At 66.2% G+C, this 44,376-nt stretch carries 35 protein-coding genes and 2 pseudogenes (1 of these 37 cut by a window edge); 22 read left to right on the top strand and 15 right to left on the bottom strand.

Features of this window, described 5'->3' with window-relative positions; genetic code table 11:
* Positions 1-36: 36 nt before the first annotated feature.
* The 10 genes from F6X62_RS24160 to F6X62_RS24115 form a co-directional block, all read right to left on the bottom strand.
* The gene (locus F6X62_RS24160) at positions 37-1,230 is read right to left on the bottom strand and encodes a pyridoxal phosphate-dependent aminotransferase (RefSeq protein WP_153774935.1); all 1,194 of its coding nucleotides are present in this window, start codon (positions 1,228-1,230) and stop codon (positions 37-39) included.
* 12 nt (positions 1,231-1,242) lie between these two features.
* Entirely contained in the window at positions 1,243-2,850 is a 1,608-nt protein-coding gene (locus tag F6X62_RS24155; protein WP_153774934.1) for a 5-guanidino-2-oxopentanoate decarboxylase, read from the bottom strand.
* Between the two features lie 10 nt (positions 2,851-2,860).
* Complete coding sequence (locus tag F6X62_RS24150; RefSeq protein ID WP_153774933.1) at positions 2,861-4,960, bottom strand: acetate--CoA ligase family protein; 2,100 nt, start codon at positions 4,958-4,960, stop codon at positions 2,861-2,863.
* 18 nt (positions 4,961-4,978) lie between these two features.
* Positions 4,979-6,139, bottom strand: a complete 1,161-nt coding sequence (locus F6X62_RS24145; protein ID WP_065863505.1) for an acyl-CoA dehydrogenase family protein — start codon at positions 6,137-6,139, stop codon at positions 4,979-4,981.
* Between the two features lie 43 nt (positions 6,140-6,182).
* On the bottom strand, positions 6,183-6,965 hold the full coding sequence (locus F6X62_RS24140) for an enoyl-CoA hydratase/isomerase family protein (RefSeq protein WP_153774932.1): 783 nt from the start codon (positions 6,963-6,965) through the stop codon (positions 6,183-6,185).
* Positions 6,966-7,184: 219 nt separating this feature from the next.
* Complete coding sequence (locus F6X62_RS24135) at positions 7,185-8,597, bottom strand: amino acid permease (RefSeq protein WP_054894136.1); 1,413 nt, start codon at positions 8,595-8,597, stop codon at positions 7,185-7,187.
* Between the two features lie 163 nt (positions 8,598-8,760).
* Positions 8,761-11,013: an ATP-binding protein gene (locus tag F6X62_RS24130; RefSeq protein WP_153774931.1), complete on the bottom strand. Its 2,253-nt coding sequence runs from the start codon at positions 11,011-11,013 to the stop codon at positions 8,761-8,763.
* On the bottom strand, positions 11,010-11,783 hold the full coding sequence (locus tag F6X62_RS24125) for an ABC transporter substrate-binding protein (RefSeq protein ID WP_153774930.1): 774 nt from the start codon (positions 11,781-11,783) through the stop codon (positions 11,010-11,012). The genes F6X62_RS24130 and F6X62_RS24125 overlap by 4 nt, the downstream gene beginning before the upstream one ends.
* A 4-nt stretch (positions 11,784-11,787) precedes the next feature.
* Positions 11,788-12,504, bottom strand: a complete 717-nt coding sequence (locus tag F6X62_RS24120) for a response regulator (RefSeq protein WP_054894133.1) — start codon at positions 12,502-12,504, stop codon at positions 11,788-11,790.
* Between the two features lie 70 nt (positions 12,505-12,574).
* A complete protein-coding gene (locus tag F6X62_RS24115) occupies positions 12,575-13,219 on the bottom strand; it encodes a TetR family transcriptional regulator C-terminal domain-containing protein (protein WP_063544536.1) in 645 nt (214 codons plus the stop codon).
* Positions 13,220-13,316: 97 nt separating this feature from the next.
* Here F6X62_RS24115 and F6X62_RS24110 point away from each other — a divergent pair, with 97 nt between their 5' ends.
* The 4 genes from F6X62_RS24110 to F6X62_RS24095 all read left to right on the top strand — a co-directional run bounded on the left by F6X62_RS24110 (position 13,317) and on the right by F6X62_RS24095 (position 18,172).
* Positions 13,317-14,063, top strand: coding sequence for an enoyl-CoA hydratase (locus tag F6X62_RS24110; RefSeq protein ID WP_153774929.1), 747 nt, complete (start codon positions 13,317-13,319; stop codon positions 14,061-14,063).
* Positions 14,064-14,369: 306 nt separating this feature from the next.
* The gene (locus tag F6X62_RS24105; protein ID WP_153774928.1) at positions 14,370-16,697 is read left to right on the top strand and encodes an EAL domain-containing protein; all 2,328 of its coding nucleotides are present in this window, start codon (positions 14,370-14,372) and stop codon (positions 16,695-16,697) included.
* Positions 16,685-17,557 (top strand): phosphate/phosphite/phosphonate ABC transporter substrate-binding protein, encoded by an 873-nt coding sequence (locus F6X62_RS24100; protein WP_153774927.1) that lies wholly within the window; start codon positions 16,685-16,687, stop codon positions 17,555-17,557. Before F6X62_RS24105 ends, F6X62_RS24100 begins: the two co-directional genes overlap by 13 nt.
* A gap of 66 nt (positions 17,558-17,623) precedes the next feature.
* Positions 17,624-18,172: a lipocalin family protein gene (locus F6X62_RS24095; RefSeq protein ID WP_153774926.1), complete on the top strand. Its 549-nt coding sequence runs from the start codon at positions 17,624-17,626 to the stop codon at positions 18,170-18,172.
* A gap of 10 nt (positions 18,173-18,182) precedes the next feature.
* On the opposite strand, the pseudogene F6X62_RS25750 reads toward F6X62_RS24095, so the two are convergent.
* The 4 genes and pseudogenes from F6X62_RS25750 to F6X62_RS24080 form a co-directional block, all read right to left on the bottom strand.
* Positions 18,183-18,617, bottom strand: a pseudogene (locus F6X62_RS25750) (methyl-accepting chemotaxis protein); the annotation flags it as partial.
* A 108-nt stretch (positions 18,618-18,725) separates the two neighbouring features.
* Positions 18,726-19,418 (bottom strand): annotated as a pseudogene (locus F6X62_RS25745) (PAS domain-containing protein); the annotation flags it as partial.
* Positions 19,419-19,797: 379 nt separating this feature from the next.
* Positions 19,798-20,937, bottom strand: a complete 1,140-nt coding sequence (locus F6X62_RS24085; RefSeq protein ID WP_153774924.1) for a glycerate kinase — start codon at positions 20,935-20,937, stop codon at positions 19,798-19,800.
* Between the two features lie 120 nt (positions 20,938-21,057).
* Positions 21,058-22,155: a sugar diacid recognition domain-containing protein gene (locus tag F6X62_RS24080; protein WP_153774923.1), complete on the bottom strand. Its 1,098-nt coding sequence runs from the start codon at positions 22,153-22,155 to the stop codon at positions 21,058-21,060.
* A gap of 161 nt (positions 22,156-22,316) precedes the next feature.
* Here F6X62_RS24080 and F6X62_RS24075 point away from each other — a divergent pair, with 161 nt between their 5' ends.
* Positions 22,317-23,645 carry an MFS transporter gene (locus F6X62_RS24075; protein ID WP_153774922.1) on the top strand — a complete coding sequence of 443 codons (1,329 nt, stop codon included), beginning with the start codon at positions 22,317-22,319 and terminating at the stop codon, positions 23,643-23,645.
* A 49-nt stretch (positions 23,646-23,694) separates the two neighbouring features.
* On the opposite strand, the gene F6X62_RS24070 is transcribed toward F6X62_RS24075, so the two are convergent.
* On the bottom strand, positions 23,695-25,395 hold the full coding sequence (locus tag F6X62_RS24070; RefSeq protein ID WP_153774921.1) for a sulfatase-like hydrolase/transferase: 1,701 nt from the start codon (positions 25,393-25,395) through the stop codon (positions 23,695-23,697).
* A 385-nt stretch (positions 25,396-25,780) separates the two neighbouring features.
* Between F6X62_RS24070 and F6X62_RS24065 the strand changes: the two genes are divergently transcribed.
* The 17 genes from F6X62_RS24065 to F6X62_RS23980 all read left to right on the top strand — a co-directional run.
* Positions 25,781-27,145: a UDP-glucose/GDP-mannose dehydrogenase family protein gene (locus F6X62_RS24065; RefSeq protein WP_063544520.1), complete on the top strand. Its 1,365-nt coding sequence runs from the start codon at positions 25,781-25,783 to the stop codon at positions 27,143-27,145.
* Positions 27,142-28,206 (top strand): NAD-dependent epimerase, encoded by a 1,065-nt coding sequence (locus F6X62_RS24060; protein WP_153774920.1) that lies wholly within the window; start codon positions 27,142-27,144, stop codon positions 28,204-28,206. Before F6X62_RS24065 ends, F6X62_RS24060 begins: the two co-directional genes overlap by 4 nt.
* Positions 28,203-28,949: a sugar transferase gene (locus tag F6X62_RS24055; protein ID WP_054893959.1), complete on the top strand. Its 747-nt coding sequence runs from the start codon at positions 28,203-28,205 to the stop codon at positions 28,947-28,949. The genes F6X62_RS24060 and F6X62_RS24055 overlap by 4 nt, the downstream gene beginning before the upstream one ends.
* A 1-nt stretch (position 28,950) precedes the next feature.
* Positions 28,951-29,598 (top strand): CpsD/CapB family tyrosine-protein kinase, encoded by a 648-nt coding sequence (locus F6X62_RS24050; RefSeq protein ID WP_054893958.1) that lies wholly within the window; start codon positions 28,951-28,953, stop codon positions 29,596-29,598.
* 22 nt (positions 29,599-29,620) lie between these two features.
* Complete coding sequence (locus F6X62_RS24045; RefSeq protein WP_054893969.1) at positions 29,621-30,640, top strand: polysaccharide biosynthesis/export family protein; 1,020 nt, start codon at positions 29,621-29,623, stop codon at positions 30,638-30,640.
* Positions 30,641-30,654: 14 nt separating this feature from the next.
* Positions 30,655-32,229, top strand: coding sequence for a Wzz/FepE/Etk N-terminal domain-containing protein (locus F6X62_RS24040; RefSeq protein WP_153774919.1), 1,575 nt, complete (start codon positions 30,655-30,657; stop codon positions 32,227-32,229).
* 8 nt (positions 32,230-32,237) lie between these two features.
* Positions 32,238-33,599, top strand: a complete 1,362-nt coding sequence (locus F6X62_RS25485; protein WP_256674063.1) for a glycosyltransferase family 4 protein — start codon at positions 32,238-32,240, stop codon at positions 33,597-33,599.
* On the top strand, positions 33,596-34,966 hold the full coding sequence (locus F6X62_RS24025) for an O-antigen ligase (RefSeq protein WP_153774918.1): 1,371 nt from the start codon (positions 33,596-33,598) through the stop codon (positions 34,964-34,966). The genes F6X62_RS25485 and F6X62_RS24025 overlap by 4 nt, the downstream gene beginning before the upstream one ends.
* Positions 34,963-35,928 (top strand): glycosyltransferase family 2 protein, encoded by a 966-nt coding sequence (locus F6X62_RS24020; RefSeq protein WP_153774917.1) that lies wholly within the window; start codon positions 34,963-34,965, stop codon positions 35,926-35,928. The genes F6X62_RS24025 and F6X62_RS24020 overlap by 4 nt, the downstream gene beginning before the upstream one ends.
* Positions 35,921-37,057 (top strand): glycosyltransferase, encoded by a 1,137-nt coding sequence (locus tag F6X62_RS24015; RefSeq protein WP_153774916.1) that lies wholly within the window; start codon positions 35,921-35,923, stop codon positions 37,055-37,057. The genes F6X62_RS24020 and F6X62_RS24015 overlap by 8 nt, the downstream gene beginning before the upstream one ends.
* Positions 37,058-37,066: 9 nt before the next feature.
* On the top strand, positions 37,067-38,077 hold the full coding sequence (locus F6X62_RS24010) for a polysaccharide deacetylase family protein (RefSeq protein WP_112899558.1): 1,011 nt from the start codon (positions 37,067-37,069) through the stop codon (positions 38,075-38,077).
* Positions 38,074-39,378: a lipopolysaccharide biosynthesis protein gene (locus tag F6X62_RS24005; RefSeq protein ID WP_153774915.1), complete on the top strand. Its 1,305-nt coding sequence runs from the start codon at positions 38,074-38,076 to the stop codon at positions 39,376-39,378. Before F6X62_RS24010 ends, F6X62_RS24005 begins: the two co-directional genes overlap by 4 nt.
* Positions 39,375-41,285 (top strand): hypothetical protein, encoded by a 1,911-nt coding sequence (locus F6X62_RS24000; protein ID WP_153774914.1) that lies wholly within the window; start codon positions 39,375-39,377, stop codon positions 41,283-41,285. Before F6X62_RS24005 ends, F6X62_RS24000 begins: the two co-directional genes overlap by 4 nt.
* A 34-nt stretch (positions 41,286-41,319) precedes the next feature.
* Positions 41,320-42,009, top strand: a complete 690-nt coding sequence (locus F6X62_RS23995; protein ID WP_054893951.1) for a GNAT family N-acetyltransferase — start codon at positions 41,320-41,322, stop codon at positions 42,007-42,009.
* Between the two features lie 4 nt (positions 42,010-42,013).
* Positions 42,014-43,174, top strand: a complete 1,161-nt coding sequence (locus F6X62_RS23990) for a GNAT family N-acetyltransferase (RefSeq protein ID WP_153774913.1) — start codon at positions 42,014-42,016, stop codon at positions 43,172-43,174.
* The gene (locus F6X62_RS23985; RefSeq protein WP_153774912.1) at positions 43,146-43,913 is read left to right on the top strand and encodes a ChbG/HpnK family deacetylase; all 768 of its coding nucleotides are present in this window, start codon (positions 43,146-43,148) and stop codon (positions 43,911-43,913) included. Before F6X62_RS23990 ends, F6X62_RS23985 begins: the two co-directional genes overlap by 29 nt.
* 150 nt (positions 43,914-44,063) lie before the next feature.
* Positions 44,064-44,376, top strand: partial view of a leucine-rich repeat domain-containing protein gene (locus tag F6X62_RS23980; RefSeq protein WP_153774911.1) — the 5' portion only. 3,572 nt of this gene lie beyond the right edge of the window; the window shows 313 of its 3,885 coding nt (coding positions 1-313); it begins with the start codon at positions 44,064-44,066; its stop codon lies off the right edge, out of view.

The raw sequence follows: 44,376 nt of genomic DNA, 5'->3' as shown, positions 1-44,376 counted from the left end.
CGCCGCTGCAACTTGCCCGCGAAAGGGCCCTCCGCCTCACCCCGTGACCACCCTGCTCTCCAGCACCCTCGAAGCACACTGGGCAATCCGCCGACAAGCCTCGGTCAGGGCCTCGGCACCCAGCACCAGCCCCAGGCGAATATGCCCCGCCGCACTCGGCCCGAACGCTTCCCCCGCCAGTACCGATACGCCATGTTCCTCCAACAGCAGGCTGGAAAACGCCTGGGCGCTGAGGCCGGTCTGGCGGATATCGACCATCACGAACATCCCGCCATCAGGCTTGAGTGCCTTCACCCCCGGACAATCGGCCAAGCGTTCGCAGACCAGGTCGCGCCGCTGTCGATAGGCCTCGCGCATCGCTTCGAGCTCCGGCAGGCGCTGCTCCAGCGCCACCACGGCAGCATCCTGGATGAAGTCCGGCGAGCCATACAGCATGCACAGCGCCAGGTTCTCCAGGTGCGCGGCCAACGACGCCGAGCCGACCACCCAGCCAACCCGCCAGCCCGTCATGGCGTGGGACTTGGACAGGCTGTTCAGGGTCGCGGTCCGGTCGGCCATGCCTGGCAGGCTGCCAGGGCTGATGTGCTCGCCTTCGTACAACAGCTCGCTGTACACCTCGTCGCTGATCAGCCACAGGTCACGGGCCACGCACAGCTCGGCCAGCGCCTCCCAGGTGCTGCGCGGCAAACTGGCACCGGAGGGGTTGTGCGGGCTGTTCAGCGCCAGCGCGCGGGTACGCGGGGTGATGCGCGCGGCAACATCCTCGGCCTGCACGCGAAAGCCATGCTCGGGCTTGACCGGCACCGGCACCACCGTGGCGCCACAGGCACCGAACACGGCCTCGTAGGTGACGTACATCGGCTCGGCGACGATCACCTCGTCCCCCGGGTCTAGCACGCACTGGGCCACGCAGAACAACGCGCACTGGGCGCCGGCCAGCACCGTCACCTGGTCGGCATCGACGGCTTGGCCGCTGCGCTGCTGGTGGCGCCGGGCGATGGCCTGGCGCAGGGCGAGCTTGCCGCGTACATCGGAGTAATGGGTGTGGCCGTCCTGCAGGCTGTCGATGGCGGCCTGGACGATCGGCGCCGGGGTGTCGAAGTCCGGGTCGCCCACCGACAGCAGCAGGATGTCGCGGCCCTGGGCCTGCAGCTCAAGGGCGCGGTAATGAATCTCCCAGGCCGCAGCACCGTCTCCGGCGATACGCTGGGTCAGCTTGGAAAAACGCATGAAAAGCCTCCATCAATGGGCGCAGGCATGCCTGAGTTCGATCAGGGTGACGCCATTGCGCGCGAATCCGTTCCTGAGTTCCTGCTCCAGTTCATCGAGGCTGCCGGGCTGCGCCACGGCGCAACCGAAGGCGCGGCCCAGGCCGATGAAATCGGGGTTGCGCGGCAGCACGCCGATGGGCTCGATATCCAGGCCCAGCATATCGTCGCGGATCTGCCCTAGGGCATCGTTGTTCCACAGCAATACCACCAGCGGCCGGTCCAGCTCCTCGACTGCCGTGGCCAGTTCCTGTGCGGTGTACAGGAACCCGCCGTCCCCCACCAGCACCAGGCCTGGACGCTCGCCACCGGCGAACATGCCGCCGATGCCCGCCGGTAGACCATACCCCAGGGTTCCGTACCCCGTGGGATGCAGCCAACTGCGCGGCGCCTTGCTGGGGAAGGCGTAGTTGCCGGTATAGGCCAATTGCGTCATGTCGGTACTGATGAAGGCATTGTCCGGTAACGCCCGGCCCACACGGTCGAGAATGCTTTGGTGCAGCCGCTGCAACGGACCATGCCCTGCCCTCACCGCCTCGCGCAGGCCGGCAACCGCCTGGATGACTGCCGTGGCGTCGCGGCGAACCTGGGGAAGATGCTCCAGCACCCCGGCCAGGGTGAGGCGCGCATCACCCTGCAGGGCCAGCGCGCAAGGGTAGAAATCGTTGAACTTGCGCGGGTCGATGTCGATGCGGATCAGTTCGCCGTTGATCGGCAGGCGCTCGCGCCAGAAATCGGTGTCGGCCATCTCGGTCCCCACCGCCAGCACCACGTCAGCCTCGGCGATCATCTGCCAGCCAGGCTCCACACACAGGCTCGCGCCGGCACTGAGCGGCGCCTCAGGCGGCAGCAACCCCTTGCCTGCCACGCTGGTGAACACCGGTGCCGCCAGGCGCTCGCTCAGCGCGGCCAGTTCAGCACCCGCCTGCAGTGCACCACCGCCAGCGACGATCATCGGACGCTTGGCCGCCGCCAGCCTGTCCGCTGCCTGATCCAGCACCGTGCGGTCCGGCACGCTGCGACCAGGACGGCGTACCACCTCGGCGCTCCAGTCACGCGCCACCGCTGCCGACAGCACATCCAGCGGCACCGAAATATGCACCGGCCGCGGTCGCTCGCTGTCGAACACCGCCCAGGCGCGGGCGATCAGCTCAGGCAGGTCTTCCGGGCTCAGGGCCAGCGCCGAGAAGGCGGTGATCGGCGCGGTCATCGCGCGTTGGTCCTGGGTCTCGTGCAGGCAGCCCCAGCCCTTGCCCAGGCTGGCGCTGTGGTTGACGCTGGAAATCACCAGCAACGGAATCGAGTCGGCGTGGGCCTGGCCGATGGCGGTGGCGGCATTGGTCACACCGGGGCCGGTGATGACGAAGCACACACCCGGCTTGCCACTGATGCGCGCATAGCCGTCGGCCATGAAGCCAGCGCCCTGTTCATGGCGGGTCAGCACATGGCGGATGCCACTGCCAGGCAGGCCGCGATACAGCTCCAACGTGTGCACGCCGGGGATGCCGAACACGGTGTCGACGCCATAGTTGGCCAGCAATCGGACCAGGGCCTGGCCGCCGGTCAAAGGTTTGTCATGCATGTTCATCTCCTCAGGCCTGGCCCAGGCGGATCAGCGCATCGACCGCCGTGGTGGCGTTGGCGCCGACCATCAATGGGTTGACGTCCAGTTCCAGCAACTGGCTGGCGTTTTCGCAGGCGTAGTCGGCCACCGCGCGTATCGCGGCCACCAAGGCATCCAGATCAGCCGCCGGGCGCCCGCGGAAGCCCTGCAGCAATCCGGCGCTGCGCAGCCCGAGCAAGGCGGCGCGGATGGCGCCATCGGTGGTGGGCAGCAGCAGGCTGGTGCTGTCCTTGAGCAGCTCGACCAGCACCCCGCCAGCACCAATGATCAATGCCAGGGCAAAGCCGTTCTCGCGTTTGATGCCGACGATCAGCTCGGCCAACGCGGGCTCGGCCATCGGTTCGAGCAGTACTCGGTCAAACGGCACCTGCGGCGCATGGGCGTGGATACGTTCGCGCATCTGGTGCAGCGCGGCCTCGAGCGCGCGGCCATCACGCAGGTTCAGCGCCACCGCGCCGGCTTCGGTCTTGTGCGGCAACTGCGCGCTGACGGCCTTGAGCACCAGCGGAAAACCGACAGTGGCCGAATCGGCCAGCGCCGAACCAGGGGTGCTCAGCCGACCGTCCGGGACCGGCAAACCAAAGGGCCGCAGGGCCTGCTTGGACTGCCACTCGTCCAGTAAGCGCGCCTTGCCAGTCAGCGCCTGCGGGCACAATGGCACCAGTGCGGACTCGCCCAATGCCAGCAGGCGCTGTCGATTGGCCTGGTACGCCACGATCCGCCCCCAGGCCGCCAGGCCATCTTCCACGCCCTGTAACGCCGCAATGCCATGGGCATGCAGATGCTCACGGGCGCTGGCCGGCAGCAGCTCGGGGAAGGCCGAGGTGACGAAGCCAATCTTGCCGTGACGCGCCAGGGCCTGGCAGTACAGCGCCAGCAGCAGGTCGCACTCCTTGCGCTCGCCGGTGAACTCGGCCGGATAGTCGAGCACCAGCATCGCCGCATCGGCATCGCTGCGCAGGGCGCTGTCGAGCATACGCTGCAGCGCCTCGCCGTCGCCCCAGATGGCCGTGGTGAAGTCCAGCGGGTTGACCAGGTTGGCGTAGCTGGGCAGGAGCTGGGTCAGTTCATCGACCTGGCCCTGCTCAAGTTTGGGCAGGCTCAGCTGATTGCGCTCGGCATAGTCGGCGATCAGCCCGGCATCACCGCCCGAGCAGGCCAGGGCAATCAGCCGCCCGCCTTGGGGCAACTGCCCGCAGGCGGCGGCCTTGAGGGTCTCGACGAAGCTTACCGGGCCGCTTACGCGGATCACGCCCAGGCGCTTGAACAAGGCGTCGTACAGCGCGTCGGAGCCGGACAGCGAGCTGGTGTGGCTGAGCGCAAGTTCGGCACCGATCTGCGACACGCCAGTCTTCAGCGCGATGATCGGCGTGCCACGCTCCAGCGCCTTGTGCGCGGCGCGGGCAAAGCCAGGCACATTCTTCAAGCCTTCCAGGTGCAGGCCGATGGCGGTGACGCGCGGGTCGTCCAGCAGCACGTCCATCAACTCGGCCACGCCCAGTTGCGCTTGGTTGCCGACCGACGCCATGTAGGCCACCGGCAGCGAGCGGTCGCTCATCGACAGGTTGTAGGCGAAGTTGCCGCTCTGGGTGAGGATCGCCACGCCCTTCTCGACCGTCTTGCCGCCATGGGCGACCGGCCACAGCGCGGCGCTGTGCAGGTAGTCGAGCAGGCCGTAGCAGTTGGGCCCGAGCAGCGCCATGCTGCCGGCCGCCTGCAGCAGGCGCTGCTGCAGGGCCTCGCCCTCGGCGCCGCTTTCGGCAAAGCCCGAGGCGTAGCAGATAGCCCCACCGGCACCGAGCGCGGCGAGTTGCTCGACGCAGCTCAGGGTCAGCTCGCGGTTTGTGGCGATGAACACGGCATCCGGGCCGCACGGCAGCTCGGCGACGGTGGCCACGCACGGGATGCCATCGATGCTGGGGTGCTGCGGGTTGACCAGCCACATCGGGCCCTGGAACCCGCCTTCGGCGCAGCGCTTGAGGGCGCGGGCCATGCTGCGACCACCGACGAAGGCCAGGTGCTGCGGCGCCAGCAGACGCTTGAGGTTGTCACGAATCGACTGCGACATGAGTATTCTCCAGCCCGATCAGCGCAGCAGAGGGCGCAGCAGTTCGCGGGAAATGATGTGCCGCTGGATCTCCGACGTGCCCTCCCAGATCCGCTCGATCCGCGCGTTGCGCCAGATCCGCTCCACCGGTCCCTCGTCCATCAGGCCCATGCCGCCAAAGATCTGTACCGCTTCATCGGCGACCTTGCCCAGCACTTCGCTGGCGAACAGCTTGGCCATGCCGGCCTCGCCATCGGTCATGCTGCCCTGGTCCATCTTCCAGGCGGTGTGCAAGGTCAGCAGCTCGGCCGCGCGTATCTGCGTAGCCATGTCGGCAAGCTTGAACGACACGCCCTGATAACTGCCGATCGGTTGGCCGAACTGCTTGCGATCCGCCGACCACTGCAGCGACAGGTCCAGTGCACGCTGGGCCTGGCCGACGCAGTTGGCGGCGACCATCACACGCCCGGCGGTCAGCCAGGCGTTGGCCACTTCCCAGCCCTTGCCGACCTCGCCCAGCACCTTGCTGGCGGGCACCTTGCAGTCGTCGAAGAACAGCTCGTAGGTGTGATAGCCGCGATTGCTCACGCACTTGGGCCCACGGCGGATGGTCATGCCCGGGGTGCCGCGATCGACCAGGAAAGCGGTCACGGCATTGCGCTTGCGGCCGTTGTGCTCGTAGGTATCGGTAACGGCGAAGACGATGGCGAAGTCGGCATGCCCGGCATGGCTGATGAAATGCTTGCTGCCGTTGATCACGAAGTCATCGCCCTGGCGCACGGCGCGGGTCTTGATGGCGTTGGCATCGGAGCCGGCGCCAGGCTCGGTGAGGGCGAAGCAATCGATCTTCTCGCCCTGCACGCTGGGCAGCAGGTAGTCGTTGATCTGCTCGTCCTTGCAGGCCATGAGAATTTTCGAAGGGCGTGCGACGAACACGTGCACGGCCCAGGACACCTTCGACAACTCACGCTCGATCAGCGCCTGGGACAGGTAATCAAGCCCGCCACCGCCGACCTCCTCGGGCATGTTGAAGGCATAGAAGCCTGCGGCGATGGCCTTGCCGCGGATCTGCGCAGCCAACTCGGGCGACACCGCGTCGGCGCGGTCGACCTCTTCCTCGTGGGGCAGCAGCTCCTTGGCAACGAAACTGCGTACCGCTTCCACCAACATTTCTTGTTCTTGGGTCAGTTGGAAATTCATCTGGCATGGTCCTGGAGAAGGTACTGAGGGAGGTGCTGGAAGGTCATTTGCCGACGAAGCGCGCGGGCCTGCGCTCGACGGAGGCGCGCAGTGCCTCGGCACCGTCCTCGCTGCGTCCGCACAGCAGCCCGGCGGCCAGTTCTGCAGACAATTGCTCGGCCAGGGTGCGCTGGGCACCGTCGCGGATCAGGCGCTTGGTCTGGGCGAAGGCGAAAGTCGGGCCCTGGGCCAGGCGGGAGGCGAGTTCGGCGGTCACGGTCAGCAGTTGATCGTCGGCACAGACTTCGCCCACCAGCCCTGCGGCGAGTGCCCGTTCGGCGCCCCACAACTCGTCGAGGAACAACAGGCGCTTGGCCTGCTCGCTGCCGATCAACCGCGGCAGGTGCCAACTGGCGCCCGCGTCAGGGCTGTAGGCCATGCTGGTGTAGCCAGCCTTGAAGCGCGCCGAAGCGGCGGCGATGCGCAGGTCGCAGCACAGGGTCAGGTCCATGCCGGCGCCGACGGCGGTGCCGTTGATCGCGGCGAGGGTGGGTTTGTCGAGGGTGTGCAGGCGCTGCATCAAGGCATGGGCGGTTTCGGTCCAGCCGTAGCTTTCCAAGGCGCCGCGGGCTTCGGCCTCGGCCCATTCGGCAAGGTCGGCGCCAGCGCAGAAGCTGCGCCCACTGCCGGTCAGCACCACCACGCGCACGGCGGGGTCGGCATTGAAGTCTTCGAGCAGGCTGTGCAGGTGCTTGAGGGTGGGGATGTCCAGGGCATTGCGCTGGTCGGGGCGGTTGAGCGTGATCCAGGCGACACCGGCTTCGAGGGTGGTCAACAGGCTGGTCATGGGAAGCCTCGAGTTGTTGTGGTTGGGGTGGGCTTGGAGAAGATACTAAACGAGTGTTCAACAAGGCGGCAATTGGCGGATATGGGGCTGTTACAACTTCGAACAATCGGGGTTTTGTGGCGTTGCAGAGGGCCTCTTCGCGGGCAAGCCCGCTCCTACAGAGATCGCATCTGCAGGAGCGGGCTTGCCCGCGAAAAGGCCAGTGGCTTCAGCGAAGATTCAAACCCCAGGCGCCGTCGGCACGAAGGTCTGCGAGCGCTTGCGGTTCATCACGAAGTACGCCAGGTAGCACAGGGCAATGAAGCCAAAGCCCCAGTACAGCGACGGCCTCTGCGTTTCATCCAGCGCCAGGAACACGAACAGCGAGCTGCACAGGGTGATGCACAGCAGCGGGATCAGCGGGTACAACGGCGCGCGGTACTTGATGTCCTCGAGCTTGCCGCCCTCGCGCAGGAAGGCCCGGCGGAAGCGGTACTGCGCCAGGGCGATGACGATCCAGGTCACGGTCCCGGACATCCCGCTCACGGCCATCAGCACCATGAACAAGGTGTCGGCGGCAATGAAGCTGGTCATCAGCGACACCAGGGCAAAGCACAGGGTGATGCTCAGCGCCCGCAGCGGCACACCGCGCGAACTCAACGGCGACAGGCTTTTCGGCGCCATGCCGCTCTTGGACATGGCCCAGAGGATGCGCGTCGAGGCGTACAACCCCGAGTTGCCCACCGAGAGAATGGCGGTGAGGATGACGAAGTTCATCAGGTCGGCCGCGTACGGGATACCGACCATGTCGAACACCTGCACGAACGGGCTCTCCATCAGCCCCGCCTGCTGCCACGGCACGATGGCCGACAGCACCGCGATGGCCAGCACGTAGAAGATCAGTACGCGGAACACCACGTTGCGCACCGCCCGCGGGATGCTCTTTTCCGGCTGGTCGGTCTCGCCCGCAGCCACCCCCATGATTTCGCAGCCCTGGAAGGCATAGACCACGGTCATCATCACTGCGAACACCGCAGGCAGCCCGTTGGGGAACAGCGAGTCGCCAACCAGATTGTCGAGCATCGGTGCCGGTGCGCCGCTGGTCAGCGGGATGGCGCCGAAGATGACCAGGATACCGACGATGATGAAGCCCAGGATCGCCGCGACCTTGATCCCCGAGAACCAGTACTCGGCCTCGCCGAAAGCCCGGGTCGCCAAGGCGTTGAGGCCGAACAGCACGGCAACGAACAGCGCCGACCAGTACCAGATCGGCACCTCGGGGAACCAGCGGGTCATCAGCATGCCGGCGGCGGTGAACTCCAGGCCCACGGTGGTGGCCCAGCTCATCCAGTACACCCAGCCAATCATGAAGCCCGTGGCCGGGCCGATGTACTTGGTCGCATGGGCCTGGAACGAGCCCGATACCGGCATCTGCACCGACAGCTCACCCAGGCAGACCATCACCAGGTACATCAGGAAGCCTGCCACCAGGTAGGCCAGGATCGCCCCCATCGGGCCACCCTGGTTGATGGTCACCCCCGAGCCCATGAACAGGCCGGTGCCGATCACACCGCCCAGCGACAGCATGAAAATGTGCCGGCTCTTGAGCGCGCGAGTGAGGTGGATGCCTTTGCGTTCGGAGGGCTCAGACATAAAGCACCTCCAGCATGGTGTTGGGCTGAGCTTTGGGACCTTTCATTATTCTTATCTCCAATAAGCCTGACGGACCGCGAACCACACGGTTGTCAGGGATTATTGGAAAGCGATGTAAGCGGACGTTGAAGCTTGGGATCGAAGATGTAAAAAGTCGTAAGAATTATGTACGAGCGCTCTGGATCAACTGTTCCAGCAGGATGAACGCGGCATCCAGGGCGCTTCGCGTGCTGTCTGCCAGCGCCTGCAGCGCCTGGCTGTCCAGAGCCACTGCTGCTTGCTCGACCTGCCTCAACGCCGTCGCCAACTCGCTCAGCCCCAACGAATCGCTGCTGCCCGCCAGGCGATGGGCCAAGTCTGCGGCCTGGGTACAGTCACCCAGGTACAAGGCATCGAGCAAAGCCTCGCGCTGCGCCTCGAGGCCCTGGCGCAGGGTTGCCAGCAGGCCCTGCACCTTCTGCTCGCCGAGCAACTGGCGATGGGTCTGCAGCAGGGCCAGATCCAGGGCGGCGTGTGCATCGGGCTCGAGCACCAGTGGCTCGGCCTGGGCCAGTGCACGGCGCAGTCGATCCAGGCGCAACGGCTTGGCCAGCACCCCCTGCATCCCGGCTTCCAGGTAGCCGCGTACCACGGCCGGTTGCACGCCCGCCGTCAGGGCCAGGATTCGCGTCTGGCGATTCGGCCCTTTACCAGCGCGCAGTTGCCGGCACAGCTCGACACCGCTCATACCTGGCAGGTGCACATCCAGCAGCAGCAGGTCGAAGCGTCGTTGCGCGCAGACCGCCAGCGCCTGCGTCGCATCCTCGGCGAAGCTGACCCGGTGCCCGTCACGCTCGAGCAAGCCGCCCGCCACCTCGCGGTTGAGCGCCACATCCTCGACCACCAGGACCTCGAGGGCAGGCGAAAGCCCCTGGCTGGCGGACTCGGCGGCAACGTCGTGGCCCGCGGGCAGCTCCACCTCGAACCAGAAGCAACTGCCCTGCCCTTCGCGGCTGTCCACGCCGATCCGACCGCCCAGGCGTTCGATCAGGTGCTTGCAGATTGCAAGCCCCAAGCCCGTGCCGCCGTAACGCCGAGCCACGGTTTCACTGGCCTGGGTGAAACGCTCGAAGATCCGCGCCTGCATTGCCGGGGCGATGCCGATGCCGTCATCGCTGACCTGCACCCGCAACCACTGCCCCTGCAGCACGCGCACCTCGAGGCTGACCCGGCCGCCTTCGGTGAACTTGATCGCATTGGCCAGCAGGTTGCTCAGCACCTGGCGCAGGTACTGCTCGGCGCCGAACTGATGGGGCGCCAGCCGGGCATCGATATGGCAGTCCAGCTCGGTGCCATTGGCGGTGGCGCGCGGCTCGAGCAGGGTCAGCACCTCGTCGCACAGCTGGCGCAGGGCAAAATTCACGGGCTCCGGGTGGCTTTCACCTTCTTCCAGACGGGCGAAGAACAGCACCTCGTTGAGGATGCTCGACAGCCCTTCGCCGGCCTTGTACAGCGCGTCCAGACGCTTGCGGCCCAACGTGTCGAAGCTGCTGGTGCGCAGCAGTTCGGCCATGCCGAGAATGCCGTTGAGCGGAGTGCGCAACTCGTGGCTCATGGTCGCCAGGAAGCGCGACTTGGCCAGGTTCGCCGCCTCGGCTTCGTCCTTGGCCCGGGCCAGGCTTTCGGTGCGCCGCTCGACCATGGCCTGCAGTTCGTCACGCTTGTCCTGCAGGGCCAGGCGATCCTGCTCGCGGCGCTCGATATCGCTGAGGATCGCCTGGCGCATGTCGTCCAGGGCGTGGGCCACGGTGTCGATCTCATCGGCGCGTGGCGAACGCCGCTTGTCCAGGCGTAGCGGCTCCTGCCACTGGCCCGCCGCCACGCGCCGGGCAAACTCGGCCATCACCTGCAAGTGGCGGGTGACCAGGCGGTAGAACAGCCCGGACAGCGCCACCGCCAGCCCGCAGAGAAACACGCTCATCCATAGCAGGCTGGTCAGCCCGGTGGCGAACAGGCGCTGATGCACCGCGCCCAAGTCGATGCTCACCTCGAGTTCCCCCAAGTGCCTCGGCGGCCCGGAGGGCGGCTGGAAATCCAGGGCGAACCGCTCGACGCGCAGTGGCCCGGCAGGTTCGGCCTGGCCTTGCAGCAACTGAAAGTCGCTGCTGTCCAGCCGCACCCGAGCCACATCGGAGAAGTCCACCAGCCCGCGCAACTGAACGTTGAGCTGCTCCTGGTCAAGGTCCCACAGGCTGCGCTCCAGGCTCGCCAGGTAACCGGCGCGGATCAGTTCCATGCGCGCGTCGATATCGCGCATTTCGCGGCGGTACTCGAAATACAGCTGCACCGCGCTGGCCAGCACGGTGAAGCACAGGCTGAACAGCAGGATGAACAGCAGCAGGCGGCGCAGCAGGCCGTCGGCGCGTAGACGAATCATCGCGCACCTGCCGATTGCCCGATCATGTCGCGGTAGGTCACTTCGCTCTGATGCAGCCAGTTGTCGATTTCGCCGCGCTCGCTCATCTGCTGCAACTGCGCGTCGATCTCATCCATGCGCTGGCTCAAGGGGCTATGGCGTGAAACGGCGACTCGCAGATAGTCGACACTCAGCGCCACGGGCAGCGCCTGGATATCGCCTGCGCCGGGCAGGTGCTCGACGAACAACTCGCCAGTGCGCCGCTCCTGGATCACGAAGTCGATGCGCCCGCGAATCAACTTGCCGAAATTCTGCTGGCTGGACGACACCCATTCGATGTTCTGGTGGCGGGCAACGAAACGGTCGAAGGCCGGGCCGTAGCTTTCGCCGAACAGCAGCCCGCCGCGATAGCTGGCAAGATCGTCGAGCTGTTCGAAACGTACCGGTCGCTTGCGGTTGACGAATACCGCGACCTCCTCGCGCAGTACCGGCACTCGGGAGAAGCGCATGCCTTGATCACGTTGGTCGCTGCTGTAGGCCAGCACCACATCCACCCGCCCTTCGGCTGCATCCAGCAGGCAGCGCTTCCAGTTGCCCAGCACCACGATCTCGACCTCCAGCCCGAGCCGGGCGAACAACTCGCGCACCACGGTCGGCGCCAGGCCACGCACCTGCTTGCCATCGCTCCACGACACCGGCGGGTACACCGGGTAGTCGCAGTAACGCACCGGCGCTGCGGCCAGCGCCTGCACGCTCAGCAGCAACAGCCAGGCGAGGCCCAGGCCGCGCATGGCCTCAGGCCGCCACGCTGGCGGTGAACAGGTAGCCGGTGCCGTGGATGGTGATGATCAGTTGCGGCTCGGCCGGGTCGTCGTGCAACTTGCGCCGCAGGCGGCCAACCAGCACGTCGATGGAACGGTCGTTGGGCACCCACTCGCGGTTGCGGATCTGGTCCATCAACTGGTCGCGGCTGAGGGTGTGGCCACTGTTGCGCAGGAACACGCTCAGCAGCTGGAACTCGCCATGGGTCAGCAGGGTTTCACCGCCCTGCGGGTCGATCAACCGGCGTCGGTCGCTGTCCAGCGCCCAGTCGGCGAACTGCTTGAGGCAAGGGCTGGCGATGGCGCCAGGGCGGGTTGTCTGGGCGTGGCGCACGCGGCGGATCAGGTTCTTGGCCCGCGACACCAGTTCACGCGGGTTGAGGGGCTTGATCACATAGTCGTCGGCGCCGCATTCAAGGCCGACAATGCGGTCGATATCATCGTTGCGGCCAGTGATCAGGATGATGCCGACCTCCGAGCGCACCCGCAGCTCGCGGGTCAGGGTCAGACCGTCCTTGCCCGGCAGGCGGATGTCGAGCATGACCAGGTCCACCGGCTGGCTGGCCAGGTAGCGCTCGGCCTCTTCGGCGGTGTCGGCGCAGCGTACGTCGTAGCCTTCCCGCGCGAGATAGGCCTGCAACAGGTCACGAATGAGCGGATCGTCGTCGACGACCAGTACCCGAGGTGTCATTGCGTGTGGTCTCTTCTTTGATGTTGTTCTGAAACCCGCGCCAGCAGCCTACCCGGTACTGAACGACCGATCAACAGCCTCCCGGCAGGCTGAAGCGCCGACGCCCGCCGGCCTGTAGGCCATCGACCCAGGCCTCGCAAATCTGCACGCCCTGTTCCGGGGTGAAGGTGTTGGGATTGAGCCCCGATTCGAGCCACAGGCCATCGAGCAAGGCGCTCAGGCTGATCGCGGCAAGGTCCGCGTCGAAGGCCTGCCAGCCCTCCTCGCCGGCCAGCGCCGCCAGCAAGGCAGCCAGTTCGTTGCGGTATTCGGAGTAGGAGTGGTCGTGCGCCTGATTGATCGCCTCGGCGGTTTTCACCGCGCCCCAGAAGGCCAGCCAGGCGTCGAGCAACTGCGGGTCGAGCAACTCGGCGCAGAACGATCCGCGAAAGAACGCCGACAGGCGCTCGCGGGCATTGGGTGCGGCCTGCGCCATGGCCTCGCGCAGCAGGCCCATGACCCGCCCGGTCACAGCGCGGTAGGCCTCGGCGACCAGTTCGTCCTTACCCGAATAATGGTGACTGATCAGCCCTACCGACACCCCTGCCTCGGCGGAGATCTTGCGGATCGACGCGCCCTGGAAGCCATCGCGCTTGAGACAGGCCAGGGTCGCCTGGACCAGGATGGCCTTGCGTTCTTCGGGCGCCATGCGGTTGTAGCGGGCTTCCTGGGTCATGCGGATTCTCGTCGCGGCAGGTTGGACTGAACGACTGTACAACAAGGCGCAGCGCGTGATAAACCCTGTGCTCCGGCCAATAACAAGAATCCCAGCCATGTCCGACCTGATCACCTGCAGCCTCGACCAGGGTTTGCTGACCCTGACCTTCAACCGCCCCGACAAGCTCAACGCGCTCAACAGCGCGATGTACAGCGAGCTGGACCGCCATCTGCAGGCGGCCAGCGAAGACCCGGCCGTCGAGGTGATCCTGCTGACCGGCGGCGCGGCCTGCTTCAGCGCCGGCAATGACCTGCGCGACTTTCTCGACAACCCCCCACGTGATCTGGACAGCCCGGTGTTTCGCATGATGCGCACCGTGCTGGCACTGGACAAGCCGCTGCTCGCCGCCGTCAACGGCCCCGCCATCGGCATCGGCTGCACCCTGCTGCTGCACTGCGAGCAGGTGCTGGTCAGTCGCTCGGCGAAACTGCGCATGCCCTTCGCGCCCTTGGGCGTGTGCCCGGAATTCGGCTCGAGCCTGCTGCTGCCACGCCTGCTCGGGCATCAGCGGGCGGCGCGATTGCTGCTGACCAACGAGTTGCTCAGCGGCGAACAGGCACTGGCCTGGGGCCTGGCCAATGAGCTGCATGACGACGGCGAACAGTGCCTGGCGGCCGCGGTGGCGCTTGCCCGGCGCTTGCAGGCCATGCCGCAGCAGGCCCTGCGCATCAGCAAACGCCTGCTCAAGGATGGGCAGCGACGGGAGCTGGAAGAGACCGTGCGGCGCGAGGGCGAACTGTTTATCCAGTGCCTGGCCAGTGATGAAGCCAGGGCGGCGTTGCAGGCATTGGTCAAGCAGTAGCAAAGCACACCGATCTCGGTGTAGGAGCGGCCTTGTGCCGCGATCGGGCGCGAAGCGGCCGCAAACTCGGCAACCGAGGTTTTCCTGATAGATCTCGGCGCCTGGTTTTACGGCCGCTTCGCGCCCGATCGCGGCACAAGGCCGCTCCCACAGGGGTTGGACTGGCCTTTAGATTCTGAACAAGACGCTTGCTCCTGCACACAAAGGAGCAGCCTGCGGCGGATAGAAGCATTTCGCCACCAGTCATTCCTTTGTCATCTTGCTGTCTTATTTTTGCTGCACCACAGGGCCCGGGAACAACACAACGTGAACCGCCGCTCCCCCTCGCCTGCAGGCTTGTTGCCCCTGCTGCTGCTGATGCTGTGCACCGTCACCCTGGCCTTTCTCTGGGGGCTGCATTTCACGCAAAAGGCCGCCGCCCGTCATGATGCCCTGGCGGCCAAGGCCGCCGAGCACCTGAACCTGGCCAGCATCGTCGGCGAAAGCCTGCGCCAACTGGTCGATCGGGCCCAGGCCGTAGGGCGTGTCACTCAGGATGACCTGCTCAGCATGCGCCAGGGCAACCTCAGCCTGGCGCGGCTGTTGGCCGAAGACCCCGTGTTCAAGCGCATGAGCCTGTACGACCAGCAGGGTCGCCTGGTCTCTGCCAGCCCTATCGACGAGGCCCAACAACTGCCGGAAGACTGGCTCAAGCAGCTCAAGCAACATGTCGCGCGCCATGGTTTCAAGCCCTTCATGCCCCAGATCGCCCCCGACAACGCCCCCAACGCCTTGCCAAAATGGCGCCTGCCCTTCCTGCTGCCGCTGACCGACCTGAGCGGCCGCGAGATCGACAACATCCTCGTGGTACAGCTGGACATCGGCTACCTGGCGGTACTCTTCCAGCACATCGACCTGGGTCACAGCGGCCTGATGCGCCTGCTCCAGGCGGACGGCCAGGAGCGCGTACGCATCGACAGCAGCGGCGTGGTGGTGGCCGCCGAGTCGCTGGAGCCGGAACTGCCCAGCGGCAACAGCGACGCGGGGCAGTTCACCCAGTACACCTACGCCAGCACCTACCAGAGCCTCTACCGCCGGGTCGCCGACCGCGGCTTCAGCGTGGTGGTCAGCCAGCGTCATGACGAGATTCTCGCGCCCACCACCCTCGCCTACGACCGCCAGTTCTGGCTGAACCTGTGCATGACCCTGCTGATCCTCGGCGGCCTGTTCTGGAGCCTGCGCCTGCTGCGCAAGCGTCAGGAAGCCTTCAGCGAGCTGGAGCAGACGCAACAGGTCAACCAGCAGTTGATCGGGCGTCTGGAGGATGAACATCGACGCAGCAGCCACGCCGCCGCCACCGACCACCTCAGCGGCCTGCACAACCGCCGCCAGTTCGTCGAAGTCGCCGCCCAGGCCCTCGCGCGCCAGCGCGCCCGGCGTCGCTTGACGGCGATCCTGTTCATCGACATGGACCGTTTCAAGTCGATCAACGATTCACTCGGTCACAAGATCGGCGACCTGTTGCTGCAAGCCGTCGCCGGGCGTATCCAGCGCATGCTCGAACCCGAAGACGAAGCCTCGCGCTTCGGCGGCGATGAATTCGTGGTGCTGCTGGCCGGCAACCGCAGCGAGGAACAGATCGACGCCTGGGTCCGCGCGCTGGTGGTGAAGCTGTCCGCGACCTACGCCCTGGACGGCAAGGAAGTCAACACCAGCCCCAGTGTCGGGGTGAGCATCGCCCCGCGCGATGACCAGGAAATCGACAGCCTGATCCGCTGTGCGGACGCGGCGATGTACTCGGCCAAGCAGGCTGGGCGTGCGCAGTACCGCTTCTTCGACCCTTCGCTGAACCTGCCCGACATCCAGGCCTTCACCCTCGAACAGGCCTTCGGCAGCGCCCTGGCCGAGCACCAGTTCGTGCTTCACTTCCAGCCGCAGATTCGTCTCGACACTCTGCAGGTACTGGGCTACGAGGCACTGGTGCGCTGGGAGCATCCCGAGTTCGGCCTGCTCTACCCGGACCGTTTCATCGGCATGGCCGAGCGCAGCGGCTTCATCGTCGAGCTGGGCTGGGAGGTGCTGCGCCTGGCCTGCGAGGCGTTGGCGAGCTGGCAGGCCCAGGGCCGTGATACGCGCCTGGCGGTGAATGTCTCGGCGCTGCAACTGCGCCAGGCCGACTTCAGCGAGCGCTTGCTTGAAACCCTGGCGCAGCATGCCATCGACGCGCGGCACCTGGAGCTGGAGATCACCGAAACCACCGTGCTCGACCCCGAAGGCACGGCCCTCGAGCACCTGCACCGGCTGCGCGCCGCCGGTATCGGCATCAGCCTCGACGACTTCGGTCGTGGCTATGCGGGCTTCGCCCACCTGCAGGCGCTGCCGCTGTCGAAGCTGAAGATCGACCGCGCCCTGATCGCGCCGCTGTGCAACAGCCATGATGACAGCCCCATCGTCTCCTCGACCATCATCCTGGCCAAGCGCCTGGGCCTGGAGGTGGTGGCCGAGGGCGTGGAGACCCGCGAGCAGCTGGTGTGCCTGAAGCTCGCCGGTTGCGATATTGCCCAGGGCTATCACTTCAGCCGTCCGCTGTCGCCGGCACAACTGCGCGACTACCCGCCCTTCAATGCCCTCGAGGAAAAATCATGCGTGCATTGAAGGCACTGACACTGCTGGCCCTGATGCTGCCAGCGCTCGCCGCGCGGGCCGACTGTGCGCCCCGCAGCCTGCGCCTGGCGGTGATACCGCTCAAGGGCGCCGAGGCGATGCTGCGCGAAAACCAGCCACTGTTGCAGCGCCTGAGCGAGGCCACGGGCGTGCCGGTGGAGCTGGTGGTCGCGCCCTCCTACGAGGGCGTGGTGGATGCCATCGTCTCCGGCGGCGCCGACATCGCCCGGCTGGGGCCGGCCTCCTATGTACTGGCGCACCGTCGCGACCCGCAGGTCGAGGCCTTCGCCACCTTCACCCTGAGTGCCGGGCCCTATACCCCGGCCGGCAACCACTACCAGGCATTACTGCTCACCCGCAGCCCGGGGCCTGCGGACCTGACAGCGCTGCGCGGCAAGCGCGTGGCACTGAGCGACCCGGCCAGCACCTCCGGCAGCCTGGTACCGAGCGTCGAGTTCGCAGCGCAGGTGACCACGCCCTTGCAGCGCTACTTCGGTGCGCTGGTGTACGCCGGCACCCATGACAAGGCGCTGCAGGCCCTGCTGCAAGGGCGCGTCGATGCCGCCTTCGTCGCCAGCGAGCGCGCCGACGCCTACCTTGCCAGCCACGCCATCGCCCCCGCCAGGCTCCAGGTGCTGTGGCGCTCGGCGCCGATCTACTACGACCCCTACGTGTTCCGCGCCAACCTGTGCCCGGCGCTCAAGGCCCGCATTCGCCAGGCCATGCTCGACGACCCCGAAGCCCTCGCCGCCTTCGCCCACTCCCAGGACGCCAGCGGCCTGGTTGCGGTCAGCCATGCCGAGTATGCCGCGCTTGAGCGGATGATGGACGCCGCGCTGGCGCCACGCTGAAAGATTCAACTTTCGCCAGTGTCCGGCGTCCAAGCAATGACACCACAGTCATTGCGGAGGTTCTTCATGGCGATTCGCGCCACCTTGCTGGTTTCCTGCCTGGCCCTGGCGCTGGGCGGTTGCGTCGGCTCCTCGGCGGACAAGCCGCCACCCAAGACCATGCCGGTCAATCTCGAGCAGTACCAGGGCAAATGGTACGAACTGGCACGCCTGCCGATGTTCTTCCAGCGTGACTGCGTGCAGTCCGAAGCCAATTACCAGTTGCGCGAAGATGGCCAGGTCGATGTCACCAACCGCTGCCGAGACGATGACGGCGAGTGGCAGGAGGCGACCGGCATTGCTCAACTGCAGCAACCCGGCCAGACCGACAAGCTGTGGGTGAGGTTCGACAACTGGTTCAGCAAACTGGCGCCGGACACCGCCAAGGGCGAATACTGGGTGCTGTACCACGATCCGGACTACCGCGTGGCCGTGGTTGGCCATCCGAACCGCGAGTACCTGTGGCTGCTGTCGCGCACGCCTACGGTGAGCGAACGCACGCGCAACCAGCTGCTCGAAGTGGCCCGCCAGCGCGGCTACGATACTCGCGAGCTGATCTGGCGCCAGCCCGACTGATATCTGCGGCTCAACGCAGGTCCTGGGTCACCTGCCCGACCGCCTGCACCACGCGGCGTGCGCCTTCCTGAATATCGGTGATGGCGCTGCCCGCCTGGCCTGCCAGGGTCAGCCCGACCCCCGCCTGCTCGCGGCTGTGTTCGATCTCCACCACTGCTTGATCGGCCAATTGCTGGTTACGCGCCACCACCGCGACGATCTCTTCGGTCGCCGCGCTGGTGCGCGCTGCAAGCTGGCGCACTTCATCGGCGACCACGGCAAACCCGCGCCCCTGCTCGCCTGCACGGGCCGCTTCGATGGCAGCGTTGAGCGCCAGCAAGTTGGTCTGCGAGGCGATGCTGCCGATGGTCTGCACGATCGAGCTGATGACCAGAGACTGCTTGCCCAGGGCCTCGATGGTGGTCGAGGCGCTGTGCATCTGATCGGCCACCGCCTGCATGGTCTGCACCGCTTCCTGCACCACGCTCGCCCCCTCGCGGGCACTGACGTCGGTGTTGCGCGACACCTCCAGGGCCATTTGCGCAGCGCGGCGGATATCGTCCTCCTTGCGCACCTGGTCGGTGATCACCGAGGCGAACTTGATCACCCGGCTGATCTTGCCCTCGGCGTCGTAGACCGGGTTATAGCTGGCCTCCAGCCAGACTTCCTGCCCCCGGCTGTCCAATCGGCGGAAGCGCCCGGCGACATAGCGCCCGCTGTTGAGGGTCTTCCAGAACTCCTGGTAGGCGGGAGCTGCAGCCTCTTCCTTCGGGCAAAACAGGCGATGGTGCTGGCCGACCAGTTGCGTGAGCGAATAGCCCATGGCGCCGAGGAACTGTTCGTTGGCCGTGAGGATATTGCCTGCCAGGTCGAACTGGATCACCGCAGTGGAGCGCAAGAGCGCCTCGACGAATGCTCCGTTCTCACGGCTCTTGTCGATCTGTGCCGTGACTTCGCTGCCGTAGCCCTGTACGTAATCCAGACGGCCATCGTCGCCGCGCACCGGTAGCCAGGTCAGGTGCAGCCAGATCAACCGGCCTTCGCGGGTGAGGAAGCGGTAATCGTCACGAATCGGCTCGAAACGTGACAGCGCCTCGTTGAAGCGCCGATAGCACGGCAGAGCGGTCACGTACCCCGGCACCACATCAGCCAGGGCCTGGCCAATCAAGGCGCCATGCGGATGCCCCAGCGCAGCCGAACAGGCTTCGTTACAGGCGCTGATCCGGCGCTCGGCGTCCAGGCGCAGGGCCAGGTTGCCTCGTTCCATTGGGTCGAGCAGCGCGCGCAGGCGTTTGACCTCGGCTTCGCTTGCCGCGAGCCGAGCTTTGATTTTGCGATCGAACATGGGACACCCTGCAAACAGTTGTGTGGTAGAGCACGCACGCATCCTGCAAGCCAGCTTCCCTGGTGGCCGTCAGGCCCCGACTTCCGGGGGCCCGTCACTTTCAAACGAGAATGTGATGCAGCATCTCAGGAAAGACCGAGCGCCGCTATCAAAGTGCTATTAGCCGTTACAAAATAACGTTTTGATCCGATGAACGGTCGTGCGCTATTGGGGGGATGAGGGGCTAGAGGAGGTTGGCTGGAAGGGGGGTTGGGGCTGGAAGGTGCTCGCCCCCACACAAAACCCTCGAAAGAGATGACTCCTACACCGCCCGCGCCAACCGCCACAACCGTGCGATATCCCCCGCCCGCGCCTCAAGCAGCGCCCCGGCCTCGGCACAAGCATGCTCAAGTGTCATCGGCCCGCTGGTCACGGCGAACGCGGCATCGATGCCATGGGCATACAACGCCTCGTAGCCCTCCCCCAAGGTGCCGGCAATCACCACCACCGGCACACCGTGACGCTTGGCCACGCGGGCCACGCCCATCGGGGTCTTGCCGCGCAGGGTCTGGGCATCGAAACGGCCTTCGCCGGTGATCACCAGGTCCGCGCCCTGCACCAGCCCGTCCAACCCGGCGAGCTCCGCCACCACTTCGACCCCAGGACGAAAACGCGCGCCCATGAAGGCCTTGGCCGCAAAGCCCATGCCGCCCGCCGCACCGCAACCGGGCGATTCACGCAGGTCTTCACCCAGCAACTGCGCGCAATGATCAGCGAAATGCCCCAGTGCCTGGTCCAGCTGCAATACCTGCTCGGGCGTTGCGCCCTTCTGCGGGCCGAAGATCGCCGAGGCACCATTGACCCCGCACAAGGGATTGTCGACATCCGCCGCCACCTCGAACTGCACCTCGGCCAGGCGCGGATCGAGGTCGCTGGCGTCGATGCGTGCCAGTTGCGCCAGGGCCAGGCCGCCCTCGGCCAGTGCCTGGCCTTCGCGGTCCAGCAAGCGCAGACCCAAGGCCCGCAGCATGCCGCTGCCAGCGTCGTTGGTGGCGCTGCCGCCGATGGCGAGCACGATGCGCTGCGCACCTGCCGCCAGGGCTGCGGCAATCAGCTCGCCGGTGCCCCAGGTACTGCTGCGACAGGCATCGCGCTGCGCGCTGGGCAGCAACTGGATGCCACTGGCCTGGGCCATCTCGATCACCGCGGTGCGGCTCTGCGCCAACCAGCCCCAGCTCGCCTCCACTGGCGCCCCCAGCGGCCCGCGCACCACCTGGCGGCGCTGCTCGCCCTCGGTGGCCGCGACGATCGCCTCCATGGTGCCCTCACCGCCATCGGCCATCGGGCACTCGATTCGCTCCGCCTCGGGCCAGACCTTGGCCAGCCCGGCGCTGATCGCCCGGGCGACACCGGCGGCATCGAGGCTGTCCTTGAACGAATCGGGGGCGATGACGACTTTCATGGTGAATCTCCTGGTCCTGTTAGCCCGCATGCTGACAGCTGCGCGCCAGAGCGGCCTCGGTCGGATGCACAAAACACCCGGCCGGTTGTTTGGGCAAATGCCACTGCCCGGATCCGGGATTCACTCGGCGGGTAGCAGTTGCAAGCCCAGGTACAGGCTCAGCATCCCTTCCAGACGCAGCGGATCCACCTCGCCCAGTTCAGCGATACGCTCCAGTCGATAACGCAGGCTGTTGCGATGGATCCCCAAGGCATCGGCGCACGCCTGGCTTTGTCCGTCATGGGCGCACCAGGCACGCAAGGTGGCGAGCAATTGGCCGCTGGCATCCTTGGCGCGGATGCGTTGCAGCGGTTCGAGCAACTCGTCCAGGGCATCATCGTTGCGGTGGCGCCAGAGCAACGCCGGCAAGCGATAGCGCGACAAACTCAGCACGCGCTCGGCGGGCACTACCTCGCGGCCATACGCCAACAGGTCGCGGACCCGACGGTAACCTCGTCGCAGTTGTTCCAGGCTCTGCGCCACACTGCCCAGGGCCAGGCGCTGGACCTGCCAGCCGTGGCGCTGCAAGCGTTCGATCAGGCGCACCTCGTCCAGCGCCACGCTTGCCGGACGGCACCAGAGCAACGATTGACGCGCCGGGCTTACGCACCAGCTGTCGGGGTAGCGGCTGGTCAGCCAGGCCGACAGCGCTTCGCCCGGTGGCCCAGCCTCCAGTTCGAACAGGCAAGGCACCCTTGGCAGTTGCGGCTTGAGCCCCAGTTGCCGGGCTTCGTCCACCAGCCGGGGGGACTCGCCACTGCCACCGAGCAGCAGCGCCAGCAGATCGTCGCAGCGCTGCCGGCGCCACTGTTGCTCGATCTGCAGGTGACGCTGGGCCAGGAGCATCTCGGCGGTCATGCGCACCAGCTCGCCGTAGGTGCGCAGTTGCTGTGGATCGCCGGTCAGGCCGAGCACGCCGATCAATCGGTCGTCGAGCATCAACGGCAGGTTCACCCCTGGCTGCACGCCCTTGAGACATTTGGCCGCCTCGCTGTCGAGTTCGACGATGCGCCCATTGGCCAGGACCAGTTGCGCCCCCTCATGGCGGGTATTGATGCGCTCTGGCTCGCCGCTGCCCAGGATCAGGCCCTGGCTGTCCATGACGTTGACGTTGCACGGCAGGATCGCCATCGCCCGGTCGACGATATCCTGGGCCAGGTCGTGGTCAAGCTCGAACATGTGGGTTCCTTGCAGTGACAGACTTTGTTCCGCAGCACAGCCGTGCGTGCCCTACGCTGTGCAAAAGCACAAAGACAGCGGCGCCCTGCTCGCCGAGACTCGTTTCAGGCGAGCGCCGGAACAGGCGCCGCGAGACAACCATAACAACAGAGAATTTCATCATGGCACACAGCCCTGCCCCTGACCAAGGCCAAGACCCCAGCCGCAATGCGCTGTACCGGCGCATCACCCTGCGGTTGATCCCGTTCATTTTCATCTGCTACCTGTTCAACTACCTGGACCGCGTCAACGTCGGCTTCGCCAAGTTGCAGATGCTCGACGCGCTGAAGTTCAGCGAGACCATCTACGGCCTGGGCGCCGGGATCTTCTTCATCGGCTACGTGCTCTGCGGCCTGCCCAGCAACCTGGCGCTCAACCGCTTTGGCCCACGGCGCTGGATCGCGGTGATGATGATCGCCTGGGGCACGCTCTCGACCTGCCTGCTGTTCGTCACCACGCCGATGGAGTTCTACGTGCTGCGCCTGTTCACCGGCGCCGCCGAAGCCGGCTTCTTCCCCGGCGTGGTCCTGTATCTCTCGCGCTGGTTCCCGGCTGACCGCCGGGGCCGCATCATGGCCCTGTTCATGTCGGCGATCCCGGTCTCGGGCCTGCTCGGCGGGCCGTTCTCCGGCTGGATTCTCGACCACTTCGCCGCCGGCCAGCACGGTCTGGCGGGCTGGCAGTGGATGTTCCTGATCCAGGGCCTGCCGACCGTGGTGCTGGGCATCCTCGCGGTGTTCCTGCTCAGCGACGGCTATCAGAAGGCCCCGTGGCTGTCGGACAGCGAGCGTCAACTGATCGCCAGGGACCTCGCCGCCGATGCCGCGAGCAAGCCGAGCACCACCGGCGACAGCGTGTGGGCCGTGCTGACCAACCCACTGATCTGGACCTTCGGCTTCGTCTACTTCTGCATCCAGAGCGGCGTCTACGCGATCAACTTCTGGCTGCCATCGATCATCAAGAACCTGGGCTTCGACAGCCCGCTGCTGATCGGCTGGCTGAGTGCGATCCCCTACCTGCTGGCCGGTGTGTTCATGATCATCGTCGGTCGCTCGGCAGACCTGCGCAACGAACGCCGCTGGCACTTGGTGGTGCCGATGCTGATGGGCGCCATCGGCCTGCTGATCGCGGTCAACTTCGCCAGCAACCCAACCGTGGCCATCCTGGGCCTGTCCATTGCCACCATGGGCGCCCTGACCGGCCTGCCGATGTTCTGGCCGATGCCCACTGCGCTGCTCAGCGCCAGTGCGGCCGTCGCGGGCCTGGCGATCATCAACTCGGTGGGCCAGATGGCCGGCTTCCTGAGCCCGTACCTGGTTGGTTTCATCAAGGACCAGACCGGCTCGACCGACGCTGCGCTGTACTCGTTGGCCGGAGTGATCGTGCTGGGCAGCCTGGTGGCCCTGCGCGTGTCGCGCGCCGGGGCACTGAACGCCGCACGAGCCAACTGACGCCTGGAGGCGCGGGCTTGCCCCGCGCCTGCCGCAACGGCATCTGCGCTCAGGGCGCCGCAGTCACCGCAACACCCTTGGCCTGGTCAGGGGTCACCACCTGGCTGAGGTCGATGTGACGAAAGTCCGGCTTGGCGCCCAGCCGCGCGTTGAAGCGCACGTTGAAGGTGAACGGGTCGTCGGTCGGCACATCCAGCGCCTGGCCGTAGATACGGGTGACGGCTGCGGCGTCATAGCCCAGCAGCTTGAGCAGCGTCGGATAGATGTTGTAGTGGCTAGAGGCGTTGCGGTTCTGTGCCAGGTGCGCCTGCCAGTCCAGGGCCTTGACGCCCGTGCCCTGGATCACCACCAGCGGTACCAGCCCCTCCTCCATCACCGGGTCGCTGTCGCAGTGGGTGTTAAGGCCCGGATTGCCGCGCTCATGCAGGTCCTGGCCATGGTCGGAGGTGTAGATCAGCACCGCCTGGCTCAGGTCGGCCTCGGCGAACAGGCGGCGGAAGAACTCGCCCACGTTCCAGCCCAGCGTATTGCGGTACGCGTTGCGATACAGCACCCAGTCTTCGGGGCGGCCATCGAAGCCGTCGCGGGTGCCGGTGTCGGCCACATCGGTGAAATGCCCACGCGGCAATGCCGGCTGGTAGGTCAGGAAGGCGTCGGGGTACTTGTCGTGCACCGGGAAATGCGCGCCAACCTTGTTGATCACGATCAGTTGCGGCTGGCCATCCTTGAGCAGGCTGACCAGTTGCTCCAGCGCCGCCATGTCGCGCTGCACCACGGGGGTTTCGTCGAACTGGACGAAGCGGTCGATGTCGCGCTTCTCGGCTTCGTCCATCAGGTTCTGCAGGTTGCCGCCGGTGCGCTGGGCATCGATGTACACCGTGCCCAGCCCTGCTCGCTTGGCGTATTGCCAGATCGACGGCTGGGTCGAATTGATGCGCAGGTAATCGCTGCGGGTGCCGCCGTAGCGCAAGGTGACGTTGGTGTCGGCGCTGCAGTTGGCCACCGAGGCCGCGTAGCCGTAGTTGACGATACTCACCCCTGGCTGCGGCTGCAGCAGGTGAGTCGCCACGCCGGCAGGGGTGTTGAGGTCCAGGTAGTTGCCCGAAATGCTCTCGTCGATGATCAGTACGATATCGCGCGCCATTGGCTTGCCGGACTGCGCCAGGCTCACCGGCTCGCGTGGGCCGACACGGTCATGCAGCGCCTCGTAGCCGAACAGGCTCACATAAGCCAAGGGTGTGTACATCACCGGCAGGCCGCGGGCCCCCTCGCCAGCGCGGATGAACAGCACACCGACCAGCAACGCCAGCGCCAGAAATGGCGCGACCACGGGCACCAGGCGCGGCAGGCGCAGCACAGCGCCCGGGCGCAACCCCACACCCAACAGCACCAGCAGCGCGTTGAACGCCGCCAAGGTGATCGCATAGTGGTACTGCTGTAGCGCTTCCTGGATGAAGCCACCGGCATACACCATGGACACGAACGCACTGTAGGTGAGGTAGGAATCGGTGATTCGCATATAAGCATCGAAGAACAGCGCACTCACCGCAAAAGCCAACGCCAGCACCCAGCGCAGCCAACCTGGGCGAATCCACGCCGCCAGCAGCAGCCCTACCACCAGCACCCCCGCCACGCCCAGGTAAAGCAGCAAAGGCAGGCCAAGACCCAGCGCTTCTATTCGCTCCCGGTAATAGCCATGAAAGCTCGCCAGGTAGAGGAACAACAGGGCCAGCTTGATCCATCCGCGCATGATTCGACCACTCCGGTCATGGGTTTTCATTCAAACCGTAGCAGTCTTGAAACAAATCACAAGCCGGAAAAGTCAATTTTCCGACGGTATCTCAACGCCATATTCTGGCGCAAAAAACGTATCGCGGTTGAGACGTTCTATCGTCATAACCCCGCATTATTCGTGGCCTGCAACCGTTCATCGGTTCATCGAACGGCCAAATGCCAGTAGCTTTCAACGCTAAACCCCGGATTGGCAAAGGGTTGGTGGCCAATGGCCGTTTTGTTTAGCGTCTGTAAATGCGACGAAACATGCCATTGGTTTGACGAATTTCCCGCGAGCTGAGCTATACAGAAATCACACCACTGTTTCATACCCCTTACTCATCCATACGAGGCACGCCGACATGGACGTGAGCGTTTTTGGCACTGGCTACGTAGGACTGGTACAAGCGGCGGCACTTGCCGACGTCGGCCACCGGGTCCTGTGCGTGGACGTGGATGCCCACAAGATCAACCAACTGCGTCAGGGCGTCCCGCCGATCAGCGAGCCGGGCCTGTCGGGCCTGCTGGAAGACAACATCAAGGAAGGTCGCCTGCTGTTCAGCACCCAGGCCAGCGACGCGGTCAGCCATGCCGAGCTGATCTTCATCGCCGTCGGCACCCCACCTGACGAGGACGGCTCGGCCGACCTGAGCCATGTGCTCAACGTCACCCGGCAGATTGCCGAGCTGATGGAGGCCGACCGCACCCTGATCGTCAAATCCACGGTACCGGTCGGTACCGCCGACCAGGTCGTGACCCTGGCCCGCGACGAACTGCAGCGCCTGGGCAAGGGCCATTTGCAGGTGCGCGTAGTGTCCAACCCCGAATTTCTCAAGGAAGGCAGCGCCCTGGCCGACTGCATGCGCCCCGACCGGATCATCGTCGGCACCCATGACGAGGTCGCCCATGACCAGCTTGCCGAGCTTTACGCGCCCTTCTGCCGCAACCACGAGAAGCTGATGTTCATGGACAACCGCAGCGCCGAGCTGACCAAGTACGCCGCCAACGCCATGCTCGCCACACGCATCAGCTTCATGAACGAACTGGCCAACCTCAGCGAGCACCTGGGTGCCGACATCGAAGCGGTGCGCCGCGGCATCGGGTCGGACCCACGCATCGGCTACCACTTCATCTACCCCGGCTGCGGTTTCGGTGGTTCGTGCTTCCCCAAGGACATCAAGGCGCTGCTGCACACCGCCGAGCACAGCGGCATGCCCCTGCGCCTGTTGCAGAGCGTCAACGAAGTCAACGACCAGCAGCGGCGCATCCTGTTCGCCAAGCTCAAGCAGCGCCTGGGCGGGCTGCGCGGGAAGTCCATCGCCCTGTGGGGCCTGGCCTTCAAGCCCAATACCGACGACATGCGCGAAGCACCGAGCCGCTACCTGATGGAAGCGCTGTGGGACGAAGGCGCCACGGTGCGGGCCTATGATCCCGAAGCGATGGACGAATGCCGACGCCTGTACGGCTACCGCGACGACCTGCAACTGTGCGCCACCCGCGACGACACCTTGCAGGACGCCGACGCCCTGGTGATCTGCACCGAATGGAAGAACTTTCGCGTGGTGGATTTCTCGCTGCTGGCCAGCAAGCTGCGCGCACGGGTGATCATCGACGGCCGCAACCTGTACAACCCCGAGCAGGTCGCCGCCCACGGCCTGCACTACAGCGGCATCGGCCTGCGCCAGGTCGCGCCCGACCAGAGCGCCCCACAGGTCGGCGCGCCATGAAAGTGCTGGTCACCGGCGCGGCCGGTTTCATCGGTGCCCACACCTGCCTGCGCCTGCTGCGCGACGGTCATGAGGTGCTGGGCCTGGACAACTTCAACGACTACTACGATCCGTCGCTCAAGCACGCTCGCGTGCACTGGGTGCGTCAGAACGTCGGTGACTTCCCCCTGCACTGCCTGGACCTTGCCGACCGCGACGCCATGGCCCGGCTGTTCGCCCAGGAGCGCCCCGAGGTGGTGGTGCACCTGGCTGCGCAAGCCGGTGTGCGCTACTCGCTGCAAAATCCCCAGGCCTACCTGGACAGCAACCTTGCGGGCTTCCTGAACATTCTCGAAGGCTGCCGGCGCCACCCGGTGCAGCACCTGCTGTACGCCTCGTCCAGCTCGGTGTATGGCGCCAACCAGCGCACACCATACCGGGTGCAGGATGCAGTCGATCATCCGCTGTCGCTGTACGCCGCCACCAAGAAAGCCAACGAGGCCATGGCGCACAGCTACAGCCATCTGTTCGGCATCCCTTGCAGCGGCCTGCGCTTCTTTACCGTCTATGGCCCCTGGGGCCGCCCGGACATGTCGCCGATGCAGTTCGCCCGTGCCATCAGCGAAGGCCGGCCGATCCAGCTGTTCAACCATGGTCGGCACCAGCGCGACTTCACCTACATCGACGACATCGTCGAAAGCCTGGCGCGGCTGCTGCCCTACCCGCCCCGCGCCGATGCGCAGTGGGATGCCTTCAGCCCCGACGCGGCCAGCAGCGCAGCGCCCTGGCGCCTGTTCAACATCGGCGGCCAACGCCCGGTGGAACTGCTCGACTACCTGGCCCTGCTGGAAAAACACCTGGGGCGCGATGCGGTGATCGAGTTGCTGCCGCTGCAACCGGGCGATGTGCTGGCCACCTGTGCCGATGCCAGCGCCCTGGCCCGGGTCACCGGCTTTACCCCAACGATTTCCCTTGATGAAGGGCTCGGGCGATTCGTCGCCTGGTTCAAGCACTACTACTCGCACGGTGCCACAGATGGCGAACCTGCAGGCGAGCAGCCGAAACAACGGAGGGTGATATGACAGGACAACCGAAAAGCGCCCAGCTGCAGGCGCTGTACCAGGATAAACGCATGGATCCGGCGCACCGCCAGCGCATCGATGCCGCCATCCACATGCAAGGCCGTGGCTGGATGACCGGGCGGGTCGGCGGGCGCCCTTGGACGCTGTCGCGGACCAACCGCGTGCTGTCATGCCTGGCGGCGCTGAACCTGCTGCTGTTGCTGTCGCCGGTATTCCTGGCATTGGCGGTGATGATCAAGAAGTCCAGCCCAGGCCCGGTGTTCTTCGTGCAGAAACGCACCGGCTACCGCGGCCGCCTGTTCGGCATGTTCAAGTTCCGCACCATGGTCGCCAACGCCGAGGCGCTGAAAGACTCGGTACGCCACCTGAACAAGCACGGCGCCGACTCCATCGATTTCAAGATCGACAAGGACCCGCGCATCACCTCGGTGGGCAGTTGGCTGCGGCGCAGCAGCCTGGACGAGCTGCCCAACCTGATCAACGTGGTCACCGGCGACATGCGCCTGGTCGGCCCGCGCCCTACCTCGTTCAACGCCTACCGCTACAAGGATAACCACCTGGCACGGTTGTCGATCTACCCCGGCATGACCGGCCTCTGGCAGATCTCCGGACGCAGCAACATCGATTTCGACCAACGCGTAGAGCTTGACCTCAGCTACATCAACGAACAGAGCCTGCTGCTGGATCTGAAAATCCTGCTCAAGACCCCGTTCAAGGTTTTCACTGGCCACGGAGCAAGTTGAGATGGACGGTTCCACTTCTAGAAGCCTGAGTATCGCCAACCCGAGCGAGACCAACCTGACCGCCACTGTCCTCGACCTCGACCAGCGCACCCTGCTGCTGACCGCGGCCAACACCGGAACCGGCACCAGCACCAGCGCCCTGGCCTTCGCCAGCCAGCTGGCGCTGATGAGCGCGGGTGCGGTGCTGCTGATCGACGGCAGTTCCAGCAGCAATGGCCTGAGCCAGCAACTGGGGCTGAACAAGCTGCGCGGCTACACCGACCTGTTGTTCGACGAGGACACTCCACCCTTGGCGCAGGACTGCGTGGTGCACCTGTCCGACCAACCATTCGACGTGCTTCCGGCGGGCACCTGGAAGCGCGGCCGCGACCGCCTCGACCCCGAACGCCTGCGCATCCTGTTGCGCCAGTTCGCCGCCCACTACCGCTTCGTGGTGATCGACGGCGAGGCCATCTATGCCAGCGCCGACAGCCTGGTGATCGGCACCCTGGTCGATGGCGTGATCCTGGTGGTGTGCGCCGAGGAAACCCGCTGGGAAGTGGCCCAGGCTGCCGCCCAACGGCTGACGCAAGCTGGCGCGCGGCTGATCGGCAGCGTGTTCAACAAGCGCAAGTACTACATGCCCAAGTGGCTGTACGACAACCTGTGAGAGGACGCACGCCATGATCGCCATGAGATACCCCTCGATTGCCCTGTGCGTGCTCGCCCTGGCCGGTTGCGCCAGCCAGGAAAGCCGCGAAATGCCGGTACAGATCCTCACCGCACCAGCGGCCGAGAGCCAGGCCACCGAAGTCGCCCGCCGCGAACAGGTGCTGCGGCCACAGGACGTGCTGGAAGTGATCTTCCACGTCAGCAACCGCTCTGCCGGGGTGTACCGCATCCAGTCCGGTGACACCCTGGACCTCAACTTCATGGCCGCCAGCGGCCTGAACGGCCAGCAGCTGGTGCAGCCCGACGGCAGCATCACCCTGCCATCCACCAACGCGTCGGTGCGCGTCGAGGGCCTGACCCCGAGCGAAGCGGAGAGCGCCATTCGCCAGGCCTACAACGACAAGCGCGTGTTCAAGCCCAACCGCGACCAGGTAACGGTGCGCGTGCTCAGCCCCATGACCGACGAGGTCAACCTGAAGAACGCCCTGAGCCACCCCGGCACCGGCATGAGCCGCGACATCACCGTGGGCAACGACGGCCGCGCGACCTTCCCGGAAATCGGCTCGGTGCCGCTGCAGGGCATGACCGTCAACCAGTTGCGTGACTACCTCAACGAGCGCTACGCCAGCCTGCCCGGGCGCATGAGCGTGGATGTGCTGCTCAAGTCCACTGCCGCCAACGAGATCTACGTGCTCGGCGAAGTCGGCCAGCCGGGCGCCTTCCAGATCCGTCGTCCGGTGTCGGTGCTCGAGGCCCTGACCCTGGCCCGCGGCCCGACCCTGAAGGCCAAGCTCGGCTCGGTGGTGATCATGCGCCGCGAAGGCAACACCGTGCATGCGGTCAACTACGACGTCGACCAGGCCCTCTCCGGCGGTAGCCAGAAGCTCGCCTATCTGCAGCCCGAAGACATGCTCTATGTACCCAAGACCAAGCTTGCCAGCGCTGCCGAGCTGTCCCGGCAACTGGCTGACGTGGTGCTGTTCCAGGGCTTTGGCTTCAGCTTCAGCTACCGCGTCGACAACAAAGAAAGCAACGACTGACCAGGGGACGGACCATGACCACGCAACCGAAAGAAAACTATGTGCATGAGTTCTTCCGCATCTTCTTCGCCAACCGCCAATTGGTGAAACGGGTGTTCCTGATCTTCGCGGTGATCGCGGTGATTCTGCCGCTGGTGCTCAAGCAGAGCTTCGACATCACCGCCGAAGTCATCGTGCAATCGAAGAAGCTCTCGCAAAGCGATACCAGCTCCTCGCTGGCGCAGCAGGCGGACCAGTTCATCCCGCCGTCGCTGGCCGACATGGAGACCGAGAGCAACATCCTGCGCTCGCCCACGCTGATCCGCCAGACCATCAGCCAGCTGCGCCAGGAAGGCCAGTACCAGGCCGAACCCGGTCTGCTGCGACGCACCGTGATCGACCCGCTGCGCCATGGCATCGTCGATCCGCTGCATCGCCTGCTGGGCAAGTCGGTGGCCGACGAGCGCGATACCCAGCTCGACGAGCTCACCGATCAGGCGGTCAAGGACCTCAAGATCGAGACCCTGCCCGGCTCCAACGTCATCTCGGTCACCTACAGCGCCGATGACGCCCGGCTCGGCACCCTGTTCGTCGCCCGCCTGCTGGACAACTTCCTGAAGAACCGCCAGGACCTGCAGTCCAACGAGCTGCCCGAGACCTTCTACGAGCAGAAGAAACTGCACTACCAGGCGCGCCTGGGCGACCTCGAGGGCCAACGCCTGGCCCTGCTGACGGCGATCGGCTCGTCCGATCCGAAAGAAGAGATCACCTTCCGCCTCAATGCGATCAACACCGAGGAACAGGCACTCAACCTGCAGCGCGACCGCAAGCTGGAAAACCAGCAGTGGCTCGACTACCTGCAGAGCAGCCTGGCCGCGGCGAGCAAGGCGAAGATGGCCGACTATGCCTTCCCCTACACCTTCACCACCACGGTCGATAACGTCGCCTTCGAAGACCGCGAGATCAAGCAACTGGGCGAGCAGCTGACCACCCAGTTGGCCCGCTACAACGGCGATGCCACGGTGTTCCAGCCCGGGGCCGAGCAGATGGTCATGGCACGCCAGCAGATCGCCCAGCTGCGCGGCCAGTTCCTCAAGATCGTCGAGAACCGTATCCGCGAACGCCAGCAGGACCTGGCCGTGACCCAGCAGGTGATCGACCAGAAGACCCAACGCATCGGTGAATACAAGAACCGCATCACCGAGCTGCGCGAGACCCAGAGCAAGACCCGCCAGCTCGACACCGAGATCGATGCCCTGCACAAGGCTTTCTCCACCTACGCCCAGCGCTATGAGGAAAGCCGCGGCCAGGGCCTGCTCGATGGCAGCCAGTCCAACGCGCGGATCCTCAGCGCACCCTATGAGCCGGCCACCGCGTCGTTCCCAAAACCTGGCCTGATCATCCCGTTCGGCCTGGTCACCGGCCTGCTGCTGGCCATCGCGCTGGTCTACGTCAAGGAGTTCTTCGACCACCGCTTCAAGCACCCTGCACAAATCAGCCATGAGCTGGGCCTGCCGGTGCTGCTGGTGATCAACGACCAGACCCCGGCGCTGCCCAACCCGCACAAGTCGTGGTCGCTGCCTCGCCTGATGCACTGGGTGCGCAATTGAACGCTGCCGTGCCCGCTACCGGCCAGTTGATCCTGCACCTGCTCAGCAGCGGCGGATTCTACGGCGCCGAGCGCATGCTCCTGGACCACTGCCAGGCAACCCCTGGCAGGCACCGGGTGCTGTTCCTCGACGCGCCGCAGGATCTGGTGATGCGCTTTCGCGAAGCCGGCATCGACTGCCAGAGCTGCCATGGCCTGGGCGCACTGCTCAGGCAAGTGGCGGCCGTGCGTGGCGAGCGGCCGTTGATCAACACCCACAACTTCAAGGGTATGGTCTTCGGCTGGCTGGCCGCGACACTGTGGCGCCTGCCACTGGTGACCACCCAGCACGGCTTCACGCCGCGCAGCACCAAGCAGCGCTTCTACACCTGGCTGAGCCTGCAACTGTGCCGCACACCCACGGTGGCGACCGTGGTGTGCGTGGCCGAGAGCATTGCCCGCATCCACCGCCAGGCGGGTGTTCCAGCCAGCAAGTTGCAGGTAATCCCCAACGGCCTGCCGGAGCCTGTGGCATCTGTGCAATCTGCCCCTGTGGGAGCGGGCTTGTCCCGCGATGGCAACACCGCGGTGCAGGGCACCGGCTACGCCGGTGATCGCGGCACAAGGCCGCTCCCACAGGGTTCGCTGCAGGCCGCAACACCTCCTGTGGGAGCGGGCTCGTCCCACGATGGCAACACCGCAGTGCAGGGCACCGGCTGCGCCGGTGATCGCGGCACAAGGCCGCTCCCACAGGGTTCGCTGGAGGCCGCAACACCTCCTGTGGGAGCGGGCTTGTCCCGCGATGGCAGCATCGCAGTGCAGAGCCAGGGATCGCGCCAAGCCCCTTGGCTGGCAGGCTATGTCGGGCGGCTGTCCAGCGAAAAAGGCCCTGACCTGTTCCTCGACACCCTGATCCCGCTGTGCCAGCGCCACCCGCACCTGCACGCGGTGATGCTCGGCGACGGCCCCGAACGCGCCACGCTGCAGGCGCGCATCGATGCCGCGGGGTTGTCCGAACGCATCACGCTGCCGGGTTTCCAGCGCGATATGCAAGCCTGGATGACCCGACTGGATGCCCTGGTGATCAGCTCGCGCACCGAAGGCACGCCAATGATCCTGCTCGAAGCCATGCAGGACGGCGTACCGGTGGTAGCCTTCGGTGTCGGCGGCATTCCCGATGTGATCGAACACGGCCGCAGCGGATTGCTTGCCGCACCGCTGGCGGTCGATGAACTCGCTGCCCACCTGCAGGCGCTGCTGGACGATCCGCAACAGGCTGAAGAACTGGTGGCCCGCGCCCGCCAGACCCAGCGCGAACGCTACCACCTGCCGACCCTGGCACAACGCTGGGCCCTGGTGTACCAGGGCACGGCCATGGAGGTTATCGCATGATCATCCCCCTGTCGCTGGTGGGCCTGGTGGCCCTGCTGTCGCTGGGGCTGCTGGCCAGCCGCTACCCTTACCTGGCCCCTGGCGCCGTGGTCGGCCTGGCCGGTGCCTTGGTGCTGTACCGCAAGCCAGCCTGGGGCCTGCTGGCGATCGCCGCGCTGGTGCCGCTCGAAGGGCTGCTCAAGGACAGCATGGTCTCCGGCGCCAAGCTGATCGGCCTGGGCCTGGTGCTGATCCTCACGCTGCAACTGGCCGTGCGTCAGTTGCCGGCCGAGCGCCTGCGCAGCAACCAGTGGCGGTTGCTGATCCCGTTCATGGCCCTGTACCTGCTGAGCCTGTGGACCAGCGACAGCGTCGAGCTGTCGGTGCTGCACCTGCGTGAACTGCTGGTGGGGCTGGTGGTGTTCGTCATCACCCTGCTGGTGGGCCGCGACCTCAATCTGCGGATGCTGGCGCGGCTGATCACCGTCAGTGTCTGCGTGACCTGCCTGTTCGCCATCTTCTCCACCAAGTACCAGGAACAGGGCCGCGCCTCGGCCATGCTCGACCCCAACGCTTTCGCCCTGCTGATCACCATCGCCATGCCGCTGGGGTTGTGGCTGGCGATCAAGACCCGGCAGATTCCACTCAAGCTGTTCTGGGCCGGCTGCTGCCTGTTGCTGCTGGTGGGCATGACCAAGACCGAGTCGCGCTCAGGCCTGGTGGTGCTGCTGATCAGCCTGGGCATCGTGCTGTACAACTACCGCGAGCAACTGACACGGATCCGTCCGCGTCACCTGGGCTTCGCCATGCTCGGCCTGGCCATTGTCCTGCCGCTGGGCGCGGCCCTGATGCCGGCCGGCTACGCCGATCGCATCCAGTCGCTGATGCTGCTCAAGTCCGGGGTCAATGCGCACCAGGACGAATCCCTGGGCCGACGCGCCTCGTACCTGGTGGTGGGCAAGGAGATGATCAGCCACAGCCCGATGCTCGGCACCGGCCCCGGCACTTTCCCGCTGCACTATGCCGACACCGGTTTCTCCAAGGCCTTCGCCCCGGTCAACAGCAAGACCACCGACCTCTATCGTCGCGCCCACAACACCTACCTCGAGCTGTTCAGCGAAACCGGCCTGCCGGCGGGGCTGGCCTTCGTCGGCATGATCGCCCTGGCCCTGCGCAACTTCTGGCAGGCCCGTGCGGCGTGGCGTGCCACCGGCGAGCACGATAACGCCGACCTGATGACCCACCTGACCATGAGCATGCTGGCCATCGGGCTGTTCCTGATGTTCCTCAGTGCCCCCAGCCACAAGTACCTGTGGCTGATGCTGGCGCTGTCCAGCGTGCTGCTGCGCCAGGCCACCGCGTCGCGAGACGTGGAGGCGCAGCGATGAATCAGGTAAGCATCGTCATCCCGATGTTCAACGAAGCCCGGCATATCGGCCGCACCCTCGATGCCGCGCGCAAGGCCGCCCACTGCGCGGGGCTCGGCTGTGAGCTGATCGTGGTCGACAACGGCTCCAGCGACAACGGCCCTGCCATTGCCCGCCAGCACGGTGCCCAGGTGCTGAGCCTGCCTGGCGTGGCCATCGGCGCCCTGCGCAACCAGGGCGCGCAGGTCAGCCACGGTGAGTGGCTGGCATTTCTGGATGCCGACATCGAAGTACCGGACAACTGGCTCGACCTGCTGCTGGGCCTGCAGCGCCGCGGTGAAGGCGACGTCTTCGCCCTCGATTGCGATACCCCGCGCCAGGCGCCGTGGTTCGCCCACGCCTGGCAACGCCGCACCCTGCGCGCCGGGCAGACGGTACAGGACTGCACCTGGCTGCCTACGCCCAACCTGCTGATGCGCCGCACCTGGTTCGACCAGGTCGGCGGCTTCGACGAGCGCCTGCGCACCGGCGAAGACAAGGACTTCACCCTGCGCCTGCACGAAGCCGGCGCGCGCCTGCGCGTGCTGCGCCAGCCGGTGGTGCTGCACTGGGGCTTCGAGGGCAGCTGGGGCGAATGGCTGGGCAAGGAGATGTGGCGTCAGGGTAGCCACTTGCAACTGCTGCGCAGCCATGGCGTGAGCCTGCGCCTGCTGCGTTTCCCGCTGCTGTCGGTGGGCGCCTGGGTCCTCGACGCCATGGCGCTGTCGGCCCTGCTCGACGGTTTCCCCCATGTGGCCCTGGTGCTGCTGCTGATCAGCGCCCTGCCTGCCCTGGCGCTGAGTCTGCGCCAGAGCCTCAGGCACCACGACACGTTGCTGACCCTGCAGCTCTGGGGCCTGCACTGGCTGCGCCTGCACCTGGCCGGCGCTGCGTTCATCCTCAGCCTTTTCAACCGCACCGCAAGGAGGCCCGCCCGTGGCTGAGATCATCTTCTGGTTGTGCCTGCTGTTGCCGCTGTACGCCTGGGTCGGCTATCCCGTGCTGCTGACCCTGGCGGCGCCGTTCTTTCCTGTGCGCACACCCGGCCCGCTAGCGCCGCAGCGGGTCAGCGTGGTGATCGCCGCGCACAACGAGGAGCGGCATATCGAAGCCAAGCTCGCCAGCGTGCTCGCCCAGGACTACCAGGCCGCCGAACTGCAGGTGGTGGTGGCCAGCGACGGCTCCAGCGACCGCACCGTGGCGCTGGCCCGCGCCGTGAACGATCCACGGGTACAGGTGCTGGACCTGCCGCGCCTGGGCAAGACCGGCGCGCTGAACACTGCGGTGAGCGTCTGCCGCGGCGATATCCTGGTGTTCACCGACGCTGACAACCAGTGGGCCGGCAACACCCTCGGCCTGCTGCTGGCGCCCTTCGCCGACGCAGATGTCGGCGGGACTGCCGGGCACATGATCATCCCCGACCCAGGCAAGGGCCTGAGCCTGGGCGACAGCCTGTATCGCCATTACGAAGCCTGGGTGCGCAAGGTCGAGAACCGCACCGGCTGCATGGTCTCGGCAGACGGCGCCCTGCTCGCCCTGCGCCGCCCGCTGTACCAGGCGATTCCCAAACAGGTCAACGATGACTTCTATATCAGCACCTGCGCCCCGGCCGCCGGCCAGCGCATCGTCTACGTGCCCGAGGCGATCGTCCTCGACCAGGGCGTGGACGAGGCCGACAAGCAGTTCCGCCGTCGCCAACGCGTCACCGTCGGCGGCCTGCAGAGCCTGGCCGCGCGCAGCGAACTGCTCAACCCGATGCGTCACGGCCTGTACGCCATCGCCCTGATCAGCCACAAGCTGATCCGCCGCCTGGCGCCGGTGCTGTTGCTGCCGCTGCTGTTGGCCAACCTGTGGCTGGTGGGTGAATCGCACTTCTACCACCTGACCCTGGCCGCGCAACTGCTCGGCTATGCCGCTGCGATCGCCGGCCTGCTCGATGCTGGCCACCGCCTGCCCAGGCCATTCCGCCTGGCCGCCTTCGTGCTGGTGACGCTGGCGGGCATGAGTGTCGGCCTGTGGCAATTCCTGCGCGGGCACAGCTACAGCCAATGGAATCCCGACCAGAATCGATGAGCGATGGACATGCCGATCAAGACGACGATCAAACAGGCCAGTGGCTGGCTGTATTTCAAGTCGCCCAAGGGCCGCGCCGAATTGCGCGGCGCCGGGGTGATCCTCATGCTGCATCGGGTACTGGCCGATGATGCCAGCGCCGCCTTGCCGCACCGCAACGAGCTGTGCGTCGGGCCACGCGCCTTCGAAGGGCTGCTGCGCTGGCTGCCTCGGCACTTCGACTGCGTCAGCCTCATGGACCTGCTCAAGGACCATGAGACCCCCCGCAGCAACCAGCGCCCCAAGGTTGCCCTGACCTTCGACGACGGCTGGCGCGACAATGCCAGCAACGCCTTCCCGCTGCTGCGCAAGCACCAGGTGCCGGCGAGCATCTTCCTGTCCACCGACTACATCGGCAGCCGCCAGCGCTTCTGGTGGGAAAGCGTCGGCGAGACCCTGTGGGGCAGCCACGGCGAACCTGCGCGGCACAACCTCATCGAGTACCTGCGCAAGCTCGGCCGACCGCTGCCGGCGGCCTACTTCATGAACGACCGCTCGCAAGCGCGCAGCCAGGTGCTGGCGCACTACCTGCAAAGCCTCAAGAGCCTCAGCCCGCAGGCCCTGCAGCAACTGACCGACGCCTGCCCGGCCGAATCGCTGCCCCAGGCCATGGACTGGCAGCAAGTGCGCGAGCTCGAGGATTCGGGCCTGGTGCGCTTCGGCCCGCACGGCGCCAGCCACGCCTTGTTGCCCTATCTCGACGACCGGCGCCTGGACGAGGAACTGCAACGCAGCCACGCCGCCCTGGAGCACGGTTGCCAACAACCCCTGCCGGTGTACTGCTACCCCAATGGCGATCATGACGATCGCGTGCGCGCCCGCGTGGCGGCGCACCGCTACCCCTTCGCCCTGAGCACGCGCGCCGGCATCTGCCAGGGGCATGACGATCCGCTGGCCCTGCCACGCATCGGCGTCAGCCAGCGCAATGCCAGCCGCCCATCGCTGCTGGCCTGGCGCATCAGCCGCGGGGGCCGCTCATGAGCCGCAACCATTACCTGCGCCATCTGGCGCTGAGCATGGGCACCAAGCTGGCGATGATCGGCCTGCGCCTGCTGCGCAACGTGCTGCTGGCGCGCATCCTCGGCCCCAGCGAGCGGGGCTTGTTCGCCCTGCTCAGCACCCTGCCCGACCTGATCAGCGCCGCCACCAGCGGCGGGCTGAACAGCGCCGTTGGCTACCAGGCGGCCAAGCAGCGCGACATGGGCCTGCTGCTGACCCAGGTGCTGGTCTACGGTTGCCTGTTGGCGGGGCTGTTGACGCTGGTCTGCGTGCTGCTGGTGCGCGAGTTCGGTGCCGACCTGGACATCACCCTGCAGTTGGGCCTGCTGGCCTGGCTGTTGCTGCTGGCGGTGCCGATGACCGTACTCAAGAGCGGCCTGCTGACACTGCACAACGCCAGCGGTGGCGTCGGCGCGTTCAACGTGCTGCGCCTGACCGAATCGGCCGCACCGCTGCTGCTGTTTCTTGCGTTGTTCTGGATGTGGCGTGAAGAGGCGCTGGAGGCGGCGCTGATCAGCTGGCTGGTGGGCATCGCCCTGGTGCTGGTGCTGGGCCTGTGGTGGCTGCGCCGCCAGCATCCGCTGACCCTGCGCTGGGACCGCGGCGGCCAGCGCGAGCTGCTCAGCTACAGCGCCAAGAGCCATCCTGACCTGTTGTTCCAGCAAGTCATCCTGCGCTCGGACTACCTGTTCATCGGCGCCATGCTCGGCAGTACTGCACTGGGCCACTACGCCATGGCCAGTGCCGCCGCCGAACTGCTGCTGATCGTCCCGGAAGCGGTGACCACACCGCTGATGAAGCGCCTGCTGCAGCAGGACGCCGGCATGGAAAAACTCACCCCCCTGGCACTGCGCCTGACCGCCACGGTGATGCTCGGTGCCTGCCTGTGCATGGCGGTGATCGGCGACTGGCTGATCGTCACCCTGTTCGGCATGGCCTACCAACCGGCCTACCCGGCCCTGCTGGCCTTGCTCCCAGGGCTGCTGGGGCTGTGCTACGCCAGCATCCTGCGCCTGGACCTGCTGGGCAAGAACCGCCCCGGCACGGTATCGCTGATGATGGGTGCAGGCGCCGCGCTGAACCTGGTGCTCAATGTGCTGCTGATTCCGACCTGGGGCATCGTCGGCGCCGCCGCGGCGTCATCGATCGCCTACCTGGCGGTGACCGTGGCCATGCTGGTGCTGTACTGCCGCCTGAGTGGCGTGCCGGTACTGCACACCCTGATCATCCTGCCCAGCGACTTCGCGCCGCTGCGCCAGATGTTGCAGCGCAGGCCAGCATGAAACGCTGGCTGCTGCTCTGTGCCCTGTGGGTGCCGCTGGCACCTGCGGCCCCCCTGCAATGGGGCGATATCCGCGATGGCAGCCTGTACCTGCAACCAGCACGCAACGATGAACTGCGCCTGCGCTGGCACCCGGCCTGGCAGGCCGACGCCAATGCCGAGCGCATCTTCCTGCTCGACGGCCGCGGCCAGCTGCGCGGCGAGCGGGCGATCAAGGCCGAGGAACTGCACGGCGAGCAGCGCTGGCCGCTGAGCGCCGACGCCGGCCCCTATCGCCTGGAAGTCCCTGGGTACAGCTTCCGTGGCTACCAGATCGAGCACAGCGACACCACGCGCACCCTGTTCGCCCCCGCCAAGGTGCACTTCAGCGCCGAGGTCGGACCACGGGTCGAGCTGTATTTCCGGGTCAAGGCCGGTGAGCAGGCGACGCTGGCCGGCAAGTTCCACGGCGGCGTGCGCGGGCTTTCGGCACAACGCCTGAGCGACGGCCAGCAGGTCGAGGTGGCGCTCAAGCCCTACCCGGCCTACTGGCGCTTCGACCAGCAGACGCTGCCAGTCAGCCCCCGCGACGAAACCTGGCGGCTACGCTTGCAGGGGCGCGGCAAGGCGGCATTCTGGCTCGACGGCAGCGCCAACCTGTTCGCCCAGCGCGCCGATCATCTGGGCGACGTCGCCAACCTTGCCGGGCAGGTGCGGCTCAAGCTCCAGGCCAAGGTGCTCGGCCCTACGCCGCTGCTGGGGGTCAACCTGCCCTACGTACTGCCGCCACCGTCGAGTTTCGCCGCCCTCGACGCCTTGCGCCCGCAGTCGGCCGGCTACTACAGCTTCATGGACGTGCTCGCCCGCCAACCCGGCTATGAAGACGCCTGGCGACGCCTGTACCAGCAGCGCTTCGGCATCACCCAGGACATCACCCTGCTCGCCGGCACCGGTAGGCGCGCCGACCTCGCCGCCGATCGCACCAGCCACGACGGTCTCGATGCCTGGCTGGCCGGCACCGCGCGCCTGGGCGGCAAGGGCCTGCACTACCTGGCCTTCGCCGACGAGCCGAACCTCAATTACCGCGACTATGAAAGCTACCGCGACTTCTTCACCGGCATGGCCCAGCGCGTAAGCGCCTGGCCGGGCGCTCGGGAGGCAGGCGTGCGGATCGCCATGCCCGCCTCGTCACGCCTGCTCGGCGGCCCCTTCACCCAGGGCAGCAAGGACCTGCGCGGCATCGACTGGGCCCGGCGCCTGCTCCGGGAGCACGGCGCGCAGATCGATGCTCTGGCCTGGCACGAATGGATGGTCCGCGACCTGCTCGCCACTCGCAGCTACCGCGACAGCGTGCGCGAGGCCGCGGCCTTGGTCGGCCTCGACAACCAGGGCCGCCCGCGCAAGGCGCTGCTGCTCGACCAGACCAACCTGTCCAGCGGCTCCAGCCTCAGCCCCTATGACCAGAACACCCACTACGCTGGCCTGTGGTGGGCGTCGGTGGTGATCAACGCCTCCGCCGACGGCCTGTTGGACATGCTCAACTGGTTCCATGTCGCCGACGAGCCCGAATGGCCGAAGGGCATGATCCGCGTGCTGGGCGATGAGCGTTTCGAGCTCAAGCCGGTGGGCCTTGCCCAGCAGTTCATCCAGCGCCACTGGCTGCGCCAGGTGCTGGCCCTGGACAACGACGCCTTCGAGGTCGACGTCCTGGCCATGGCCGACGGCCGTCAGCGCAGCCTGCTGGGGGTCAACAAGGCCGAGCGCGTGCAGCAGGTCGAGCTGGCACTCGGCGACTGCCCGGCCGCCCGGCTCGAGCTGTTCGGCCCCGATAATCACCCGCGCCCTGCCCGCGTCAGCTGCCAGCAGGGACAGATCCGTTTTCAACTGCCAGGGCAGACCTTGTTTGCCCTGACCTGGAGTGCGTCATGAAACGCACCTCGATCTGCCATGAACAGGAGGCACCATGCGTGCATTGAGCAAGATCCAGGATCGCATCAAGCGCAAGGGACTGCGCAACACCTTGAGCAGCGCCTGGCGACACTACGTCTTCTATCATTGGGAGCTGGTGTGGATGGAACGCGACCTGGAAACCCCGGTGCCCCCGCACCGCCTCAAACCCTATGCGCGACTGCGCCTCGAAAACATCACCGTGAACAACGTCAAGGCCTTCACCCGGCATTTCGGCGACCGGGTCGAGACCATGCGCGAGCTGGCCGCCGAGGGCTACACAGGCTTGATGTTCGTAGATGACGAAGGTGACACCGTGGCCTTCATCTGGGGCAGCGCGCGCAACTACCACGACCGCCACTACTACGGGTGCTGGTTCCCGGTAGGCCCGGGCGAGTTCTTCGAATTCGGCGGCGAGTTGATCCGCAAGTACTGGGGCAGCGAGCTGTCGGTGGACTTGCAAGTGGCGTTGTGGAAGGCCATGGCCGCGCAGGGTTGCACCAAGGTGGTGGACGTCTGCGAACAACACAACATCCCGGCGCTCAAGCTGCACCTGCGCATGGGCTACCAGGAGCAAGGGCGCATCATGAATGTCTACTGCCTGTTCGGGCGCTGGAAGTTCTTCCGCGAGAGCCGCTACAGCGAGTCGCGCCTGGAAACCTTGCGTAAACCGGCGTCCGAAAGCGCCACGGCCACGGCGTCCTGACCCCATGGCCCTGCAACTGAGCTGGTGCGCCTCGCTGCGCACCCCCAGCTTCCCCGCCGCCGGCTATGAGGCGCTGCGCCAGCGCGTGGCCGGCAGCACCCCGTTCAATCACCTGGGCTGGCTGCGCGCCGCCGAGGCCGCACTGCTGCCGGGCCAGCAACTGCAGATCCTGCTCGGCCACCTCGATGGCCGCCTGTGCCTGTGCCTGCCGCTGGTGCGCGAGCGCCAGGCGGTCGGCCCACTGAATGTCCCGGTGGTGCGTCACCTGGGCCATCCGCTGAGCGACCGTATCGCGTTGTTGCTCGACCTGCCAGCACACCACGCCACACAAGTGCTCCAAGCCATCCGCAAGCACCTGCCCCATGCGCTGCTGCAATTGAGTGAAGTGGTGCAAGGTGGCGATGAGGACTGGCTGCGCCAATGGGCTGCGGCCTGTTCGACCTTCGAGCGCCGCCTGACCTGCCGTGTACCGGTGCACCGCATCAGTGAAGCCGACCGCCAGGAGGTCAGTGGCGACCCACGCTACAAGCTGCGCCGTGCACGCAAGCGCATTGCAGCCTGCGGCGCGCAGGTGCGCCGGGTGGTCGCCGACCGCCACAACATCACCGCCCTGCTCGATGCGATCAGCGCCGTGGAAGCGGCGAGCTGGAAAGGCGACGACGACGTCGGCATCTTCTCGGGCAGCCAGCGCCGCGAGTGGATGTACCAGGCCTTCACTGAACTGGCTGGCGAAGGGTTGGTGTGCCTGGTGTTGCTGGAGCTGGACGGGCGCTGCATCAGCTACCGCCTGGGCCTGCTCGAACACGGTCGCATCTACGACTACAACCTGGCGTTCGTACCCGAACAGCGCGAGCTGGGCAGTGGCCGGGTGCTGCTCGAAGAGTGGATTCACTGGGGCCTCGACGAGGGCTGGAGCTGGGTCGACGCCTCGCGGGTAAGCCTTGAAAACTCCAGCCACCAGTTGCATGAACGCCAGACCGGCCAGGTCGAACAATGGCGCCTGAGCGGCTACAGCTGGCGCCCGGACGGCATCGCCCTGGGCCTGGCCCTGCGTTGCTGGCGCTGGCTCAAGCCGCGCCTGCGCAAGGCCGACGGCCCAGCCACCGTCACCCCGAACCCCACACAGGAGCGAACGGATGCCATCCCAGGTCATAGTCAACGCTGACGATTTCGGCCTCAGTGCCCCCATCAACGCGGTGATCCTGCACGCGTTCCAGGCCGGGCTGATCAGCTCGGCGACACTGATGGCCAACATGCCGGCGTTCCAGGCCGCGTGCGTACTGGCCCAGCAGCCGGCGCTGAAGGGTCGGATCGGCCTGCACTTCAACCTGACCTACGGCCGCCCGCTGAGCCAGGCAATCCTCGCCGAACCGCGCTTCTGCACCGCCCAGGGCGAGTTCGACCTCGGGCTGCGCCAGCGCACCCTGCGCCTGTCAGGCAGTGAGCGCGAGGCGGTACGCGAGGAGCTCGAGACCCAATGGCAACGTTGTGTGGCCCATGGCGTCATTCCCAGCCACCTGGACTCGCACCAGCACGTGCACAACATCTGGCCGGTCGGTGAGGTGGTCGCACGGTTTGCCCGCGAACACGCCATACCGGTGCGTCTGGCGCGCAATGTCGGGGCCAACATCGGGCCACTGAAGCGGGTCTTCAAGACCCTGCTCAACCGCCGCCTGAAACAGCTCTGCGGCGTGACCGCCGACTATGTCTGCACCCCGCTGGATCTCAAGGCCGGACTGGCGCCGGCGCAGGGCGTACTGGAGGTGGTGGCCCATCCCAGCGCCCTGGGCGGCCACGACTTCGGTGATGCCTACCTGGCAACCGGGGAATCCCTCAAGAGCCTGGTCGACCGCCAGTTGCAGGGGGTTGAGCGGGTGGGTTATACCGAATTGAACATGTCCTGATGCCCGCGCACCGGCATGCCCGGTGCGCGTGTGCGTGGTGTGCTTTCGCGGGCAGTCCAAAGAAAAGAGCACCACAGTCTGCATCTATCTACCACCCGAATCAGCCATCGATGGCGCCTGCTGTTGCGTTCCACAACAGGAGCGACAGCCATGCCTTCAACTCTCCCCTCCACCCACCAGCACCTCATCGCCCAGCGCTTGCCTTCATGGGCGTCAAGACTCAGTGAAGAACAATGGCAAACCTTGCGCGCCAGCGCGCTGCCTTTGCAGGGCCTGCCAGGGCAGCACGCCGACGGCTTCGAAAACGCCTTGCCCGAACTGCGCGAGGCCGTGCTGGCCAGCCAGGCGCAGTTGGCCACGGCGCAGCAGCGCCTGGCCCGGACGCTCAAGGGCCTCCAGCAGATCGACGAATTCGCCGAGCCACTGCTCGCCGCGCAATTGAAAGCCGAGCACGGGTTCCAGG

The organism is Pseudomonas sp. MNR3A, assembly GCF_009650575.1.
GTDB lineage: Bacteria > Pseudomonadota > Gammaproteobacteria > Pseudomonadales > Pseudomonadaceae > Aquipseudomonas > Aquipseudomonas machongensis.
This window is presented reverse-complemented; position numbering and strand designations above follow the sequence as displayed.

Excerpts from the sequence above, each read along its gene's own strand:
- F6X62_RS24160 (WP_153774935.1), bottom strand. The coding sequence starts at position 1,230 with ATGCGTTTTTCCAAGCTGACCCAGCGTATCGCCGGAGACGGTGCTGCG.
- F6X62_RS24155 (WP_153774934.1), bottom strand. The coding sequence starts at position 2,850 with ATGCATGACAAACCTTTGACCGGCGGCCAGGCCCTGGTCCGATTGCTG.
- F6X62_RS24150 (WP_153774933.1), bottom strand. The coding sequence starts at position 4,960 with ATGTCGCAGTCGATTCGTGACAACCTCAAGCGTCTGCTGGCGCCGCAG.
- F6X62_RS24145 (WP_065863505.1), bottom strand. The coding sequence starts at position 6,139 with ATGAATTTCCAACTGACCCAAGAACAAGAAATGTTGGTGGAAGCGGTA.
- F6X62_RS24140 (WP_153774932.1), bottom strand. The coding sequence starts at position 6,965 with ATGACCAGCCTGTTGACCACCCTCGAAGCCGGTGTCGCCTGGATCACG.
- F6X62_RS24135 (WP_054894136.1), bottom strand. The coding sequence starts at position 8,597 with ATGTCTGAGCCCTCCGAACGCAAAGGCATCCACCTCACTCGCGCGCTC.
- F6X62_RS24130 (WP_153774931.1), bottom strand. The coding sequence starts at position 11,013 with ATGATTCGTCTACGCGCCGACGGCCTGCTGCGCCGCCTGCTGCTGTTC.
- F6X62_RS24125 (WP_153774930.1), bottom strand. The coding sequence starts at position 11,783 with ATGCGCGGCCTGGGCCTCGCCTGGCTGTTGCTGCTGAGCGTGCAGGCG.
- F6X62_RS24120 (WP_054894133.1), bottom strand. The coding sequence starts at position 12,504 with ATGACACCTCGGGTACTGGTCGTCGACGACGATCCGCTCATTCGTGAC.
- F6X62_RS24115 (WP_063544536.1), bottom strand. The coding sequence starts at position 13,219 with ATGACCCAGGAAGCCCGCTACAACCGCATGGCGCCCGAAGAACGCAAG.
- F6X62_RS24110 (WP_153774929.1), top strand. The coding sequence starts at position 13,317 with ATGTCCGACCTGATCACCTGCAGCCTCGACCAGGGTTTGCTGACCCTG.
- F6X62_RS24100 (WP_153774927.1), top strand. The coding sequence starts at position 16,685 with ATGCGTGCATTGAAGGCACTGACACTGCTGGCCCTGATGCTGCCAGCG.
- F6X62_RS24095 (WP_153774926.1), top strand. The coding sequence starts at position 17,624 with ATGGCGATTCGCGCCACCTTGCTGGTTTCCTGCCTGGCCCTGGCGCTG.
- F6X62_RS24085 (WP_153774924.1), bottom strand. The coding sequence starts at position 20,937 with ATGAAAGTCGTCATCGCCCCCGATTCGTTCAAGGACAGCCTCGATGCC.
- F6X62_RS24080 (WP_153774923.1), bottom strand. The coding sequence starts at position 22,155 with ATGTTCGAGCTTGACCACGACCTGGCCCAGGATATCGTCGACCGGGCG.
- F6X62_RS24075 (WP_153774922.1), top strand. The coding sequence starts at position 22,317 with ATGGCACACAGCCCTGCCCCTGACCAAGGCCAAGACCCCAGCCGCAAT.
- F6X62_RS24070 (WP_153774921.1), bottom strand. The coding sequence starts at position 25,395 with ATGCGCGGATGGATCAAGCTGGCCCTGTTGTTCCTCTACCTGGCGAGC.
- F6X62_RS24065 (WP_063544520.1), top strand. The coding sequence starts at position 25,781 with ATGGACGTGAGCGTTTTTGGCACTGGCTACGTAGGACTGGTACAAGCG.
- F6X62_RS24060 (WP_153774920.1), top strand. The coding sequence starts at position 27,142 with ATGAAAGTGCTGGTCACCGGCGCGGCCGGTTTCATCGGTGCCCACACC.
- F6X62_RS24055 (WP_054893959.1), top strand. The coding sequence starts at position 28,203 with ATGACAGGACAACCGAAAAGCGCCCAGCTGCAGGCGCTGTACCAGGAT.
- F6X62_RS24050 (WP_054893958.1), top strand. The coding sequence starts at position 28,951 with ATGGACGGTTCCACTTCTAGAAGCCTGAGTATCGCCAACCCGAGCGAG.
- F6X62_RS24045 (WP_054893969.1), top strand. The coding sequence starts at position 29,621 with ATGAGATACCCCTCGATTGCCCTGTGCGTGCTCGCCCTGGCCGGTTGC.
- F6X62_RS24040 (WP_153774919.1), top strand. The coding sequence starts at position 30,655 with ATGACCACGCAACCGAAAGAAAACTATGTGCATGAGTTCTTCCGCATC.
- F6X62_RS24025 (WP_153774918.1), top strand. The coding sequence starts at position 33,596 with ATGATCATCCCCCTGTCGCTGGTGGGCCTGGTGGCCCTGCTGTCGCTG.
- F6X62_RS24020 (WP_153774917.1), top strand. The coding sequence starts at position 34,963 with ATGAATCAGGTAAGCATCGTCATCCCGATGTTCAACGAAGCCCGGCAT.
- F6X62_RS24010 (WP_112899558.1), top strand. The coding sequence starts at position 37,067 with ATGCCGATCAAGACGACGATCAAACAGGCCAGTGGCTGGCTGTATTTC.
- F6X62_RS24005 (WP_153774915.1), top strand. The coding sequence starts at position 38,074 with ATGAGCCGCAACCATTACCTGCGCCATCTGGCGCTGAGCATGGGCACC.
- F6X62_RS24000 (WP_153774914.1), top strand. The coding sequence starts at position 39,375 with ATGAAACGCTGGCTGCTGCTCTGTGCCCTGTGGGTGCCGCTGGCACCT.
- F6X62_RS23995 (WP_054893951.1), top strand. The coding sequence starts at position 41,320 with ATGCGTGCATTGAGCAAGATCCAGGATCGCATCAAGCGCAAGGGACTG.
- F6X62_RS23990 (WP_153774913.1), top strand. The coding sequence starts at position 42,014 with ATGGCCCTGCAACTGAGCTGGTGCGCCTCGCTGCGCACCCCCAGCTTC.
- F6X62_RS23985 (WP_153774912.1), top strand. The coding sequence starts at position 43,146 with ATGCCATCCCAGGTCATAGTCAACGCTGACGATTTCGGCCTCAGTGCC.